38 protein-coding genes are annotated in these 57,671 nt (G+C 43.4%); 19 read left to right on the top strand and 19 right to left on the bottom strand.

The features are described 5' to 3' along the window. Positions 1 to 9 precede the first annotated feature (9 nt). The 8 genes from F0145_RS03635 (at position 10) to F0145_RS03600 (ending at position 11,101) form a co-directional block, all read left to right on the top strand. A complete protein-coding gene (locus F0145_RS03635; RefSeq protein WP_150086946.1) occupies positions 10 to 246 on the top strand; it encodes a hypothetical protein in 237 nt (78 codons plus the stop codon). A 327-nt stretch (positions 247 to 573) separates the two neighbouring features. After that, positions 574 to 4,584 (top strand): CheR family methyltransferase, encoded by a 4,011-nt coding sequence (locus tag F0145_RS03630; RefSeq protein WP_150086945.1) that lies wholly within the window; start codon positions 574 to 576, stop codon positions 4,582 to 4,584. Between the two features lie 368 nt (positions 4,585 to 4,952). Continuing rightward, positions 4,953 to 5,255 (top strand): GIY-YIG nuclease family protein, encoded by a 303-nt coding sequence (locus F0145_RS03625; RefSeq protein WP_150086944.1) that lies wholly within the window; start codon positions 4,953 to 4,955, stop codon positions 5,253 to 5,255. A gap of 640 nt (positions 5,256 to 5,895) precedes the next feature. Continuing rightward, positions 5,896 to 8,193: a TonB-dependent receptor gene (locus F0145_RS03620; protein ID WP_223815799.1), complete on the top strand. Its 2,298-nt coding sequence runs from the start codon at positions 5,896 to 5,898 to the stop codon at positions 8,191 to 8,193. Next, a complete protein-coding gene (locus tag F0145_RS03615; RefSeq protein WP_150086943.1) occupies positions 8,193 to 9,014 on the top strand; it encodes a DUF4249 domain-containing protein in 822 nt (273 codons plus the stop codon). The genes F0145_RS03620 and F0145_RS03615 overlap by 1 nt, the downstream gene beginning before the upstream one ends. Before the next feature lie 324 nt (positions 9,015 to 9,338). Then, positions 9,339 to 9,905, top strand: a complete 567-nt coding sequence (locus F0145_RS03610; protein ID WP_223815798.1) for an RNA polymerase sigma factor — start codon at positions 9,339 to 9,341, stop codon at positions 9,903 to 9,905. A gap of 79 nt (positions 9,906 to 9,984) precedes the next feature. Next, positions 9,985 to 10,206, top strand: a complete 222-nt coding sequence (locus tag F0145_RS03605) for a hypothetical protein (RefSeq protein WP_150086942.1) — start codon at positions 9,985 to 9,987, stop codon at positions 10,204 to 10,206. Positions 10,207 to 10,423: 217 nt separating this feature from the next. Continuing rightward, entirely contained in the window at positions 10,424 to 11,101 is a 678-nt protein-coding gene (locus tag F0145_RS03600) for a ClpP family protease (RefSeq protein WP_150086941.1), read from the top strand. A 349-nt stretch (positions 11,102 to 11,450) separates the two neighbouring features. On the opposite strand, the gene F0145_RS03595 is transcribed toward F0145_RS03600, so the two are convergent. From F0145_RS03595 to sppA, 4 genes are all read right to left on the bottom strand, one after another. Then, positions 11,451 to 12,938, bottom strand: coding sequence for a glutamate synthase subunit beta (locus tag F0145_RS03595; RefSeq protein ID WP_150086940.1), 1,488 nt, complete (start codon positions 12,936 to 12,938; stop codon positions 11,451 to 11,453). Beyond that, on the bottom strand, positions 12,931 to 17,481 hold the full coding sequence (gene gltB, locus F0145_RS03590; RefSeq protein ID WP_150086939.1) for a glutamate synthase large subunit: 4,551 nt from the start codon (positions 17,479 to 17,481) through the stop codon (positions 12,931 to 12,933). The genes F0145_RS03595 and gltB overlap by 8 nt, the downstream gene beginning before the upstream one ends. A 522-nt stretch (positions 17,482 to 18,003) precedes the next feature. After that, the gene (locus tag F0145_RS03585; RefSeq protein WP_223815797.1) at positions 18,004 to 18,831 is read right to left on the bottom strand and encodes a purine-nucleoside phosphorylase; all 828 of its coding nucleotides are present in this window, start codon (positions 18,829 to 18,831) and stop codon (positions 18,004 to 18,006) included. A gap of 214 nt (positions 18,832 to 19,045) precedes the next feature. Then, a complete protein-coding gene (gene sppA / locus F0145_RS03580; RefSeq protein ID WP_150086938.1) occupies positions 19,046 to 20,806 on the bottom strand; it encodes a signal peptide peptidase SppA in 1,761 nt (586 codons plus the stop codon). A 228-nt stretch (positions 20,807 to 21,034) separates the two neighbouring features. On the opposite strand from sppA, the gene F0145_RS03575 reads away from it, so the two are divergent. After that, positions 21,035 to 22,621 (top strand): ArnT family glycosyltransferase, encoded by a 1,587-nt coding sequence (locus F0145_RS03575; protein WP_150086937.1) that lies wholly within the window; start codon positions 21,035 to 21,037, stop codon positions 22,619 to 22,621. Between the two features lie 133 nt (positions 22,622 to 22,754). Here F0145_RS03575 and F0145_RS03570 read toward each other — a convergent pair whose 3' ends face one another. From F0145_RS03570 to lpdA, 5 genes are all read right to left on the bottom strand, one after another. Beyond that, the gene (locus tag F0145_RS03570) at positions 22,755 to 24,023 is read right to left on the bottom strand and encodes a replication-associated recombination protein A (RefSeq protein WP_150086936.1); all 1,269 of its coding nucleotides are present in this window, start codon (positions 24,021 to 24,023) and stop codon (positions 22,755 to 22,757) included. 171 nt (positions 24,024 to 24,194) lie between these two features. Further along, on the bottom strand, positions 24,195 to 25,619 hold the full coding sequence (locus F0145_RS03565; RefSeq protein WP_150086935.1) for a SusD/RagB family nutrient-binding outer membrane lipoprotein: 1,425 nt from the start codon (positions 25,617 to 25,619) through the stop codon (positions 24,195 to 24,197). A 14-nt stretch (positions 25,620 to 25,633) separates the two neighbouring features. Further along, positions 25,634 to 28,783, bottom strand: coding sequence for a SusC/RagA family TonB-linked outer membrane protein (locus F0145_RS03560; RefSeq protein WP_150086934.1), 3,150 nt, complete (start codon positions 28,781 to 28,783; stop codon positions 25,634 to 25,636). 797 nt (positions 28,784 to 29,580) lie between these two features. Next, a complete protein-coding gene (locus F0145_RS03555) occupies positions 29,581 to 30,576 on the bottom strand; it encodes a D-alanine--D-alanine ligase (protein ID WP_150086933.1) in 996 nt (331 codons plus the stop codon). A gap of 178 nt (positions 30,577 to 30,754) precedes the next feature. Continuing rightward, positions 30,755 to 32,152 (bottom strand): dihydrolipoyl dehydrogenase, encoded by a 1,398-nt coding sequence (lpdA, locus tag F0145_RS03550; protein ID WP_150086932.1) that lies wholly within the window; start codon positions 32,150 to 32,152, stop codon positions 30,755 to 30,757. A 228-nt stretch (positions 32,153 to 32,380) separates the two neighbouring features. Between lpdA and F0145_RS03545 the strand changes: the two genes are divergently transcribed. Both F0145_RS03545 and F0145_RS03540 read left to right on the top strand, forming a co-directional pair. Further along, positions 32,381 to 33,094, top strand: a complete 714-nt coding sequence (locus F0145_RS03545; RefSeq protein ID WP_150086931.1) for a tetratricopeptide repeat protein — start codon at positions 32,381 to 32,383, stop codon at positions 33,092 to 33,094. A gap of 160 nt (positions 33,095 to 33,254) precedes the next feature. Then, positions 33,255 to 33,860, top strand: a complete 606-nt coding sequence (locus tag F0145_RS03540; RefSeq protein ID WP_150086930.1) for a tetratricopeptide repeat protein — start codon at positions 33,255 to 33,257, stop codon at positions 33,858 to 33,860. A 120-nt stretch (positions 33,861 to 33,980) separates the two neighbouring features. Here F0145_RS03540 and F0145_RS03535 read toward each other — a convergent pair whose 3' ends face one another. Continuing rightward, the gene (locus tag F0145_RS03535) at positions 33,981 to 34,565 is read right to left on the bottom strand and encodes a hypothetical protein (RefSeq protein WP_150086929.1); all 585 of its coding nucleotides are present in this window, start codon (positions 34,563 to 34,565) and stop codon (positions 33,981 to 33,983) included. 167 nt (positions 34,566 to 34,732) lie between these two features. On the opposite strand from F0145_RS03535, the gene fabG reads away from it, so the two are divergent. The 5 genes from fabG to F0145_RS03510 all read left to right on the top strand — a co-directional run bounded on the left by fabG (position 34,733) and on the right by F0145_RS03510 (position 42,221). Then, positions 34,733 to 35,479, top strand: coding sequence for a 3-oxoacyl-[acyl-carrier-protein] reductase (gene fabG, locus F0145_RS03530; protein WP_150086928.1), 747 nt, complete (start codon positions 34,733 to 34,735; stop codon positions 35,477 to 35,479). A 209-nt stretch (positions 35,480 to 35,688) separates the two neighbouring features. Further along, the gene (locus F0145_RS03525; RefSeq protein WP_150086927.1) at positions 35,689 to 37,773 is read left to right on the top strand and encodes a vWA domain-containing protein; all 2,085 of its coding nucleotides are present in this window, start codon (positions 35,689 to 35,691) and stop codon (positions 37,771 to 37,773) included. Between the two features lie 265 nt (positions 37,774 to 38,038). Then, a complete protein-coding gene (locus F0145_RS03520) occupies positions 38,039 to 38,611 on the top strand; it encodes a pseudouridine synthase (protein ID WP_150086926.1) in 573 nt (190 codons plus the stop codon). Positions 38,612 to 39,162: 551 nt separating this feature from the next. Beyond that, positions 39,163 to 41,127, top strand: coding sequence for a molecular chaperone DnaK (gene dnaK / locus F0145_RS03515; RefSeq protein ID WP_150086925.1), 1,965 nt, complete (start codon positions 39,163 to 39,165; stop codon positions 41,125 to 41,127). A 383-nt stretch (positions 41,128 to 41,510) separates the two neighbouring features. Then, a complete protein-coding gene (locus F0145_RS03510; RefSeq protein WP_223815796.1) occupies positions 41,511 to 42,221 on the top strand; it encodes a class I SAM-dependent methyltransferase in 711 nt (236 codons plus the stop codon). 639 nt (positions 42,222 to 42,860) lie between these two features. Here the strand turns inward: F0145_RS03510 and F0145_RS03505 are convergent. The 4 genes from F0145_RS03505 to F0145_RS03490 form a co-directional block, all read right to left on the bottom strand. After that, positions 42,861 to 44,588 (bottom strand): hypothetical protein, encoded by a 1,728-nt coding sequence (locus F0145_RS03505; protein WP_150086923.1) that lies wholly within the window; start codon positions 44,586 to 44,588, stop codon positions 42,861 to 42,863. A gap of 129 nt (positions 44,589 to 44,717) precedes the next feature. Next, positions 44,718 to 44,816, bottom strand: coding sequence for a helix-turn-helix domain-containing protein (locus F0145_RS26960; RefSeq protein WP_150087202.1), 99 nt, complete (start codon positions 44,814 to 44,816; stop codon positions 44,718 to 44,720). A gap of 701 nt (positions 44,817 to 45,517) precedes the next feature. Then, positions 45,518 to 46,291, bottom strand: coding sequence for a hypothetical protein (locus F0145_RS03495; RefSeq protein ID WP_150086922.1), 774 nt, complete (start codon positions 46,289 to 46,291; stop codon positions 45,518 to 45,520). 361 nt (positions 46,292 to 46,652) lie between these two features. Further along, entirely contained in the window at positions 46,653 to 47,393 is a 741-nt protein-coding gene (locus tag F0145_RS03490) for a LuxR C-terminal-related transcriptional regulator (RefSeq protein WP_190277463.1), read from the bottom strand. Between the two features lie 647 nt (positions 47,394 to 48,040). Between F0145_RS03490 and F0145_RS03485 the strand changes: the two genes are divergently transcribed. Then, positions 48,041 to 48,457, top strand: a complete 417-nt coding sequence (locus F0145_RS03485) for a hypothetical protein (RefSeq protein WP_150086920.1) — start codon at positions 48,041 to 48,043, stop codon at positions 48,455 to 48,457. A 317-nt stretch (positions 48,458 to 48,774) separates the two neighbouring features. Here the strand turns inward: F0145_RS03485 and F0145_RS03480 are convergent, their stop codons facing one another. The 4 genes from F0145_RS03480 to F0145_RS03465 all read right to left on the bottom strand — a co-directional run bounded on the left by F0145_RS03480 (position 48,775) and on the right by F0145_RS03465 (position 53,983). Beyond that, positions 48,775 to 51,027: a TonB-dependent receptor gene (locus F0145_RS03480; RefSeq protein WP_150086919.1), complete on the bottom strand. Its 2,253-nt coding sequence runs from the start codon at positions 51,025 to 51,027 to the stop codon at positions 48,775 to 48,777. A 176-nt stretch (positions 51,028 to 51,203) separates the two neighbouring features. Beyond that, positions 51,204 to 52,304, bottom strand: a complete 1,101-nt coding sequence (locus F0145_RS03475; RefSeq protein WP_150086918.1) for an acyltransferase family protein — start codon at positions 52,302 to 52,304, stop codon at positions 51,204 to 51,206. 15 nt (positions 52,305 to 52,319) lie between these two features. Continuing rightward, entirely contained in the window at positions 52,320 to 52,853 is a 534-nt protein-coding gene (gene purE / locus F0145_RS03470; RefSeq protein ID WP_150086917.1) for a 5-(carboxyamino)imidazole ribonucleotide mutase, read from the bottom strand. Then, positions 52,850 to 53,983 (bottom strand): 5-(carboxyamino)imidazole ribonucleotide synthase, encoded by a 1,134-nt coding sequence (locus F0145_RS03465; RefSeq protein ID WP_150086916.1) that lies wholly within the window; start codon positions 53,981 to 53,983, stop codon positions 52,850 to 52,852. The genes purE and F0145_RS03465 overlap by 4 nt, the downstream gene beginning before the upstream one ends. 355 nt (positions 53,984 to 54,338) lie before the next feature. On the opposite strand from F0145_RS03465, the gene F0145_RS03460 reads away from it, so the two are divergent. Next, a complete protein-coding gene (locus F0145_RS03460) occupies positions 54,339 to 54,959 on the top strand; it encodes a MarC family protein (protein ID WP_150086915.1) in 621 nt (206 codons plus the stop codon). Positions 54,960 to 55,251: 292 nt separating this feature from the next. Here the strand turns inward: F0145_RS03460 and F0145_RS03455 are convergent, their stop codons facing one another. Continuing rightward, a complete protein-coding gene (locus F0145_RS03455) occupies positions 55,252 to 56,316 on the bottom strand; it encodes a glycoside hydrolase family 76 protein (RefSeq protein ID WP_223815795.1) in 1,065 nt (354 codons plus the stop codon). 252 nt (positions 56,317 to 56,568) lie between these two features. On the opposite strand from F0145_RS03455, the gene hemE reads away from it, so the two are divergent. After that, positions 56,569 to 57,609 (top strand): uroporphyrinogen decarboxylase, encoded by a 1,041-nt coding sequence (hemE, locus tag F0145_RS03450; protein WP_150086914.1) that lies wholly within the window; start codon positions 56,569 to 56,571, stop codon positions 57,607 to 57,609. The last annotated feature ends 62 nt before the right edge of the window (positions 57,610 to 57,671 follow it).

The following is a 57,671-nucleotide window of genomic DNA, read 5'->3' as shown; positions in this document are numbered from 1 at the left end:
TTCAGAATAATGCTTGGCCTTTTAGATTTTATATTTAGTAATGTAGATACCCAACCACTAACCCGGCAAGAAGTGCTGGACCACTTGCATTACCTGGACGAAATTATTACGCCGGGTATGCCCATACCCCAACAAGTAAAATATTATGGCTATAAAATAAAGCTGGGCCGTAAATTATTAGAACTAGACACAGCCAGTGTTCAATCTTTTATTTACCAACCGCGCTTCTTGCAACAACAGCTTTAAGGCTATTTACAACCCCTACCAACCGGCAAGCAACAGACTAAGATAAACCAACCACAACACAATTAATATTTACTATTGCTAAATCGGGCTTAAATATTCTTTTCTTGATTTGATGGTAGCTGCAGTTTCTGATGGGCTAATTTTAAATTTAAGATGAGTAAGTAAAAAATAGCATCGGCGAATAAAACAGGAATTAACTTCTGTTAAATACGTATTTACCCCAAGGGTTTAGATAAACATTTTTTCTGCTAAATGATTTAAGTAATTTAGTGGTTATCTTTAATTACAAACAGCCCAAAGGGTCAGCGAGATCAGCGAGGTCAGCGCATGAGCAAAAAATCAAATTCATCAGAAAATAATTTAAACCAGGATAAACCTAAATTTACCCTGAAAGACCCCTATATAATTGGTATTGGCGCTTCGGCGGGTGGCTTACAAGCAATGGATGCATTGTTTAGTAATGTTCCGCACGATAGTGTGGCCTACGTAATTGTACAGCACCTGGCCCCCGAACACCGCAGCCTGTTAACCCAAATATTAAACCGACACCAACAATTAAATTTCAGAGAGGCCGAACACGACCAACTGGTAGAAATAAACAATGTTTATATTATTCCGTCGGGCAAATTTTTAACCATTAAAAACAACCGTTTACAGCTAACCGAGCGTTCGCCGGATATTGCCGGTGGCCGTACCATAGATTTATTTTTTAAGTCGCTGGCCATGGACAAAGGCCCCAAGGCAATAGGCGTTATTTTATCGGGCACCGGTACTGATGGTACCGAAGGCGTACTGGCCATTAAAAAAAACAAGGGCCTGGTATTGGTGCAAGACCCCGAAACTGCCAAGTTTGATGGCATGCCGCGCAACGCCATTAATGCGGGCCTGATAGACAAAGTATTGCCACCCGAAATGATTCCGGAAGCTATTTTTGACTTTGTAAAGGTTTCGCCGCTGGCCAAGCAGATGAAGGAAATGCAATTTTCTAACGATCCTTCTTTTCTGCACATACTGGAAATAGTAAGAGAACGTACCGGCTTCGATTTTAATAATTACAAGCAACCTACCCTAATCCGGCGTATTAGCCGCCGCATGGCCCATTGCAATATAGATTCGCTGGCCAATTATGTAGATTACCTGAACCTGAACCCCGAAGAAACCGAAACCTTAAGCAAAGAGTTTTTAATTGGCGTAACTAAGTTTTTCCGCGACCCCGAAGCTTATGATATTTTAGCCAAAGAAGTTATACCGCCGCTGGCCGAAGCATTAAACCTTAACAACACCTTACGCATTTGGGTAACGGCTTGCTCTACCGGCGAAGAAGCTTATTCTATTGCCATGCTGGTGCGGGAACACCTGGATACGGTAAAAAAAGAAGTAGAAGTAAAAATATTTGCCTCCGACATAGACCGCGATGCCCTGGATTTTGCCGGTGCCGGCCTGTATCCCGCCAGTTCGCTTTCCGAAGTATCGGAAGAACGCCGGGAAAACTTTTTTACTTTAGAAGACGGCAAGTACCGGGTTGCTCCACGCATCAGGCGCATGGTTATTTTTGCCCAACATAACCTCATCAACGATCCGCCCTTTAGCCGCATGGATTTGGTAAGCTGCCGCAACATGCTTATTTATTTAAGCCCGGTGCTACAGAAAAAAGTATTGAGTAAGCTTCATTATGCGCTTAATGTAGGCGGTTATTTATTTTTAGGCCCCAGCGAAAGCCTGGGCGATTTTACCAAATTTACGGAGGTAAATAAAAAGTGGAAAATTTTTCAGAGCACCACAGCCTCTGGCTCCCTGGGTCTGGAAAACTTTATGAGTCCGGGGACTAACTTCCGGAAACCCGACTTAAACGTACCGCTCCGGACCCGGGACTTTAACCCACGGCAAAAATTGCAACATCGCCTAGTTGAGATGCTGAACGATGCTATTCTGGAAGAATATGCATTTGCGGCCGTTTACCTCGACGAAAATTACGATGTAATTCATGGTTACGGCGATTACACCAAACTTGTATCTTTGCCTGAGCGCCAGCTTAGCTTTAATATTTTAAAATTGTTACCGCAGGATTTAGCCCTGGACCTGGGTGCCCTGCTGCGCAAAGCCGAACAAAATAAAGAGAAAATTGTAGCCCATGGCCTCCAATATCGCGATGGCGATACCATGCGCCACATAAACATTGTTATAAAACCTTACCTCAGCGATAAAAAATTATTCGACCGCTTTATACTGGTATTATTTAGCGAAGATCCCGAACAAGCCTATACCTTAAACGAACCGCAACTATCCCGGAAAGAAATTCATTACGAAACCCGGGTACACGAGCTGGAGCTGGAACTGCAACTTACCCGCGAAGATTTGCAGAGTGTGGTAGAAGAGCTCGAAACCGCCAACGAAGAACTGCAAAGCACCAACGAAGAATTATTATCGTCGAACGAAGAACTCCAGAGCGCCAATGAAGAACTGCAATCGTTAAACGAAGAGCTGAATACCATAAACGCCGAGCACCAGTACAAAATAAAAATGCTGGTAGAGCTAGACGACGACCTGAATAACTTTTTCCGGAGCACCGATATTGGCCAGATTTACGTAGATAGTCAGCTCATTATCCGCAAATTTACGCCGGCTGCTATGCAGCAAATAAACTTAATCGAAGGCGATATTGGCCGGTCTATACTCCAGATTACGCATAATATTCAACATCCGGATTTTATAAACGATATTCTGGAAGCCATTAAAAATACGGTGGCTGTTGAGCGCGAAGTGCAGGATAAAAACGGCATCTGGTATTTATTGCGCATTTTGCCTTACATTAGCCAGAACCGCATTACCGATGGGGCCATTATTCTGTTTATAAATATTAACGAACTGAAGAATATGCACCTGATGCAGGCCAGCATTCTCGACAGTTCGCCAAACGCTATTCTGGCTTTAAGAGCCATTCGCAACAACCTGAATGTTATTGTTGATTTTGAATGTATTCTGTTAAACTCTAAAGCCGAAGAAATATTAAAGGTTAAAGAAACCGATTTGCGGGCCAAACCCCTGAGCAAAGCCTATGCGCCGTTACTGCAAAACGATTTGTTTACGCAATATTTAAAAGTAGTAAATGATGGCGAAGTGCTGGATATTGAACAGATACAACAGCTTCCGGGAAACGCCGACCGTTGGGTACACCTGATTGGGGTAAAACTAAACGATGGTTTAGTGCTAACCATGCAGAATGTTACCAGCCGCAAAAACTACCAACAGCAACTGCTGCAACAAAAAGCAGAAATACATGCTAACGCCGATCGTTTTCGTATTTTGCTGGAAGCCGTGCCCCACATTACCTGGACCCACCACTCCAGCGGCGAGAACGAATCTTTCAACCAAGCCTGGTACGATTTTACCGGCTTTACCAAAGAAGAATCGCAGGGTTGGGGCTGGACCAAAGCTATCCACCCCGACGATTTAGAAAATTATCTGGCAGCTTACAAAGAAGTACTTACCAACGGAAAAGTCTTAAATATTCAGGCTCGCCTGTTGCGCCAATCCGATAACCAATATCGCTGGCATTTAGTAAAAGCCGTTCCCATCCGGAACAATCAGAGCCAGATAAGCCTCTGGATTGGCACCGCCACCGATATTCAGGACCAGAAAGACGCCGAAGAAGCAACCATTCAACTCCGGCTGCAACAGCAAAAACAAATATTAAAAGCCGTTTTACAAACCCAGGAAGCCGAACGTAAACGCATTTCGGAAGCCCTGCACAATGGTTTGGGCCAGTTGCTCTACGCCGCTAAACTAAACCTCGACCACCTGGAAAACAAAAACGAAGCGCAGCAGGAAACAAAAGGCCGGATAAACAACTTGCTAAATCAGGCAATCAGCGCCACCCGCAATATTTCTTTTGAGCTAACACCCACTGTACTCCGCGATTTTGGTCTGAAAACAGCCATTGAAGAACTCATCCGACGGCTTGATAGCCCCGCACTTAATGTTACCAGCGACTTGGTAGGTTTAGAAGAACGGTTCGAAGATTTAATAGAAATATCGCTTTACCGCATTATACAAGAGCTGCTGAATAACACCATGAAGCACGCCGAAGCCACAACCGTACACATAGAACTGGAAAACAGAAAAAACCAGCTTTACTTGCGCGTACAAGACAATGGCAACGGCTTTAACTCCGCTGAAAAAAGGAATAGCAAAGGCATTGGATTAAGCAGCATTCGAAATCGCGTAAAGTTGCTCGATGGCAAATTAAAAATCGATTCCCGTCCCGGCCAGGGCACCAGCGTTGATATTATTATTAAAAGCCGGCCCGCTTCTGTTCCGGCCGCCACCGACCAAGATTAATTTCGGGCTAACCTTATCTTAAAACAAAAATCCTTACCGTTGGCGTAAGGATTTTTTGCTTTTACCCACCCGCTCCCGCCACTCTACTGTTTTACCCAAGTTTTCACTTCCTATGGCAATTTTATTCAATTAGTAAACCAGCTAACAGCCAATAATTCAGCAGCAACACGCTAATTCAGCAGCATTCCAAATTCACCAAATAAAACCACCAAAGCCGAAAACTACCTCAAACTACCTCAACAGCCCGAAATGCTTAGGAAAAACGCCGGCTTACGCGTCATCCCGAGCCTGTCGAGGGATCTATTACAGCAATTATTTCAGGAACTTCTGCCCTTATCTTATAGTTGCTTCTTTATACATAAACAGTTATGTTTAACCACAACTATTTTGTTTACATCACCACCAACCCAAACCGCACCACCTATTACATTGGTGTAACAAACGATTTACCAAGACGCTTAACCGAGCACTTTGAGAATAGTGGTAAGCCTGGCACTTTCGCCGGCAAATATTTCTGTTATAACCTTATTTATTTTGAACGCTACCCTTCCCCTAACCAAGCTATCGACCGGGAAAAGCAACTCAAAGGCTGGAGCCGCAGTAAGAAAGAAGCCTTAATCCGAAAGCAGAATCCAAACTTAAAGTTCTTAAATGAGCTGGCATTTGAATAGCCATAAGGATTCTGTTAAAGGTTAGCTAAAATTGCGGTAATAGTTCCCTCGACAGGCTCGGGATGACGCGTAAGCCGGCATTTTTCCTAAGCATTTCGGGTTGGTGATTTCGGTTGTAATTGATTTCTCATTAGGTTCGAAATAATCCTTTCTTAAATATTACGGGTTGGTGGTTAATAGAACTTCTAGCTGATTTTTAGCTGAAATACGCAGCGAAGAAAAGAACTCCTACAAATTACAGGCCGGCGGTTAAACCAGTGAAAAGCAGTAAAAAAAGAAGGAATAAAAGTGAGAGGTATTAAAAGTAAAAGTAGTAAATAATTAATAGAGTAAAGATCAATATTTCACGCGTTACTGTTGGCTAACATCATAAACAGTGCCCTAATTTCTCAGAAAAACCGCTACTTATTCATCAGCTCGGTTCCCCTCCTTGGCTAAAGAGTGAGGAGGTGATTTGATACTTAACCGTAAAGTAATATTTGCTGTTTCAGTAAAGCGCATTGCCGGCAAAATTCCTCAAAACATATTGTACCTTCGGGCGTTATTTATCTGATTAGTACAGGCACAAATATTAACTCCCTTGGTTACCGGCAAATTTTACATAAATATCCCTTTTAAATTACCCGTTCTAACTTTCAAGGTGTTCCTGTGGGCAATATTGTTTTTAAGTTGTATACCAAATTATACTTTTTCCCAAAGTAAAATTACCATTAGCGGTACCGTACGGGCCGGCGTTAGCGGCGAAAATTTGGTAGGCGTGGCCGTGCAGATTCCGGCTTTACAGTCCGGTACCAGTACCAACACCTATGGCTTTTACAGTTTATCGGTTCCGCCCGGCACCCATACGGTGGTATATTCTTATATTGGTTACCAAACCCAGCGGCGCGAAATTACCGTTACCCAAAACACCAAACTAAATATTGAATTACCAGTTACGGCGCAGGAACTCGGCGAGGTATTAATAGAAGCGGGTAGCTTGCAGGAGAAACTAAAAACCTCTCAAATGAGCGTGGACCAGTTATCGGTACGGGAAGCCAAACTACTGCCGGCCCTGTTTGGCGAAGTAGATATTTTAAAAACTTTGCAGTTGAAGCCCGGCATCCAATCGGGCGGCGAAGGCAGCGCGGGTTTGTACGTGCGCGGCGGCGGCCCCGACCAGAACTTATTTTTACTCGACGAAGCTACCGTTTACAACGCGTCGCACCTGTTTGGGTTTTTCAGTATTTTTAATTCAGATGCGGTGCGCAGCGTCGATTTGTACAAAGGCGGTTTCCCGGCGCAGTTTGGCGGCCGCTTGTCGTCGGTGGTAGATGTTAAGCTAAAAGAAGGTAACAACAAACGCTTTGCCGCCAGCGGTGGCTTGGGGCTAATTGCCTCCCGCCTCACCCTCGAAGGCCCCCTCAAGAAAAACAAAGGCTCTTTTATTATTTCGGGCCGGCGCACTTATGTAGATGTTTTTACGGGGTTGGTAAATAAAATAAACAAAGACAACCCCGAGTACAACCCTATTCCGGGGTATTATTTCTACGACCTGAACGCAAAGGTAAATTACGATATTGGCCCAAACGACCGTTTGTACCTGAGCGGCTACCTCGGCGACGATTTGATTGGCTTCCGGAACAGCGGCTTTAATTTCGATTTTAACTGGGGTAACCGGGCCGGCACCTTGCGCTGGAATCACATTTTCAACCCCCGGTTATTTGCCAATACTTCCGTTACCGCTTCGAGTTACCGCTACAATATTAAAAACAGCCTCGAAGGCTTTAGCTTTGATCTTACCTCCAACATAAAAGATTTAAGCTTTAAGTCAGATTTTGATTACGTACCCGGCAATGCCCACAGCTTTAAATTTGGCGTGCAGGCCGTTAAGCATACTTTTGATGTGGGTCGTTTAAAAGCCGGCTCCGAAGATAACACCATTGCCTTTAGTTCGGGTTCTTCGTTTACCGGCGTAGAATACGGCGTTTATGCCGCCGATGATTATAACCCCACTCCTAACTTTACCTTAAATTATGGCTTGCGGTTTTCAGGCTTTACCAACGGCAAAAGCAATTTTAACGGCCTGGAACCGCGGGTATCAGCCCGCTATGCTTTATCAGAAAATACTTCGCTTAAAGGCAGTTATACCCGCATGCTGCAATATATTCATTTGGTTTCTAATTCGGGCGCTTCGCTGCCTACCGATATTTGGTACCCGTCTAACAATACGGTGCGGCCGCAACGCTCGCAGCAGGTAGCGCTGGGTATTAGCCAATTAGCTGGCAAAGGCAAATATTTAATCACGAACGAAGTATATTACAAATGGATGGCCAACCAGGTAGATTTCCGCAATGGGGCGCAATTATTTGTAAACAATAACCTGGATCAGGAATTTTTATTCGGGCGGGGCCGCAGTTACGGCAACGAAATATACCTGGAGAAAAAAGAAGGCCGCACCACCGGCTGGGTTGGTTACACCCTTTCCTGGACCTACCGGCAGTTTGCCGAAATAAACGAAGGCCGCTGGTTTCCGAACCGCTACGACCGTCGCCACGACATTAGCATTGTAGGCTTGCACCAACTCAGCCCCCGCCTCCACCTGACCGGCACCTGGGTTTACGGCACCGGCAATGCTTTTTCGGTGCCCGTTTCGCGCATTATATTACAAGGCCAAACCGGCAACAACGAATCTTTTGTACCTATTTACACCGAACGCAATGCTTACCGCCAAGCGGCTTATCACCGGTTAGATTTGGGCTTGGTTTACAAGTTGCGGCCCAAGCGCGGCGAATCGGACCTGACCTTTAGTGTTTACAATGCCTACAACCGCCGCAATCCGTATTTTGTGTATTTCGAACAGCTAAAAGACCAATCCGACGAATTAACCATTGGCTTCCGGGGCCGGCAGGTTTCTTTGTTCCCGGTTATTCCGTCGGTTACTTATAATTTTAAATTCTGATGCGTTTGTTTCGTTCCAAATATTATATTTTCTGTTTACTTCTGGCCTTATCGGTGCTGCCGTACGGCTGTAACATGGAAAAAAACTTTGAAGTAGATTTACCGGTTATGGCATCGCAACTGGTAGCCGAATGTTACCTGGAGCCCGGCCAGCCTTACCGCTTAACTTTAACCGAAAGCACCAATTACCTGGCCGCTCCGGAAATTCCGCTGGTTAAAGAAGCCACGGTTATTATTTTTTACAAAGGCCAGCCCGATACCTTACGTTATGCGCCTTTTTACGACAAGTTTACCCGTAAATATTATACCCACGTTTCTCCTACCGTTATGGCAGGCAAACCCGGCGATACCTATAGCTTGCAAATAACCGATAACCAGGGCCGCAAGCTCACCGGCACCACCACCGTTTTACCCGTAGTACTCCTCGATACCGTTGAATATACTTACAACGACCGCAAAAAAGCTTTTCTGGTAGCAAAATATTCCGACCCGGGTAATACTGCTAATTATTATTTTTTTAGTGTACAGCGCGATAGCGTAAACAATCGGGCCGAGATAGATTATACCGCCGACGATAACCTCAGCAACGGCAAACTTTCTGCGTTCGGCACCGGCTACGACTTCGAAAAAGACGACACGGTGTTTGTATCGCTTTACCACCTCGAAAAACCTTATTATGATTTCTTTAACTCCGTGGAAGGCGCCCGCGATGCCAATGGCAATCCTTTTGCTCAACCCGCTACCGTCATATCTACCGTACAAGGTGGCTATGGCGTTTTCACCAACCTGGTTTACGACCGAAAAAAGATTATTCTGAAGTAATATCCCGGTCTTAATAGCGTAGCAAATAGCTTCCTCTACCCGTCATTCAGGAGAATTCGCAGAATTTCAAAAGAATCTTCTGCATAAGTTGGATAAACAGGTGATAAACTTAGTCTTGAATTTACCTGTAATGCTTCCTATGCAGAAGATTCCTCCGGAATGACAGGCAAGGATAGAATAATTTAAGTTTTCAGTTATGGAAGATTATTCATACTACTTGGTATAAATCCTTTGCTATTAAAAGGCACAAAGTAATATTCCTTAAAAATAATTTAAGAAATTAGGGTGATATTCTTTCAGAAACCGGATTAACCTAAAAAGCCTATGCAGACTTTAACAAGCCCGGTAATGGCTACAGACTGGCGCCATTCCTTTATCACAGACCGGGAAAAAACTTTAACCCGTGTGTATGCGCAAACTTACCCCATGGTGCTACACTTTGTAAAACAGCACAACGGCACCCCAGAAGATGCGCAGGATTTATTACAGGAAGCTATTATTCTGTTTTACGAAAAAGTAATGCACGAGCAACTGGTATTAACAGCATCGGCCACCACCTATTTACTAGCTATCTGCAAAAATAAATGGCACCAGGAGCTGGAAAAGCGGCAGCGCCAAGCCAGAATATTCCTGACCCAAACCAGCCCAAATTGGGAAGAACCCACGATTGCATCCGAACAAACTAACCTTGATTTGGGTACGTTTGTAGCACAGTTGGGTAAAAAGTGCCAGGAAATATTAGTCTCCTTTTATTATTTCGGCCACAACATGCCCCAAATTGCGGCTCAACACGCGTACCGCAATGTGCATACTGCTACCGTACAAAAATTTAAATGCCTGGAACGTCTCCGCCAATCTTTAGCCAACTTTACTATTAACGATTTCCGGTAAGGTAAATATTTGTGCTTTTGATTAGAACCGCTCTAAGCTCTATTAGATTAATTTTTGTAAATACTTAAATTTTTATTTTATGCGACCAGCTTTAGAAGAAATAAAAACACTGGAAGCTTTTGTGAACGGCAGTTTACCAGAAGAAGAAAGCCAGGAGCTTGAAATAAGGCTTTTGTGGGACGAATATTTTAAACAAAAATTTCAGCTTCAACAACTTGCCTACCGGGCTATTCAGGATGCCGGACGGCAACAACTCCGGCAAGAATTAAAAGCCATTCATACCCGGTTATTTTCTACTTAAGTTGCCTGCTTTATTTACCAGTTATTTTTCTTTGCTCATTTCTTAAGCGCCCGCTAACAAAGGAAAGTTGCGACATCAGAAATCCCAATTAGCCGGCGGCAATATTTAGAATAAACCTAATCTAGATTTTTACTTCACTTTAAACGCTTCAATCGGCTTTTTAAAGTCGACTGGAATTTTCATGTCTTTTTTATAACCCCATAAACAACAGAACCCTATGTTTACCTCCGGATATAACCAAAATGAATTCAGAAAATTTGCGGTACAAGGCTTAAACCAGAATACCCTGGCCGTAGATAAATATATTAACTACATCGAAAACATGACCCGCTCGGTAATTGAAGAACGGCCGGTAAATTTCCGGGAAGTAGATGTTTTCTCCCGGCTGATGGCTGACCGGATTGTTTTTCTGGGTACGGCTGTAGATGATAATATTGCTAATATTATTGTGGCTCAGTTGCTTTTCCTGGAATCAGTAGATCCTAAAAAAGATATTTTGCTGTACATCAACAGTCCGGGCGGATCAGTTTACGCGGGTTTAGGTATTTACGATACCATGCAATTTATTAAACCCGACGTAGCTACAATTTGTACCGGAGTAGCTCTTTCGATGGGGGCCGTGTTGTTATGCGGCGGTGCAGCCAACAAACGCTCGGCCTTGCCCCACGCTCGCGTCATGATTCACCAGCCCTTAGGTGGCGCGCAAGGTCAGGCTTCAGATATAGAAATTTCTACCCGCGAAATATTAAAAATTAAAAAAGAATTATACGAAATTATTGCCCACCACAGTGGGAAAAGCTACCAGGAAGTACACGAAAACTCTGACCGGGATTATTGGCTTAAAGCCGAAGAAGCAAAAGCATACGGGTTAATAGATGAAGTGCTGCTGCGATGAAAATGGTTAGATTTTTCTCTATCGCCAGCGTCCTCGCTGGTGATTATTCCTTGCGGCCTCTGGCCGCTATAAACAATTAAAATATTCTTCATTAATAATAGTGGCCAGAGGCCGCAAGAAGAAGACACGGGCGAGGACGCCCGAGACATATACCACCAACTGTTTAATCGATACAAGCGACAAGTTAGGTTCCGGCAAGAACGCCTATGCGAGTGAAAGAAAACAATAAAAACTGGCAAGCACAATATTAGTTTCGCTACAGTAGAGCATCATTCAGGGAATTCCCCACTAAAACAAAAAAGCTTCCGGAAAATTCCGGAAGCTTTTTACTTAATAATATTTGTCTTACTTAAATCGCGTAAACACTGGTGGTATTCAGCATCGAAACATCTTTGGCTTCGAGCTTGGTTTGTCCCATCAGGAAAATATCAACTTCACGAGCAGCTTCACGACCTTCTGAAATAGCCCAAACTACTAAAGATTGTCCGCGGCGCATATCGCCGGCAGCAAATACTTTGGATACACTGGTCTGGTAGCTGGTATTGCATTTTACGTTGCCGCGCTCGTCCAGGTCCAGGCCCAGTTCTTCGATCATGCCTTTGTGCTGCGGGTGCACGAAACCTATTGCCAATAAGGCCAGTTCACAAGGAATTTCTTTTTCGGTGCCGGGCACTTCCTGGAATTTAGGTGCTTCGCCGGGTTTGGCGCTGCAAAAATCCATCTGCGCTACTTTCAAGGCTTTGAGTTTACCTTCTTCGTCACCGATAAATTCTTTGGTCACAATAGCCCAGTTGCGGTCGCAGCCTTCTTCGTGCGAAGTAGACGTACGTAATTGCATGGGCCAGTTCGGCCACGGCGTAGAAGCATGACGTTCGCCAGGAGGCTTAGCCAATACTTCAATCTGCGTTACCGATTTAGCCCGGTGCCGGTTAGAAGTACCTACACAGTCGGAGCCGGTATCGCCGCCACCAATAACTACCACGTTTTTATCGGTTGCCCAGATTTCTTCTTCCGGCGCAAATTCTTTGCCGCTGATGCGGCCGTTTTGCTGCGTTAAGAAATCCATCGCAAAATGAACACCTTTCAGATCGCGGCCCGGAATACCTAAATCACGGGCTACTGTAGAGCCACCGGTTAAAACCACAGCATCGAAAGAACGCATAATATCGGTTACTTTAATATTTTCACCTACGTTGGCGTTGGTCATAAATACCACACCTTCTTCTTCCATCACCGCTAACCGACGATCTACTACCCATTTTTCCAGTTTAAAGTCCGGAATACCGTAGCGTAACAAGCCACCAATTTTATCGGCGCGCTCAAATACCGTTACCGAATGACCGGCGCTGTTTAACTGAGCGGCAGCGGCTAAACCAGCCGGCCCCGAACCTACTACCGCTACTTTTTTGCCGGTACGTAATATTGGGGTTTTGGCCCGCACGTAACCTTTTTCAAAAGCAACTTCGGCAATGCTCTTCTCAATTTCTTCGATGGTTACCGGCGGTTTGTTAATGCCTAACACGCAGGCAGCCTCGCAAGGAGCCGGGCAAATACGGCCGGTAAATTCCGGAAAGTTGTTCGTAGAAAAAAGAATCTCCGCGGCTAATTCCCAATTTTGCTCGTATACAGCATCGTTAAATTCCGGAATAATATTACCCAAAGGGCAACCACTGTGGCAGAAAGGTACGCCGCAATCCATGCAACGGGCTGCCTGCGTGGCTATTTTCTCTTCGCCGAATTCTTCGTAAAGTTCATTGTAATCGTTAATCCGCAATTTCGGATCACGTTTTTTCGGCAACTCCCGGCCGAACTCTAAAAATCCTGTTGGCTTACCCATTTACTACAGCCTCCAAATTATCGATTCCTACTTCTTTTAACTCTCTTCTTTTCAGCAATACCTTTTTGTAATCGCTTGGCATTACTTTAATAAAATGACTTACGGCATTATCCCAGTTATTCAGAATTCCTTCTGCTACGGCACTGCCGGTAAAATCAAAATGGTTTTGGATTAACCGTTTCAGTTCGGTTACATCCTCTGCTTCCATTTCATCAAATTCTACCATTTCCATGTTGCATTGCTGCGGAAACCGTTGGCCGGGGTTGTATACATAAGCAATACCACCGCTCATACCTGCCGCAAAGTTACGTCCGGTTTCGCCTAATATTACCGCAATACCACCCGTCATATATTCGCAGCCGTGGTCGCCAACGCCTTCTACTACTGCTTTGGCACCAGAATTACGCACGCAGAAACGTTCGCCCGCCTGACCGCGAATGTAAGCCTCGCCGGCAGTAGCCCCGTAAAACGCTACGTTACCCGCAATAATATTCTCGCTGGCTTTAAACTTAGCGGTTTTTGGTGGATACAGGATTAACTGACCGCCCGATAAACCTTTACCAAAGTAGTCATTGGCTTCGCCTTCCAGTTCAAATTTAATACCTGGTGCACCAAACGCCCCAAAGCTTTGTCCGGCAGAGCCGGTAAATTTGTAGTGAATGGTACCGGCCGGTAATCCAACGCCTTTATACTTCTTCGAAATCTCGTAAGACAGCATAGTGCCCGTAGCGCGATCGGTGTTGGAGATGTAAAATTGATCAAATACAGGTTCTACATTTTCCAGGGCTGGCTGCGCAGATTTAATTAAATCCACGTCCAGTACCGCTTCTAAGGCATGCTGCTGCTCTTCTTGCTTATAGATGCCAACTTCCGGACCGGCCGGTTCTTTATGCAATACGGCAGAAAGATCTATTAACTTATGTTTCCAGTTGGTGAAGTCTTTCCGCATTTCCAAGCGGTCAACCTGGCCCACCATTTCGTTAATGGTCCGGAAACCTAATTCAGCCATTATCTCGCGTAATTCTTCGGCCAAGAAGTGGAATAAATTAACCACATCTTCCGGCTTACCGCTAAACAACGCCCGTAATTCCGGGTTCTGGGTGGCAACCCCAACCGGGCAGGTATTTAAATGACACTTCCGCATCATAATACAACCGGCAGTAACCAGGGCTGCTGTAGCTACGCCCCACTCTTCCGCACCTAATAAGGCCGCAATGGCTAAGTCACGACCAGTTTTCATCTGACCATCGGCCTGCACCACAATGCGGCTGCGTAGTTTGTTGCGAACCAAGGTCTGGTGGGCTTCGGCTAAACCAAGTTCCCAAGGCAAACCAGCGTGCTTAATCGAGCTAATCGGCGAAGCACCGGTACCACCATCGTAACCCGAAATCAGTACCACATCGGAGAAAGCTTTTGCTACCCCGGCTGCTACTGTTCCTACCCCCGCTTCCGATACCAATTTCACGTTGATACGGGATTTTGGATTAGAATTTTTCAGGTCAAATATTAGTTGGGCTAAATCTTCAATCGAGTAAATATCGTGGTGCGGCGGCGGCGAAATTAAACCTACCCCCGGGGTAGAATGACGCACGCGACCAATCCACTCATCTACTTTATGACCGGGCAACTGACCACCTTCGCCGGGCTTAGCGCCCTGGGCCATTTTAATTTGTAATTCATCAGCGTTAGCTAAATAATAGCTGGTTACTCCAAAACGCCCGGATGCTACCTGCTTAATAGCCGACCGTTCCCAGTCGCCGTTTGGCTTACGCTCAAAACGGATTTCGTCTTCGCCGCCCTCGCCGCTGTTGCTCTTGCCACCAATGCGGTTCATGGCAATGGCCAGCGTGGTATGGGCTTCGTGCGAAATTGACCCGAACGACATGGCACCGGTGGCAAAACGCTTAAAGATACTTTCGACTGGTTCTACCTCGCTGATCGGAATAGATTTGCCTTCTTTAAACTTAAGTAAGCTGCGCAAGGTACAGGCTTTTACGCCTTGCTCGTTTACCAGTTTTGAATATTTTTTATATACCCCGTAATCGTTGGTGCGGGTAGCCTGTTGCAGCAAGTGAATGGTCTGCGGGTTAAACAGGTGGTACTCGCCGCGGCGTTTCCACTGGTAAATACCACCAACTTCCAGTTTCGGATTCGGTACAAACTTATCCGGGAAAGCCAGTTTATGCTTGATTAAAGCTTCTTTAGCAATGCAATCCAGGGTTAAGCCGCCAATCCGGGAAACCGTACGGGTAAAATATTTATCAATTACATCTTTGCTAATACCAAGCGCTTCGAATATTTGGGCTCCCTGGTACGACTGCATGGTGGAGATACCCATTTTAGAGAATACCTTCAGCAAGCCGTCGTTTATGGCTTTAATGTAATTATAGAATAACTTTTCGTCGGCCGCGTTCGATTCAATTAATCCTTTGGCTTTCATATCCACAATGGTATCGAAAGCTAAATACGGGTTAACCGCCGAAGCACCGAAGCTGATGAGCGTAGCAAAATGATGTACTTCCCAGGCATCGCCGCACTCTACCACAATACCCACTTTACCGCGTAAACCTTTGCGCATTAAATGATGGTGTACGGCAGAAGTTGCCAGCAATGAAGGAATTGGGGCGTGGCTGCTATCCAGGCTCCGGTCTGATAATAAAATAATAGAGAAACCATCTTCTACCGCATCGGCCGCATACTGGCAAATCCGTTTGATGGCTTTTTCCATCGAGCCCGGCTGGCCATCGGCTTTAAAGTAGGTATAGATGGTTTTGGTTTGAAAATACGACTGGTCTAAGAACCGTATTTTTTCCAGTTCTTTATTCGAAAGCACCGGCTGTTGCAATTCTACCATGCGGCAGTGCAGCGGACTTTCTTCCAGTAAATTCAGGCCACCACCTACGTATGAAGTCAAAGACATTACCATTCGCTCCCGGATGGGGTCGATGGGCGGGTTGGTTACCTGGGCAAATAATTGCTTAAAGTAACTCGAAAAATGCTGGCTCTGGTCAGATAATATTGCCAACGGCGTATCGGTACCCATTGAACCTAAAGGCTCTTTACCGGTTTGGGCCATTTCGCCAATAATTACTTTTAGGTCTTCCGAGGTATAACCAAAAGCCTGCTGGTGCTTCAAGAGCGCGGTTGGGCTTGGGTGATGGAAAGTACCCAAAGCTTCCGGCATATCTTTCAACCGGATTTTATTTTTTAACCACTCATGGTAAGGCTGACGCGAACAAATATCGTCTTTCAGTTCTTCGTCAGAAATAATGCGGCCTTGCTCTAAATCGGCCACAAACATTTTACCAGGCTGCAAGCGGCCTTTCTTTACAATTTTAGCCGGGTCTACTTCCAAAACACCCGCTTCTGATGCCATAATTACTTTGTCGTCGCTAGTTACCAAGTAACGCGACGGACGCAAGCCGTTCCGGTCTAAAGTAGCACCAACAATTTTACCATCGGTAAACGAGATAGAAGCCGGGCCATCCCAGGGCTCCATCAGGGCTGCATGGTATTCGTAGAAAGCACGTTTCTTTTCGCTCATGTGGTTGTTGCCATCCCAGGCTTCCGGAATCAGCATCATCATTACGTGCGGCAAAGAACGGCCACTCAAAGTTAATAATTCAACTACGTTGTCGAGATTAGCTGAGTCAGACTGGGTTGGATCACAAATCGGCAGGATCATATCCAGTTCTTCCCGTGAGAAATATTTCGAACTGAAAGCTGCTTCGGCCGCGCCCATCCAGTTGGTGTTTCCTTTTACCGTATTAATCTCGCCGTTGTGGGCAATGTACCGGAAAGGCTGCGCTAACCGGAAAGACGGGAAGGTATTGGTGGAGAAACGCGAGTGAACTACCGCTAAAGCCGAAACTACATTTTTATGCTGCAAATCCGGGAAGTAAGACCGCACCTGCGCCGTCGTAAACTGGCCTTTGTATACAATGGTTTTATACGATAGTGTAGCAATATAAAAAGCATCGTTAATATTAGGCAAAGCTACCGACTCCCGGATTAAACGAGTAGTATAGTTGCGCAATACAAAAAGCTTCCGTTCAAATTCTTCCGGATTCGTAATCAGGTCAGGCCGCTTAATGAAAACGTGTTCCATTACGGGTTCTACTTTCAGGGCACTCTCGCCAATTTCGCCGTTATACGTCGGCAATTTGCGGTAGCCCAAAAGTTGCATGCCCAGCTTTTCAATATTACGGTTCAGGATATCGCGGCATTCTTCGCGCAGTTTCTCGTCCTGCGGAAAAAACACCAATCCTACGCCATACTGGCTGAACGGCGGCAGCTTAATGCCTAGTTTTAAGCATTCATCCACAAAAAATTCATGCGGTACCTGAATCAGAATACCTGCGCCGTCGCCGGTATTGGTTTCGCAACCACAGGCTCCCCGGTGCTCCATGCGGGCCAGCATATGCAAGGCATCCGCCACAATATCATGCGACTTCCGGCCTTTTAAGTGGGCTACAAAGCCGATGCCACACGAATCATGTTCAAATGATGGATGATATAAACCCAAATTGTTTTGGTCTGACATTATCGTATTTATTCTATACTAAAAAAATTATATTCGCGATATGGTATTTTTTTCTTCAGCTAAGACTGATCTTATAAAATCTGCCCGATTAATAACCTATTAAAACAGCGTTAATTTAGCAGTTTTTAAGTTTTGTAGTTTCAAAGTATTAAAGAAAAATAACTTTTCATAATATTAATCTTAACCTTTGAGAATTATAACACCGTTAAGTTGTTGTTTGAAGCAAAAATATTAAAAAATATTTAATATAGGCCTTCAGAATAAAGTTTGTTTAAAAATCTGATTAATTAAATTTCTATTTATTAAAAATTATACAAATTTATTAAAGCAAAACATTTAAAACTGCTTTTTATCGCAAAGGCTCGAATATTGGGCCCAGTATAGCTTTTTGTGAAAAGAGCAGGATATGGTGGATTTAGGCAGAAACTGTTCCATGCTGGTAAGACATACAAATACTTGACCTTGGAATTATCTAAAAGCTATACTCTTTATTGGTTTTATAATACCTTATACAAATATCTTTTAGTCTTGGTTCCGAATTAACTCTTTGATTAGAAAAGTCATACGGGGTTCGGCCCGGGCTGCCGCTTCTAATATATCCAGCAAAACTACTTTTTTAATTTTACCGGGCACACACATATCTGTAATTACCGATAGCGCAAAACAAGTAAGCCCCATGTGCCGGGCCGCAATAATTTCGGGCACTGTAGACATACCTACCGCATCGGCGCCAATATTAGCCAAAAACTTATATTCGGCTTTGGTTTCGAGCATGGGGCCCGGCACACTTACGTATACGCCGGTTTGCAAGGCAAACCCGTTCTGCCCCGCAATGGCTAGCGCCTGGTTTACCAAAGTTTCATCGTACACGTCACTCATATCGGGAAAGCGGGAGCCCAGCGCTTCTAAATTTTTACCAATTAAAGGGTTTTGTGGTTGCAGGTTAATGTGGTCGGTAATTACCATTAAATCAGAAGTACTAAAATCCGGGTTCAGGCCGCCGGCAGCATTCGAAACAAATAATTTCCCAATGCCGAGTATTTTCATAACCCGTACCGGAAAAACCACCTGCTCCATGGTATAGCCTTCGTAATAATGAAAACGGCCCTGCATTACCACCACCCTTCTTTCGCCCAGGTACCCGAATATTAATTTACCCGAATGGCTCTCGACGGTAGATACCGGGAAATGCGGAATTTCGTCGTAAGGTAAGCTGTACTGAATTTTTATATCATTTACCAAATCGCCTAAGCCCGTACCCAAGATTATTCCGAAATCAGGGGCAAAACTGTTGGTTTGCTGAATCAGGAAATCACTAGCATCCTGTAGTTGCTGCATTTGTTTTTCCATGGTTACTATATTATTTATTTGGCTGCACCCGGCAGACCTATATTTTAGATTATTTTGGAGAAAGGAGCTTCACGCCGAACAATGGAACGACGTTGCGAAAATATTGCGGGCTATTGGCTTAGGAGACTAATAAAAAGAGCCAACCATTTTGCCGGAGAAGTCCTGTATGAAGGGTAGGCTTCTCCGGCTTTATTAAATAACAATTAATATAATTTTATTGAATTGAAAAATCGTAAGGCATGCGCACCTGAATACCTTGCAACTGCTGCATCTTTTTAGCTTTTTCGTAATACGGATACATTTCTCCGAGTTCGGCTTTCAAGAAACGCGTACGGGCGCTGGTTTCCATACCCGACATAAAGGTTTCCAGGAAGGTTTTCTGGTGAGGCTGTTTTTTAAGGGTATATTCTTTTTCGATGCCGGCCCGTTTAGCTGCAATTTCAATGGCCTTGTCTAAACCACCCAGTACATCTACCAGCCCGCGTTCTTTGGCTTCGATACCCGACCATACCCGGCCACCGGCTAAATTACGCAATTGCGCAACCGGCATGTTGCGGCCGGCCGCTGCTTTAGAAGTAAAATCATCGTAAATGCGTTCTACGCCGTGCTGTATAATCTGGCGTTCCGCGGGGTTCAACTGGCGGGTAATGGTAGGCATATCCGAGAATCGGCCGGTTTTAACCCGATCTACGGTAATGCCGAGTTTATTATCGAGGAAACCTTCCAGGTTAGCCAGAATACCAAATACGCCAATGCTGCCGGTTATGGTGTTGGGGTAGGCTACAATCGTATCGGCGGCCATGGCAATGTAATAACCACCCGAAGCGGCCACATCCGACATAGAAGCAATTACGGGTTTTTCTTTTTTAGCCAGGGTTATTTCACGCCAGATTACATCCGAAGCCATGGCACTGCCGCCCGGCGAGTTAATGCGCAATACAATGGCTTTTACATTTTTATCGCGGCGGGCTTTGCGAATCTCCTCGGCAAACTTGGTACCCCCAATATTATCTTTGCCACCTTCGCCGTTTACAATTTCGCCGGTAGCATAAATTACCGCAATACGGTTTTTAGAATATTTATCTTCTTCTTTGGCCACTTTGCGGTAACTTTTCAGTTCTACCACATTCAGTTTATCGGTTTTTTTCAGGCCGGTTCGCTGTTTCATGTAATCTACCGCCTGGTCGTAATAACCCACGTTGGTAATAATACCGTGCTTCAAAGCATCTTCGGGGTAATGAATCAGCATCGAGTCTGATATTTTCTTCATATCGCCAAAAGATTTATTGCGGGCTTTGGCAACATTTTGCAAATAATGATTATTCAGGGAGTTGAGGAAAGACGTAACCTGCAAGCGGTTAGGCGCGCTCATTTTATCAAGTACAAACGGTTCTACGGCACTTTTAAATTCTCCTACTTTAAATATTTCGGGCTGAATATCGAGTTTCTCCAAAGTGCCTTTAAAAAACATTATTTCGGAGCTTAAGCCGTTAATTTCCAAGGCTCCCTGCGGATTCAAAAATTGTTTATCGGCTACCGAAGTCAGGTAATACGCTTTTTCAGAACAGATATCGTTGTAGGCCACAATAAACTTACCTGATTTTTTAAAGTCCAGAAGTTCGTTCCGGATTTCTTCCACAGTGGCCATACCAGCGCTCAATATTTCGGTGCTCAGGTAAATACCTTTAATATTGTCATCGGATTTGGCGTGGCGGATAGAAGCTTTTATTTCGTCGAGACCGTATTTGGCGTTACCCAAGCCGCCTAACAAGCCCATACCCTCAAACGGATCGTCCTCTCCCCGTTCGTCAATTTCACGGTCAAGTTTTAACTCCAGAATGGAATTTTTTCTTACCGTTACCTCATCTTCTGAGGCAGCCGCGGCAGCAATTCCCAACAGAATCAGGAACATTAGGAAAAAAAATAAAAAAAGGCCGACAAGGGTGGCCAAGGTGTATTTAAAAAACTGTAACATACAGGTTAAATTTTCTACTTAATAATAATGGGTACAAGCTACAAATTGTTTGGGTAAAAAGGGAGAATTTTGGTGGAATTATGAGTTGGGGTATGCTGAAATAAGAAGTTGTGAATATTTTCGGCTATATAGGATTTTCAGGAATAACTTAAATTTTATAATTGTTATCATAAATTTCACCTCAACTACTGCCTAAACCTAAAGAATCTTTGCTACCAGTTTTAAGCTATGAAATTAAGCGCGTTAACTCAAAAAGGTTACATCTTTTATATTGCTGTAGTAGCTACCTTAATGCTTTGCCTGTTTCTTAGAACATACCAGTTAGAAAGATATCCGGCAGAGAGTCATGTGGATGAGCTTTCTAATTTTTACGATGGTTATTCAATTCTGGAAACAGGTGCCGATAGATGGGGCCTGAAATACCCTACTATATTAAGAGGATTTGGTGACCACGATAACCGCCCTCCTATGTATGCCTGGCTTTGTGCTTTAAGTATAAAAGTTTTTGGCTATTCTACTTTTGCCGGCCGTATGCCTTCTGCTATTCTAGGCTTTTTTTCTGCAGTGCTTATATTTTTAACTACCTTAAGGCTTGGCGGTCGCTTATTTGCTTTTCTGGCTTTATTATTAGTTACCTTATCACCGTGGCACATTATATATTCCAGACTTGGCACCGAACCCACCATTCTGCCCTCGTTCTTTATTATTAGTAGTTTTTATCTGTGGCTAAAAACAAGAAGTAAAGACTACAACAGTAAATATTTGCTATTGCTGGGGTTCATAATCGGCCTCGGAACGAATACGTATCAATCGAGCAAACTTTATTTTTTATTTATTGCTATACTTATAGCCGCCGATATATTCTTCTATTCCTCATCTGCTAAGCTTAAGAAAATAGGCTTCTTAGGCTTAGCCTGTTTTGCAGGTGCTTTACCCCAGATTTACACGGTTTTTACCCTGCCAGAGCAATTTTTCGCCCGTACCCACGATGGCATGATTGATATTTCCTTTTCTTACCATTTTTTGAACACTTTCCTGCGCAACTTTTTTTCCAACTTATCGCCTGAATATCTATTCTTTAGTTTTGAAGATTATAATTTTTTAACCATGGGCAGGTTACTAAATACCGAATTCTTATTTTTCTACCTTGGTTTATTTTTTTTCCCGCTAGTCCATAAAAAAACAACGCATTTTCCTCCGGTATATTTTTACTTATTTATAGCTATTTGCCTTTTCCCGAGTGCGCTAACCACCCAAAACCCTAATGCTTTAAGAACATCCGGTATAATTGTATTACTTCCAATAATTTCGGCCACCGGAATATTGTTTGTTTACCGGCACATAAATAAGGTTAAGTGGCGAAACTTTTTTTTGCTTGTAACAATTTCTTTGCTCCTCGTAAACCTGGCATTTTTTGTAAAACATTATACCCAGTCTTATTTTCTAAGAAGCGCTATTCAACAGAATCACCTGGTTCAGTTAGCTAAAAAGTTAAATAATTATAAAGATAAATATGCCAGAATTTACATTGAAGATAAAGGTCATAACCAGCCTTATATTTATATTGCCCGCTATTGCGACATGCACCCATTAGCGTTTCAGAGAGCAATAAAGCGAAACGAACCTATTGTAGCCGGCTGGGACCATTTGGTACAACTAGATAAATATTACTTTTTAAGCCGGCCTGAAATTGAACAAATAGCCCAAGAAGCTACAAGTAAAAACCTTTACGTATTACAAACCCCAAACAACCAGTATAAACAATTAGCCGAAATAATTACCGGAAAATTCAACTTCTATATCTACGAAAAGTAACCTTCCGCTAATTAAAGCTTTTCGATAGGCAGAATATTCTTTTCAAATATTGCCTATTCCGTATTAACAGGATAGTTAACTCAATTAACTGCTTACCAATAATTGATAACTGTTTACTGTTTACTGCCAACTGTCAATACCCATACTTCTCGCCCCACCAGTTACGCAGGTTTTTGCGCATTTCGTTTTCGCGGGCATTATTACCGGGCTCGAAGAGTTTTTTGCTTTGCAGTTGCTCCGGCATAAATTCCTGGGGTACAAAGTTCTGGTCGTAATCGTGCGCGTATTTGTAGTTTTTGCCGTAGCCCAGTTCTTTCATCAGTTTGGTGGGCGCATTGCGCAGCGGCAGCGGCACGGGCAAATTACCGGTTTGTTTCACCAATTCCTGGGCTTCCCAAATGGCCATGTACGACGAGTTGCTCTTAGGCGAAGTAGCCAGGTAAACCGCCGTTTGGGATAAAATAATATTACTTTCGGGGTAGCCAATTACCTGCACCGACTGGAAACAAGTATTGGCCATAATCAAAGCCGTAGGGTTGGCATTACCAATATCTTCCGAAGCCAGGATTAGCATCCGGCGGGCAATAAATTTAGGATCTTCGCCGCCTTCTATCATGCGGGCCAGCCAATAAAGCGCCGCATTCGGGTCGCTGCCCCGCATAGATTTAATAAAAGCCGAAATAATATCGTAGTGCATCTCGCCCGATTTGTCGTACATGGCAATGTGCTGCTGCGCCATTTCCTGCACAAACGCATCTGTAATTACCAGCACATCGGCATTGGCCCCTTCTACCACAATATCTAACAAATTCAGGAGTTTGCGGGCATCGCCACCCGATAGCATGAGCAAGGCATCGTACTCGTCTACCTGAATATTTTTCTTTTTCAAGAATTCATCTTCGGCAATGGCTTTATTAACCAAAGCAATCAATTCGTCTTTGGAAAGGTGCTTGAGTACGTAAACCTGCGACCGCGATAACAAAGCCGAAATCACTTCAAAGCTTGGGTTTTCGGTGGTGGCACCAATTAAGGTTACAATACCTTTTTCCACGGCACCTAGCAGTGCGTCCTGTTGCGATTTGCTAAAGCGGTGAATTTCGTCGATGAACAAAATGGTGCCAGGTCGGGTTTTAGCCTTTTCAATTACTTCGCGCACGTCTTTTACGCCCGCATTTATGGCACTAAGCGCCGTAAACGGCAGTTTCAGTTGCGAAGCAATAATATTGGCCAGTGTAGTTTTGCCTACCCCTGGCGGCCCCCACAAAATCATCGACGGAATCATACCCGAATCGAGGTAGCGGCGTAAGATGCCTTTTTCGCCCACCAGGTGTTTCTGACCGGCAAACTGATCCAAGGTATGCGGCCGCATGCGTTCGGCCAGTGGTATTTTAGGACTATTCATGCGCAGCTAATTTTATTTTCCGGCTGCAAGTTAAATATTATTCGCCGCAATATTCTGCACGTGCTGGCTTCTGTTCTTTTATCCGTTTTTTAATTCAAAAAGAAACTCCGGCCCAAAAGGCCGGAGCTTACTTTGCATATTAAAATTGAATTGGGTATTGGTTTATTGCGTTTATTGAACATCCCACCAAAGCCGATCGGAGAGCGAACCAACGCTTGGCACATTGGCGGCGTTGCGGCTTCTTTCGCTGGTTGTGGGGTATTCTAGTCGGCGGATAAAAGTGGGTAAAGCCGCATTAACCGGCAATGTAAAATCTTTGTAGGCGTAGTTAAACCGACGGGCATCGTTCCAGGCTTCCGGGTTTAAGTAAGTAGCTACGTACTTTTCTTTAAATATTAAGGCTAAAGTAATATTATCGGCACCAACGGCTACAACTGGGTTCTGGAGGTAAGCTTCGCGTTCGGGGGTTGGTACTTGTAGCTTATCCATATTGGCCCGAATACCGCCTAAGTAAGCATCATAGGAATTGGTTTTATCGCCGGCCCGCAAGGCTGCCTCGGCTTCTATAAACTTTAGTTCGGCGTAAGTAATAATTAAAACCGGTGCTGTATTATTGGTCCACGGCGAATTAACCGAAACATAGTTTTCGTCCTGAACAGTATTCGTGGCCGGCGGCCGGTTACCGGCTCCGTTTGTGGTACCTATGTAAGTACCCGTAACGGTTGGGTCGGTAATTTTTTTCAGCCGCGGGTCTACTACGCCGTAAGTGGTGCCGTTCAGGTGTTCGATTAATTGCTCAGACAGCCAGCCACCTAAACTTAAGCCGGCATTATTTACCGCAACCTGGGCCCACGGATTCCGCAACGAGAAAGCTGCCATACCGGCATCGTCGGCGTTAGAAGTGTAAGCGTTGGCCAAGGTTTGCAAAACGAGTGTGGGATTGTATTGCGGGGTTTTGCTTACTTTATTCAACAGCCGGGCTTTTAGGGCATAAGTAGTTTTCAGCCATTTGGCACGGTCGCCGCCGTGGATTAAATCGTTGGCTGCGGTTAACTTGATGGTAGCATTGGTTTTACCTAACTCCGTAATAGCTTCATCCAGCAAAGTTAAACTGGTATTGTACAGGTCTTGCTGTGAATCGTACTTGGGCGTAAACGTGCTTAAATTAAAAGCCTCGGAGTATGGCGCATCGCCCCACAAGTCAGTTACCAAACTTAGGTGGTAAGCCATTAATACATTGGCTACGCCTAAATATTCGCTGGAACCTTGGGTGATGGCGGTTTGCTTTAGATCATAAATATCGGCCATGGCAAAGTACAAGCCATCCCAGGTAGTAGAAAAATCGACAATCTGGTAGGTATCGCTGGCGGCACTTGGTGTTGCATTGGCAATATATTGGACGTAAGGCGCGATGGCGCTACCAACATTGTAGTTGTTTATGCCGGTTTTATGAGTAACCGTACTCAGCAGCGAAGCCAGCGGCGGATTAGAAACCTGGTTAGGGTTGGTATTTAAATCGAAATAATCGTCGCATCCCTGCAAGCTTAGGGTTCCGGCTACAGCCAGGAGTAAGGTATATTCAGCTATTTTTTTCATACTGCCACCAAGAATTAAAAGCCAAGGTTTAACGTAAATAAAATGGTGCGGGCGGCCGGATAAGTAAACCCGGCAAAACCATCGACGTTGCTGCCGCTGTTATCGGAACTTGACTCCGGATCGAGGCCGTAGTAATTGGTATGGAGCCATAAATTATTACCTGTAACCGATGCAGAGGCATTCCGGATAAATTTGCGGGGCAGCCAGGCCGGAGGTAAACTATACGCCAGGGTTAAAGAGCGCAACCGAATCCAGGAAGCATCCTGCACAAAGTTTTCGGAAACGTTGCGGTGGTAATTGCGGTAAAAGCCTTCGCCGTAAGCTACGCCATCGGGTCCGGTACCCTGGCCCAGCCACACTTCTTTGGTATTTGGGGTGCCATCGGCTAAAACGCCTTCAAAAACTTTGGTTTCACGGCGGTTAGCAGTATAATCGGCAATCCCAAACGCTGAATAAAAGTTTTCGAGCTGGTTATATTTTTCGAAACCCCAGCGGGCATCTACTAATCCGGATAAGCTTAGGTTTTTATAGGTAAAGGTGTTGGTAATACCGCCAATCCAATCAGGTTGGGTGTTGCCCAATATTTTCTGGCTGGCGAGCGGCGCCCGTATCGGAAAACCGTTGGCACCAATTACCAGGGGTCTGGCGTAATCTATTCTTAAAGGGTCTTCGGTTTCGTTGCCGTAGTACCGCAAATAATGCGAACCGTAAATATTGCCGTAAGCCTCGCCCGGAATCAGTTTCATGGTAACCGTAGAGCCGCTGTAGCCAAACTGTTCGGCGTAAGTAATCTGGGTCAGGTCTTCGCGGATGCTCAATATTTTATTGCGGTTGGCCGAGAAATTCAAATTAATATCCCAGTTAAAATCAGTCGTTTTTACGGGCGTACCCCGCATAACCAACTCTATGCCTTTGTTCAGCATATCGCCCGCATTAACCGCGGCCCGCACGTAGCCGGTGGCCGGCGAAATATTGGCCTGTATAATTTGATCCACGCTTTTGGAATAATAATATGTCAGGTCTAAGCCCAGCCGGTTATCCAGAAAATTCATTTCCAGGCCACCTTCGTAGGTATTCGTAAATTCCGGCTTTAGCCCCGGATCGCCTAACAACGCAGCCCGGGTAAAACCGGTAACGCCGGCAGGCAAATTACTATTCATGATAGTACCCGTGATAGCCCCAATGTAAGGCGAGTAACCGGTGGTGGTAGAATAAGGCAAAGCATCTTTACCAATACCCGCGTATGAGGCCCGCAGCTTTCCGTAAGAAATAAAAGCGGGCAAATCGAAGTTTTCGGTAAAAACATAACCCAAACTAACCGACGGGTAAAAGAAAGAATTATTGGGTTTGAGCAAAGAAGAGGTAATATCGTTGCGGCCGGTAACCGATAAAAACAAAAAGTTTTTATAGTCCAGGGTGGCTTCGCCAAAAAGCCCCATTAACCGGTATTTTTCGGTATTAGGCCGGATGGGCGTTAACACCTTGGCATTCGAAAGCACAAACCAGTCGAAAACCGTTAATTCAGTACCTTCTACCCCGGTATTTTTTACATTGCGGTCGTAAATATCTTGGCCCAAACGCAACGTGGCATTTATATTTTCGCCGAATTTTGAGTTTAGCGTGGCAATAAAAGTAGAGTTAAAGGTCCGGAAGTTGGTGTTGTATTCGCCTACCAAACCGCTGCCGTTGTCGTACAAGCGTTCGCCGGTAATGCCACGGGGGGCGGGTGCCGTCCGGAAGCGGTTATCGGTGTAGGTATCGAGGCCAACTTTGTAACTTAAATCGAGCCATTTGAACGGCGCATAGCCAAAAGTTACGCCACCCAGGAAACGGTTAACGTTATCGCGTAATTTATTGGTGGCCGCGCCGTAAATGGGATTATTAGTGCCACGCCACACCTGGGTACCATCGGGGTTTAGGTAATCGCGTACATCCCAACGGCCCGAAAAATAAGCTAAACTTTCGCCGAACCGATCGTAGTTATAGCGGTCGCCGCCCGAATTGGTAAAACTCATATTAAACCCGGTCCGGACTTTATCGCTGAGTTTAATATCGGTGTTTAAGCGGGCCGCATAATTTTTATAGTTGGTAAACGGCAGCATGCCCTGGTGGTCGAAGTGCGACAACGACGCGTAAAACTTAGCGGCATCGGTACCACCCGCAAAATTTACGGTATTACGGAACTGGTGCCCGGTATCGAAAGCCCGTTTGTAATTTTCGTACAACTTATCCGGATGATCCGGGTCAATGGCTTTTGCTTCGGCAATGGTTGGTCCCCAGGCCGGCGCCAGCGCAATTGGGTTATAAACGCCTAAAGCACCGGCCGTATAAGTAGTTTGCACCTCGGGCACTTTGTTAATATTTTCGAAACCGTAAGTGCCGGTATAATTTACCCGAATGCCGTTGCCGCTGCCTTTTTTTGTGGTAATAACCACTACGCCATTAGCTCCGCGCAAACCGTACAAAGCCGTAGCCGCCCCTCCTTTCAGCACGTTAATGCTTTCAATATCATCCGGATTTATATCGGCGGCCCGATTGCTCAAACCTCTTAGTTCGGTTAAAGAACCGCCAAAAGTGTTGGTAGAGTTATCCATCAGCATGCCATCAATTACAAACAGCGGTTCGTTGGGCCGGGTATGATCAATGGAATTAATGCCGCGGATGCGAATGCTGGCGCCTTGGCCCGGCCCACCACCGGTACTCGATATTTGCGCGCCAGCTACTTTCCCCTGCAAAGCATTTACTACATTGGCCTGCCGGTTGCGGGTTATTTCTTCGGTAGCTACTACCTGCGTGGCATAACCCAGCGAGCGGGCTTCGCGCGAAATCCCCAAGGCCGTTACAACCACTTCGTTTAGTTGTTTGCTGTCGGCCGCCAGATTTAGGTTAATATTTGTTTGATTACCTACCGCCACCTCGCGGGTAACGTACCCAATAAAGCTAAATACCAGTACGGCCTCGTTGCCGGGAACCCGTAGCCGGTAATTGCCGTTGGCATCGGTGGCAGTTCCGGTGCTGGTGCCCTTTAACAAAACACTCACGCCCGGCAAGCCGGTATTATTTTCGTCGGTAACAATGCCGCTTACTTCCTTTTCCTGGGCCCACGCCTCCCGGAAACCAATAATTAGCAGCAACAGCATTATTATAGTAAATATTCTTTTCATAATGCACCATTTAATATTTAAATATTCATTACAGGATTATGTAAACCTTTATTATTAATAAGCTACAGCACAAAAGAAAATTATCCAATCAGGAGCGTATTGCAACATACCCAAGCCAGCAATTTATTAAAGCTGCGGAAGGCCTATTTAGCAAATGGTGTTTTAAAGGTTTAAATGGGGTCGAAATGGAAATACAGCAAGCAGGCAAACCATACTCGCTATAGCTTAAATATAGAAATATATAATGTATAATCAAACCAAAACAAGGGCGAAAAATAACTTTTCCTTTAGTTTTTTTTAATATACCAGGAAGATAAGCACCTGCTAAGTAGATAAAATATTTATAAGTCAGGAAAAGTATTAGTACACTAATATTAATTTACATGCCTTTTACTTCTCTCAAAGAAAGAAGCTGTTAATATTTAGTTTGTGTTGTTACGTAAAAATTCTTCTGAACAGTATATTAGTCAGAGGAGCCCACCCCTGTCATTCAGGAGGAAACTATTTGGTTACCTGCTAAATAGGTTCCTTCTGAATGACAGTATTGGGTTCATTAAACCTGTTTTTTCAACATTTGCATAACTTCAGTTAATAATTTGGCTGAAATACTAATTGGCTGAAGCCAATACGCTGCGCCGGCGACACCAGCAAGCAAGCTTTGAAGTTGGCGGTGATAATACGACTAAGGGCATAAGAGTCTGTTCAAAACAGAAATAATGAACCAATATAAAAGAAAAATCCTGAACCAAGCTTTGGCAAGCGGTAGTTCAGGATTTAAAATATTAGTTGCCTATTATTTATTTCTTACTAATCAAAGCAGCTTCTATCAACTCGGTATAAAAATCCTGAATGGTGCGGCCGGCAGCTCTTACCTGTTGCGGAATTAAACTGTTCTCAGTTTGGCCTGGCACGGTGTTTATCTCGATGAAGTAGAAATTATTGCTTCCTTCTTCCAGGATATAATCCATGCGGGTTACGCCTTTGCAATTTAGCTTTTCAAAAACTGCTTTAGCAATTTTCTCTACGCGCAGATTTTCGTCGGGCGTTAGGCGACCGGGCGTAATTTCTTCGGTAACGCCGGTGGTATATTTGGCTTCAAAATCAAAAAACTCTTTCGAGCTCACAATTTCGGTAGACGGCAACACGGCAATACCCTGCTTACCCCGGTAAATGCCAATGGTAAATTCCCGGCCGTTAATAAATTCTTCTACCAGCACCTGCGTATCTTCGTTAAAAGCTTTCGCCAAAGCTTCAGGCAGGTCGGCTTCTGCTTTAACTTTGCTCATGCCAATGCTGCTACCACCATTATTCGGTTTTACAAACAAGGGCAAGCGCAGGTTTTGGGTTAGCCGGGCAGCATTATCGGCATTATTCGAAAATAACTGGATAGATTTGGCTACGTGTAACTCCGGAATATCCTGCACAATGGCTTTGGTGTAACCTTTGTTCATGGTAATAGCCGAGGTGAGCGCATCGCAGGTAGTATACGGAATATTCAACATATCGAAATAGCCCTGGAGTTTGCCATCTTCGCCCGGCGACCCGTGTAAACCAATAAATACGCAGTCGAACTTAACTACGCTTCCGTTCAGCGTTAAAGAAAAATCGTTTTTATTTATTTCAGATTTACCACCGTTCTCGTCTTCGTAATACCAGCTTTCGGGCGTGATGATTATTTTATAAACGTCAAACTTTTCCGGGTCTAAGTTCCGGCCAATTACCGCCGCACTTTTCAGCGAGATAACCGATTCACCGGTAAAACCGCCCGTAACCAGCGCTATTATTTTTTTCATGCTGCTATTAATATTTAAAAGCACAAGATAAATATTCTTCTTAAAAAACAAGTCCCGGAACAGGTTGGCTATTCGCTAAGCCTTGCTATTCCGGGACGAATTAAGTATTCTGTTCTAGGTTCTAAGTTTTACGTCTTACTTAAAACGTACTACGTCTAACGTATCACGTAAAAACGTTTTACAAGTGAATTACCTCGTCGTAAGCGGCAGCAGTTGCTTCCATAATGGCTTCCGACATAGTTGGGTGCGGGTGCACCGATTTAATAATTTCGTGGCCGGTGGTTTCAAGTTTACGGGCAACCACTACCTCGGCAATCATTTCGGTTACGTTCGCGCCAATCATGTGGGCACCTAACCACTCGCCGTATTTGGCATCGAAAATAACTTTAATAAAGCCATCTTTTACGCCGCCGGCGCTGGCTTTACCCGAAGCGGAGAACGGAAATTTACCTACTTTAATTTCACGACCCAAAGCGCGGGCTTCTTTTTCGGTGTAACCTACCGATGCAATTTCGGGCGCGCAATAAGTACAACCCGGAATATTTTTGTAATCGAGCGGCTCCGGATGGTGACCGGCAATTTTTTCTACGCAAATAATACCTTCGGCCGAAGCAACGTGCGCCAAAGCCGGACCTTTTACAATATCGCCGATGGCGTAAATGCCTTCTATATTGGTTTTGTAAAAATCGTCGGTTACTACGCGGCCTTTTTCTACGGCTACGCCTACTTCTTCCAGGCCTAAGTTCTCCAGGTTAGTGGCAATACCTACCGCCGATAACACAATATCGCAATCGATAAACTCTTCGCCGTTGGCTTTTTTAACCCGTACTTTGCAGCCTTCGCCGCTGGTATCTACGGCCTCTACCGAAGCATTGGTTAAAATATTAATACCGGCTTTTTTAAACGATTTTTCGAGTTGTTTCGAAACTTCTTCGTCTTCAATGGGCACCACATTGGGCATATATTCCACAATGGTTACCTGGGTACCCATGGCGTTGTAGAAATAAGCAAACTCTACCCCAATAGCGCCGGAACCAACTACTACCATTGATTTAGGTTGATTTTCCAGTACCATGGCCTCGCGGTAGCCAATAATTTTCTTGCCGTCGATGGGCAGGTTGGGCAGTTCGCGCGAGCGGGCACCGGTTGCCAGAATAATATGCGGCGCTTCCACGGTGCTTTTGGTGCCATCGGCGGCGGTAACTTCTATTTTTTTATTGCCCATTAACTTACCGTAACCGGCAATATGATCTATTTTATTTTTCCGGAACAAAAACTGAATGCCTTTGCTCATGCCATTGGCTACGCCGCGGCTGCGAGCTACTACCGCGCCAAAATCAGCAGAAGCATCGGTTACGTTAATGCCGTAATCTTTAGCGTGTTGAATATATTCGAAAACCTGTGCACTTTTTAATAAAGCTTTGGTAGGAATACAGCCCCAGTTCAAACAAATGCCGCCCAATTCGGCTTTTTCTACCACGCCTACTTTCAGGCCTAATTGCGAAGCCCGGATAGCGGCTACGTAACCGCCTGGTCCACTACCTATTACTATTAAATCGTATGATGCTGATGCCATTTTGATAGCGTTTTACGTTTATTAAAGATGGCGCAAATTTACCTGAATATCTCTATTTCACAAACGGTCTCTATTTCACAAACGGATTAAACAGGAAGCCGTATAGCGTAACGGCTTATAAAAATATAGGTTTATAATTATATTTATCAGGAACAATTTTTGCGTTAAGCAGTAAGTGTAAACACAATTAAATTCCGGTACCCCAAACCACCAGCTACAACCTTTACTATGAAATTCTACCTGAACCTGATTTTTCTGGCTTTGTTATTAACAACCGCGTGCTTACCCAAAGGAGCAAAATATTACGCTAAAAGCGGTTTAAGCCTGGCCGAACGCAACGATTACGAAGGCGCTATTGCGGAATATACCAAAGCCCTGGAAAAAAAACCGGACGACCCGGAGCTTTACAAACTAAGAGGAATTGCCCGTTACGAACTTAAAGATTTTGGGGGCGCTACCGAAGACCTGAACCAATCGCTGGTACTGAAAGACGGTGACCCGGAGGCTTATAAATACCGCGGCGATGTTAAAACCCAGCAAAAAGATTTTAAAGGCGCCATTACCGACTACAACAAAGCTTTAACGCTAAATGCCGATTACGCCAATGCCTATAATAACCGGGGTTATTCCCGGGCCAAGCTAAAAGATATTACCGGTGCTATTACCGATTACAACAAAGCCCTGATGCTAAAACCCGATTACGCGGTAGCTTACCAGAACCGGGCTAACGCTTTTTTCCGGACCAAATCTTTTCAGGAAGCATTAGCCGATTACAACAAAGCTATTGAATACAATCCGGATTTGGCCGAAGCTTACTTTAACCGCGGCATTATTCATAGGACCTTAAAAGAAAACCAAGCTGCTTGCCAGGATTGGACCATGGCCCGCGACAAAGGTATTAGCACCGCCGAAAATTACCTGAAAAAATATTGCAGTAAATGAGCTAACCCCTTGGGAGCAAATATTTATACTAACAGATTTATTAAAAAATCTGCCAATCCGCTTTAAAAAAGCACTTTTTTATAGGATAATAATACTTTTTTTTACTAACTTTCCAATCCTGGTAAAAAAACTGGTGTAAAATCTATAAAAACGAAGAGGTATGAAAAAAATTTTACTCTTTATTCCTTTATTGCTGCTGGCAAGTGTGGGCTTTTCCCAAACTTCAATGATGGCAACCAACGCACCCACGGTAAAAATTCCGGTTTCGGAACATAAGCGGCAAGTAAAATTTTACTCGAACGTAATAGAAGTAAACCCGAAAAACGTAGATGCCTATAAAAGCCGGGCCAAGGCCAATATTGAACTGAAGAACTACAAAGAAGCCATAAAAGATTACAACACAGTAATCCGGTACGAGCCAACCAACCTGGATGCTTATTATAACCGCGCCGTGGCAAAAGTAAAAATTGATGATTACCGCGGCGCCGTAGCCGATTTTACAAAAATTATCAAGCTAAAACCCGATGATAAGGATATGTATATGTACCGGGCAGCGGCCAAAATGGGCATGTTAAACAGTCGGGCCGCTATCCAGGATTATAATTATGTCATAAAACTCGATTCTACTTTTACCGAAGCTTACTACAACCGGGGCTTGGCCAAATACGAAATACGGGACGATAAAGGCGCCTGCGCCGACTGGAAAAAAATCGCTCCTAACGATGAACGGGCGGAAAAAGCTTTAAATAAATACTGCAAAGAATAACTATTGCAATAAACAAAGCGCCCTTGCTTTTACTTAAAAGCAAGGGCGCTTTGTTTATTTCCCCAATATTCAATTCTAACTGCTAACTGTTTATTGATTACTGTTAACTGATAACTGCTTTTATTTATCAGCGGCAAAAAAGTGAAAAAAGCCTTCTTTTTTACTGGCTACTTCGCTGTAAGTTAATATTATTTTTTTACCGGCCCACTCCACCATATTATCAAATTCTGCAGTTTCTTCATAAACCAACTGTCCCGGTCCATAAACCGATTGGAAAAACTTTAACAACTCGCGGCTATTCTCAATACCGGGTGCGGTAATGTAAATATGGTTCAGGCGCCCCTTATGAAAACCGTAAACAATTTCGGTAAGCGGCATACCATTAATCGATAATTTATCGGTGGCGCGACGGCAATTATAATCTTCTTCTTCCTGCCATTCGCGCTTAGTTTTCTTAAAGAATTTAATGTGCGTACCCAACTGCACATCCCGGAAGCCGTTTTTCTTATCTAACTTCGCTAACAGTTGTTTTTCCAAACGTTCTTTCGCTAAAAGTTCTTCCGCCGTAAGCGGTTTAGCTACTACCTGCACCGAATCAGCGGGGCTTGCCACCGCCGGGTCTAATATTATTGGGGCTTCACTTTGGGCCTGCGCCACCAGGCTAGTACTTAAAAAAAAGAATATTATTACTGCTGCGCTTCTCATCTCTGCCGGTAAAATGCCTGCAATTTTAGCTATTTACAAAACCTAATAAAAATTGATTTGGCATTTTTTACTTAAAACAAATTTCCGTGCGGGCGTTTGTGGCGGTACCAAAGGTATTTAACCTAAGGCTTTTGCCTAATTTTAAAATCTTTGGCTACCTTTGGCGCATGAAACTACTCGAAGGAAAAATAGCATTAATCACCGGCGCGTCTAAAGGAATTGGGCGGGCCATTGCCCAAAAATTTGTAGAAATGGGCGCGCAGGTTGCGTTTACGTATTTATCAAGTGTAGAGAAAGGTCAGGCCCTGGAACAGGAACTAGCCGCCGGCGGCACCAAAGTAAAAGGTTACCGCTCCGATGCTTCGGATTTTGCCCAGGCCGAAAAGCTGGTAGAAGATGTAGTAAAAGAATTTGGCCGCCTGGATATTCTGGTAAATAATGCCGGTATTACCCGCGACGGATTGCTGATGCGCATGACCGAAGAGCAGTGGGATAGCGTTATCAACACCAATTTGAAATCGGTTTTTAACCTCACCAAAGCTGCTACCAAACCGATGATGCGCCAGAAAAGTGGTTCTATTATTAACATGACTTCGGTAGTGGGCATCAAAGGCAACGCCGGCCAGGTAAATTATGCGGCTTCCAAAGCCGGTATTATTGGCTTAACCAAATCAGTAGCCCTGGAGTTAGGCTCCCGTAATATTCGCAGCAACGCCATTGCGCCCGGATTCATCGAAACCGAAATGACCGGCGAACTGGATGCGGCGGTAGTAGAAGAATGGAAAAAGGCGATTCCGTTGCGCCGCGGCGGCACTCCCGAAGACGTAGCCAACACTACCGTATTCCTCGCTTCCGATTTATCAGCATACATCTCCGGCCAGGTTATTCAGGTAGATGGCGGCATGCTGACGTAGTTTCGTAGTTCGTTAAGCGTTGGTCGTTATCCGGTTTGTAGTGTTTAAAATATATTCCGGAAATACAACATATAGTTTTTAAAAATAGCGTAAGATTAAACCTTACGCTATTTTTATTATCCAAAACCAAATATTATTTAAACTGTTAAACCGTTTAAATAATATTGCTTATTTTCGAATAACGAGGAACGTCTAACGCATCACGAAACTTGAGTCAATTTAAACTTCTTACTGCTTATTCGCCGTGGCTAGTATTGGTTTGCCTGGTGGTGGGAGCCCTGTACAGTTGGGCTTTGTACGCCCGCAAGGCACCCTGGTCGGCCAAACTAAATTATTTGTTAGCTTTCCTCCGGTTTGCGGTGGTAAGCTTTTTGTGCTTTTTGCTGCTGGGGCCTTACCTGAAAGCCATCACCAACACCGCCGAAAAGCCCACCATTGTAGTAGCTCTCGATAACTCGCAATCGGTAGGCCTTTACACGAATAAAAATACCTTAACTAAAACTTCGCAGGACTTAGAAAAACTGGCTGCATCCTTAGCAGATGAAGATTTTCGGGTAGAATTTCAAACCCTCGATTTAAATAAAAATAAAGCCAAGCCCTCCGAAGTAAAATTCGATAACCCCACTACTAACCTGGATGAACTGCTGGGCCACGTGCAGGCCGTTTATGAAAGCCGCAACTTAGCCGGCGTGGTGCTGTTATCTGATGGCATTATTAACAAAGGAAAATCGCCTACTTATTCTGATTTCAATTTTACTGTGTACCCGGTTGCCGTAGGCGATACCGTAGCGAAGAAAGATATTACGGTTAGTTCGGTGTTGTACAACAAAATCGCTTACAGCGGCAATAAATTTCCGGTAGTCGCCGAAATCCAGCACGAAGGTTTTAAAGGCAATGCGGCCACCGTACTCTTAAAAGAAAACGGCAAAATATTAGATCGCAAAAATATTACCCTCCGCCAGGACGGTCAGCCTACCCGCGCGGAGTTTACCTTAACGGCCACCGCACCCGGCAAAAAGCACTACGAAATAGAAGCTTTACCGCAGAAAGGCGAGTTCTCGACTCTGAATAATACGAAACACGCTTACCTCGATATTATTAAAGGTAAGTTAACCGTACTCATTGCCGCTGCCGCGCCGCACCCCGATATCCGGGCCATTCGGGCCGCTATTCAAACCAACGACAACTTCGAAACGGTTTTGTATATTCCGGGCATTATGCCGTTTAAACCCGAAAAATACGATGTAGCGGTGTTGCACCAATTGCCTTCGCGCTTATCGGCGAATAACGAAGCGCTGGCGTATGTACGACAAAAAAATATTCCGTCTTTGTACATTGTGGGTTCCCAAACCGATTTGGCGGCTTATAACCAGTTGGGTACGGGTCTTACCATTAACCGCCGGGGCGTGCAAACCGATGAAGTTACGCCTGTTTTAAATGCTTCTTTCCGGAAATTCCAAATCGACCAAACCACTTCTACTGCTTTCGAGAAATACCCGCCCGCCGATGTGCCTTTTGCCGATTTTAATATTTCGCCGGGCACGGAAGTAATATTATTGCAACAAGTAGGTCGGGTAAAAACCACCAAACCATTATTAGCGGCTTCGGTTAAAAACCAGAAACACACCGCTACCCTGCTCGCCGAAGGCATTTGGCAATGGCGGATAACGGAAGGAGCCGCCACCGAGAACCCGGCCATATTCGATAAATTAATGGTAAGTACGGTGCAACTCCTTACGGCCCAGCAAAACAAAAAACGTCTGAATGTGTACCCGGTGCAGGACGAATATTATGTAACCGACGATATCCGGTTTGAAGCCGAAGTGTACAACGCCATTTACGAACGCATTTATGGTCAGGAAATTAACCTGCGCATTACCGACGAGAAGAACAAAAGCCGTACGTTTAGTTTCAACAACGGAGAAGGCTTTTCGGGCTTAAATATTGGCAACTTACCGGGCGGCGTATATTCTTACGTGGCCAGTACTACTATAGAAGGTAAAACTGAACAAGACCGCGGCCAGTTTGTAGTGCAGGAACTCCAACTCGAAGCGTTAAACGCCCTCGCCGACCATAATCTGCTTTTCCAACTGGCCCAGAAAACCAACAGTCGTCTTTATTACCCAAATCAACTGGAGCAGCTACAAGCCGACATCTTAAAAGCCGATTATAAAAATATTATTTACCCGAATGAAAAACTCGAAGACCTGGTAAACCTTAAATGGCTGTTCTTTGTGCTTTTACTACTTGTTTCCGTTGAATGGACGCTACGCAAATACCACGGCAGTTATTAAGGCAATACATAATATTTACTAAGTGGTAATTCACTAAATATTGTCATTCAGGAGGAACCTATTTTGCTGATTCAAGGGCGGCAGCAACAAGGAAATTTAAATTAGAATATAGAACTACCACTCGCGTCACTTTCTGCTATTAGAAATAAATAAAAAGAAGTCTCCAACTGCCGGAAGTTAAAAACTTCCTGTCATAAACAGACACCAGTTACGCTCCGCTAAATTGGCGCCAACAATTGTGGCTTATCGGCCATAAAATAAATACATGCAATACATCTTATTAAACAAACCTTTCGAAGTACTCACCCAATTTACCGATGAGAACGGTCGGGCCACATTAAAAGACTTTGTACCGATACCCAATATATACCCGGTAGGCCGTTTGGATTACGACAGCGAAGGTTTGGTTTTATTAACTGATGACAATATTCTCCAGCACCGCCTCTCTAACCCTAAATTTAAAATCGAAAAAACTTACTGGGCGCAGGTAGAAGGCATTCCCACCGAAGAAGCTTTGGCCAACTTGCGGGCCGGCGTATATATCAAAAATATTAAAACTGCCCCTGCCAAAGCCCGGTTGTTAACCGAAGAGCCTCAGGTTTGGGAACGCACCAAACCCATTCGGTTCCGCCAAAATATCCCGACGAGTTGGATAGAGCTAAAATTAACCCAAGGCATGAATCGCCAGGTGCGCAAAATGACCGCGGCCGTTGGTTTCCCGACCTTACGCCTTATCCGCTTCAGCATTGGCTCTCTAACTTTAACCGGTTTAGCCCCCGGTCAGTACCGTTCCCTCTCTCCTACCGAAGTCCACGCGCTCCGTTCCGGAATGAGGTAACATGTAATCGTAATATTACCCAAAATTCTCCTTCCCTATCGCGAGCGTCCCGCTCGTGATTTCTTCTTCCGGCCTCTAGCCGCGTAAATATTAAAATAAAACATATTTATTACATAAGCCAGAGGCCTGATTAATATAGTCACGAGCGGGACGCTCGCGCCAGCATCGTAATGTTTTTACCAGTACATAATTATTCAGGAACTCCCAGAACAGCGGTAGATCCGGGAAAAATCAGGACCTAATCAACAAGTAAAACAGGGAAATTATTACCTATTAACCTTTCATAAAAGCCGCTAATAAGTTTATTTATTCGCCGGCTCCGCAACATTATTCCCTTAAGGCTGGTACAAAAAAGACTTTTCTGCCAGAAAAGGAAAAGCAAAATAAAGAGAATGTAATTAACAGGCAGCTTCGGCAGAAATACAATTTTATAGTCTGCCGCATCGTGACAATCTGTCACAGAAAAGGCCTTTTTGGAGCAATGGCACATAGCTTGTTATAAACCCGGTAGTTAATAAAACTGTGAAACCTAACTTAAAATAATATAGATAATGGGAAAAATAATAGGAATTGACTTAGGTACGACCAACTCGTGCGTTGCCGTAATGGAAGGTAACGAACCAGTGGTAATACCAAACAGCGAAGGCCGCAGAACCACACCTTCTATTGTGGCTTTCCTGGACAACGGGAACGGTGAGCGCAAGGTAGGTGATCCGGCAAAACGCCAGGCAATTACCAACCCACAAAATACAATTGCTTCTATCAAGCGTTTTATGGGTCGTGGCTTCTCTGAAGTAACCGGCGAAACCCAGCACGTTTCTTATAATGTTGAAAGCGGTAGCAATAATACCGTTCGCGTAAAAATTGGTGACCGCCAGTTTACGCCACAAGAAATTTCGGCTATGGTACTGCAGAAAATGAAGCAGACTGCCGAAGATTATTTGGGTACTACCGTAACCGAAGCGGTTATTACCGTACCAGCTTACTTTAACGATGCCCAGCGCCAAGCAACGAAAGAAGCCGGTGCAATTGCGGGTTTAGATGTAAAGCGTATCATAAACGAGCCAACCGCTGCCGCTCTGGCCTACGGTCTGGACAAAAAACATAAAGACCAAAAAATTGCCGTTTACGACTTAGGTGGCGGTACTTTCGATATTTCTATCCTGGAATTAGGCGACGGCGTTTTTGAAGTATTATCTACCAACGGTGATACCCACCTGGGTGGTGACGACTTTGACCAGGTAATTATTGCGTGGTTGGCCCAGGAGTTCCAGAGCGAAGAAAACATGGACCTGCGCAAAGACCCAATGGCCTTGCAGCGTTTAAAAGAAGCCGCTGAAAAAGCTAAAATTGAGTTATCCAGCTCAACCGAAACCGAAATTAACCTGCCGTATATTACGGCTACCCAAACTGGTCCAAAACACTTGGTGCGTAAATTAAGCCGTGCTAAATTCGAACAATTGGCCGATAGCCTGATTCGTCGTTCGATGGAACCTTGCCGCAAAGCTTTACAGGATGCCGGCTTGTCTGCGAACGATATCGACGAAGTAATTCTGGTAGGTGGTTCTACCCGTATTCCGCGTATTCAGGAAGAAGTAGAAAAATTCTTCGGTAAGAAACCTTCTAAAGGTGTTAACCCCGATGAGGTAGTGGCCATTGGTGCCGCTATTCAGGGTGGTGTATTAACCGGTGAAGTAAAAGATGTGTTGCTCTTAGACGTAACACCACTTTCTTTAGGTATCGAAACCATGGGTGGCGTGATGACCAAATTAATCGAGTCGAACACAACCATCCCGACCAAAAAATCCGAAACATTCTCGACGGCTTCTGATAACCAGCCGTCTGTAGAAATTCACGTGTTGCAGGGTGAACGTTCGATGGCCCGCGATAACCGCACCATTGGTCGTTTCCACTTAGATGGTATTCCACCTGCTCCGCGCGGTGTGCCCCAAATCGAAGTAATTTTCGATATTGATGCCAACGGTATCCTGCACGTAACGGCTAAAGATAAGGCAACTGGTAAAGAGCAGAAAATCCGGATCGAAGCGTCTTCTGGTTTATCTGAAGCTGAAATTGAGCGGATGCGCAACGAAGCCAAGGCCAACGAAGAAGCCGATAAAACCGAGCGCGTGCGCATTGACAAGCTGAACCAGGCCGACTCCATGATCTTCCAGACCGAGAAACAGTTGAAAGAGTACGGCGATAAATTATCGGCTGGCAACAAAACGGCTATTGAGAGTGCCTTAGAGCAACTGCGTACGGCCCACAGCAGCAAAGACGTAGCGGCAGTAGATGCGGCCATGGCTAACATCAACAACGCCTGGCAGGCTGCTTCGCAGGAAATGTACGCGGCTACCCAAGGTGCCGGTGCCCCAGGTGCTGATGCCGGCTTCGGCGGGCAGCCAGGTGCTAACGGACAACCAGGTGGTAACACTGGCGCTAACGGTCAGGGCCAAGGCCATACCGACAATGTAACCGACGTTGACTACGAAGAAGTAGACGGCAGCAACCGTTAATACATAATCTGAATTATTGTAAAAGCCTTTCCGGAATACCGGAAAGGCTTTTTTGTTTTGGTAAGTTTTCAAAAATTGAATTTTGCATCAAGTCCTGAATTTTATCCTATAAAATTTTACTATTCAAAATGCCTATTCTTAACTAATATTTCCGGACAATGCCAGAAAAAAAGTACTAGTTTCTATTTTGAAGGGAGCGTGAAACCTTCTTGAATATTAGGGAGGAAACAGCCGTTAAACAAAATAAAACAAATACAACCCTGAAATGGTAGTTATCCAAAAGTCAAATTCTTGTTTAAAGTATTTCCATGAACCCTCCAAAACCATTTTTCCGGCAACATCAATTTGTTCGCTTAAACCTATTGATTTTACTAATCTTATTTTTGGGCTGCCAAGTTAAACCCAAACCTGACAATAATCAAGATACAAACCAGGTTTCTCAACACCCAGATTCAGTTTACACCTACAAAACCCCGCATCCCGATGGCATCGGCAAGGTTTACCTTGGCCGTGAAATAGCCCACGTAATGAGTGCGGCCGGTGGCGAGTGGCTAGAACGCAACACCCGGCAACAGGAGGAGAACGTAGCTTTAGCCATTTCCAAATTAAATCTCTCCCCCAATAGCGTAGTAGCCGATATTGGCGCAGGCACCGGTTACTACACTTTCCGGATTGCCCCTAAAGTACCACAGGGCAAAGTATACGCCGTAGAAGTGCAAGATGAATTTATCTCAGCTTTAGAAAACCGGAAAAAGGAACTCGGACTAGCTAACGTAGAAGTAATAAAAGGCAGCAACCAATCTCCTAACCTACCCGAAGCTTCTGTTGATTTAGCCATTATGGTAGATGTGTACCACGAATTGGAATACCCACAGGAAATGCTGCAATCCATCCATAAAGCCCTTAAGCCTACCGGCAAATTATTGTTACTAGAGTACCAGGCCGAGGATCCAACTGTACAAATAAAAGAATTGCATAAAATGAGTATAACCCAAGTTAATAAGGAATTGGAACTGAATAATTTTAAGCTTTATAAAAGGGAAAATTTTCTACCTATTCAGCATTTTATGTTGTATAACAAGGCTCAGGATTAGTTTTTTCGCTTCTTCACTAAAATCATCAGCATAACCGGCGCAAGTTGGAGATTTATACCTAGACTACACGGCTGAATCGACAATAAAAGCAGGTACCAGTAAATGGTGTAATTTAGAATAATGCGAGGTAAATACAGAACAGTCTCGAAAACCTAAATATTTTCCATTCAACGCTGTTATGCCTGTAAAATATGGAATATTGGTTTTTACTGCACATCTTTAAAAAGGTAGCATATTTATGTACAAATCAAAATTTATTTCTTAACACTTGCAAGTAACAACCCACAACAGTTTCAAATAACTATCAGACTAATTCAAAAATTCATATTAAATCAGCTACTCGGTATTTAATGATGGGCAGAGAGCACCTAAATTGATTATTAAGGTAATAGAATATTAGTATTTAAAGTTTAAAAACTAAATATTAAAAACCAGAAATAAATGATTAATACTTAAACATTATTTTAAACAGATATAAAATAATTCTTTAACTTAAATTTTGATTTCTAAGGTATTCATTCTATTATAAAATTTTTTCCATCAATTCTTAGGAACCTTTTCTTATATCTTTTTAGAATTTAGGGTTTGATAAAGAAGCCATTTAAAATTAATTTTAAATGGCTTCTTTATTATTGTTATTTAAAAAACCTGTTTAATCAGTGGTTTGTCTCTGTTTTTTGAAAAGATATCAAACTGATACCCAACTTGCATTTGGAAATAGGACTTATTACTAACTTCTTTTTTCGCTAAATGAGTTATTTGAGGGCGTATAAATAATTCACTACTTTCTGTGATTTTAGCCCATCCTAATAATTCGTATGATGATAACTGTCCAAATGTTGTATTTCCAATTTTAACTACTTCAACATCATCTGAGACTGCCTTTAATCTTGACCTACTAAACTTCAAATCAACCCCAAATCGAGAGTCAGGTCTAATGCTGGCTTTAAATATCAATCCATGAGCAAGTATATTCAAGTTAGTATCTAATACCTTATAAGTATCATTACTTGAATCAAAAGAAGAATCTACTAATGCAACTCTGTTTATTTTTACACCATAATCAACATGTAAAGTTGATTTTAAGGCAGGGATAAAGATTGATACGGCATTAACTTCAAGGCCTATACTAGAATTAATATGGCTTACTATTTCAATTGCATCAATTTTAGGTTTAACTAGAAACTCGGATCTAGTATTTATAGCTTTATTTTTTTCTTCAACCTTATTAATCGACAAAGTTGGTTTAAAGTAATTTAAGAATCCTACTCGCATAAAGGAACTTGTTCCAGGAGTTGTGTTATTTATAATTATTTTCTTTTCAACTTCTAATTGTATTAACCCATTAGGCCTATCATTATCAACTCCAATTAAGTCAGAATATATCCTTGCTTGTAAAATTCTACTACTTGCAGCTTTAAATAAGGTCCTTTCAACTCTAGAAGTATTTGGTTTCAAAACATATACCCCGTCAGCCGGGCTCCAATCATCACTTCTACTGGTGAGGTTAGGAATGTATTCTAACAAATCACTCAAATGCATTGTTTTGTATTTATTATCGTTTCTCTTAGCTACTAAATATGACTTATACCATTTATTAATATTATTGCGATTAGATATTCCAATAGGACTATGATTATAAAACATCATAGTTTCATTCCCTAAACTTCCAAAAGCGTGAAGATTAGTAATATTCCCATCCTCAACTTGAATTTGAACAGAATCTACAACGAATTTCTCTTCTACTTCGTCTGTTGTCTTTGAGCCAAAAAATGAATTATTAATTTCCTCTAACAAAACATCTTTTTTTATCTGCATAATGCCTGCAATTGGAGCATCAATTAATTTTAATTGATTTTGTTGAAAATTAATAAATTCATCTCTAATTTTATTTGAAAGATTATTTATACTTTCATCATCTTTTAATAAATAATCACTTGTATCACTAGTAAACAAGGAAGCTTTTTTTAAAGGTTCAACTAAAGAAGTAACCAAAATCTCTCTCTCAAGTTTAACTAATGAAGCACATATTTGAACTATTCCTATCTCTTGTGTTTCCGTCAACGGGGGACATCCATTGCCACCAATTATATGCCCTCTTTCTTTTTCTCTGTTATATTGTAATATAACTTTGTTTGTAAAAGGCTGAGAAGTTGCTGGTAATTGTTGAAAAATTAATGTAAATACCCTTTGTTTAAATAAGAAACTGTTTGAATAAATAATTTCATGGTGTTCTGGTTCTTCTAAAATATTAATTTTAGATATATTTGGATTAATTTTAACATAATTGAAAGAGCTTAAAGCTTTTAATGGAGTTACTCCCAGTAAAATCCATATATTAAAAAAGAATAACATTAATCTGGTCATAATTAAATTTATTGATTAAATTAATTTTATGATTTACTTTGTAAAATTTTGTATTTAAGCATTTAAAGTATAATAAAATCTTTTTCTACTATAGAATTCAACAATTTTATTTAAATCTGTAATCTTGAGTTATCTTTCTATTCCTTTTAAGATTGCTCCACTACCGGAATTCACATGTAATTTCCCATTTATATGCTCCAGGTGCTTCCTTACAGTTCTATTAGCAATAAATAGTTCTTCCTAAATTTGCCTTACAGCCAATCCGCGCTTTAAACACTCCAGCACCTCGTTCTCCCGCTTACTTAAAAAATCCATTGCAATAACCTATGGTTCTACATATCTATAATCCACTTCGACAAGACAACATTCTTCCATCTCCTTTGGGAATTTTTCAAAATTGTAATATGCTTATGATTTTATTTAATTAATGTTTTTGATTGTAATAGTAGCTGGTTATAACCCTTTCTGCAATACTGATTTTTCAGTATTTTTTAGAAATAATTGCTACTTCCTTTCAAACAAAAGCCTTCACCATTTAAACAACTCTGCTATAATCTCCTAATTGGAATAATGGCAGCATTCTTAAGAAATATATCCGGCTTAGGACGTCCCAAAGTTTCTGCAAAAGTTGCATAGACGCTCAGCAAATAAAGGCAAGGTAATTGTTGGTTGAGCCAAGAACCAAATAATTTTCTGGAGTTCTTTGATGGTATTGCGGGTAATTCCGCAGAAACGTAAAAGCTATTTCCGCTGAGTAGTGGCTAGTAAGCTAGCAAACCTAATCAAGACAGAATTCTTGATTTTAACTTTTGACAAACCGGCCGGAAAAATTCTTTAGGCATTCCGAAATAGCATTATCAAAATTAAAAAGCAGCAAAACGAATTTAGCGCCAAATTTTGAAAACAAATTAAAATTCTATAAGTATATTTTATGGCAACTTGTTACTTATTTCGCCAACTTTAGCAATTTCCAATTCCTCAATTACAGCATTCTGAAGACTAGCCAATTCTATTTCCCGGTGCGTATCCCGGATAATTATAGATAAATCTAAGGCCGCAAAATCGTTCTTCCGGCCAATAGTGGTTTTGCCCAGCTTATCGAAATCCCCGTTAATATCGGTAAAACTTTGCACCCAGGTAAGTAGCGGTTTATCATCTACTTTACCCAGGAACTTACCAACTACGGCAGCTACTGAAAACAACAAATCGGAAATCTGGGTTACGGCAGCGGCATTCCGGACTACCTCTTTAATAGAAGAAACCACATCGGCATACTCCGAATCGTTTTTCACATCGGCCAATATTTTAGCTACATCGCGCAGGCTTTGTTTGCTTTTTACAATGGAAGCCAGCACATGAATTTGGGAAGGGCTTTTATCTTTTTTCTGCTGTTGCTTCCAGAAATAAATGGTTTTGTCAACGGGCAAATCTTCATCGTCGCCTACTTTGGCAAAACTTTTCAGGTCCAGGTTCTGCAATACATCGCCAGTATCGCTTACCACCACCACCATCAGGTACATTTTAGAAAAACCGGGGAAAGGACCAATTTTGGGCGTTTTGTTATTAATAATAAAAGCCCGCGATAAACGCACCTCAATGCCGGTAACGTTTTTAGAAGTAGAAATACCCTGGGGTTTGGTTTTCTCGTCGCCTTGCAAAGCAAATTGTTCTACAAACGCATCTTCTTTAATATTTAAAGCCATAGGTTTTAATTTTTAGTTAAATATGCGGTTCACTTTGCTAAGGAAGTAAGCCTTAGCTGTTATGCTTTAATAAAATATTAAATTAAAATAATTATTATTCTCTTATTATTCAAATAGTGAGTTTTATTTATAAAGGAAGAAAGATTACCAGCAATCTATAATTAGCAACTTAATCTTACTCATCTAAAGCTTTCCTAATTTAAACTTTAGTTTAAGTCCTTGCCCTTTAGCACTCACGCACAATTAAACATTAAATTACTACTTCTCTCAATATAAAAGAGGCTTTTCTTCCGTTCATTTTAGAATGCTAAATGGCTCTTTGATTAACCTTTTTAAGGCAAATGAACTTGCTTAGATTAAATTAATCAAATTTAATAAGCTTACGGGTCATGACGTACTGAATGAGTTCACCGGTATTTTTGCTGTTGGTTTTCTCAATCATTTTCTGGCGGTGGGTATTTACCGTGTGAAAACTGATAAATAACTCTCTGGCAATGTCGCGGCTTTTGTAGCCAGCCGCAATAAGTTTTACGATTTGTAGTTCTCTTTTACTTAATATAGCTTGGGTTATGTCGCTAACAGGAGTATTTAAATCTTTAACCTTATGGCCTATTGGCTTTGTGGTTAGTATTTCATCCTCGATTTTTTCCAGCAACGAAATATCGGAACAAACGCCCATTAGGTGGGTTACATGGCCTAGGTCGTCTTGTTGTAGCACCGTACTTTGCTCCAGAACCTGCATAATTTTGCCGTTGGGTTTTATGATGCGGTAGCGAATATTTAATTTCTGTTCTTTCCGTTGGAGGGGAGGTAAAGCTATCAGGTACTGCCAGTTCTGTATTACCCGGAGCCAGGTAGGCGCCACATCATCCGGGTGCACAATCTGGTTCAGATAGGTTAAACCCTTTTCTTTGAAGATTTGGTTACTATACCCAAATATTTCCTGAACATTCTGGCTTAAAAATGAAAAATGCAGGGTGCGTAAATCCAGTATCCAGGTTATACAAGGGCCATTATTTAATATGGTTTCCAAAGCCGGATTATTCTTTACGTATGTATCATAGCTAATCGGCACCTGGCCATATGGCTGGTTTAACCACATACTACAAAGTTTGGTAAATATGGAGGATGCTGGTGCCGGACTATTTTGTTCATCCCTCGTTAATTTTAAATGTACTCCTTGCATAAAAGTTGGATTATGTAGTTGAATAGTACAACTAGGTTGGTTAAAAAGGATTATTCCGGATAAGTAAAGACAATGCAGTATCAAGGCAAACCGGGGAGCTTACTTGAGGCGAGGAGCAGAAAATAGTAAATTAATAAGTAATAATTATGGCTTCATAATTTAACCGTAGTTTAAGTTGGATTTTTATTACTGATATGACTTTAACAATTCCCTTACAATATACAATTGTGATTTATAATTGTAAAGTTTTCTGTTATATTTTATAAAAAAATAATCCAAAACCTAATTCCTAAATATTAGTAGAATCATATATTAATTATAAAACTCAACCAATCCTACACGAAGTTAGAAACGCGTTATATTTATTGTTTGATTTAAATAATTGATTATTAGTAATTTAATTATAAAGTAACTGTAGTATCGTAATAATTCAAAGAAGCATTCTGCCAATACCTAATTTATCTAGCATTTATCTTAGAAATTTCAGAATCTGAAATAATTTTCTTTTCTTATTAAACTTTGGCCGGGTTGGCCAATCAAAAGATAAATTTAAACACCAACTCATGAAGAAAATTATTTTTGTAATGGCTTTAGCTGTTCTGGGAACAGGAGCCGCTCCGGCAAACGCCGCTATCTCACCGGTAATTCAGCAGGGCCCAATGGGTACCCCGCAGGAAAGAGCGGAAAACCTTACCAAACGGATGAACGAAGTGCTAACCTTAACCGCCGACCAAAGCACTAAAATTCAGGAAATAAATACCAGAAGGTTTACGGAGCAGCAGGCTATGCGTGAAAAAATGCAGGCCGGGGGCGACCGCGAGGCCATGATGACCCAGATGCGGGCGCTAACGCAAAAATATGACACCGAGTACAAAGCCGTATTAACCGCCGACCAGTACACCAAGTACGAAGCTAACCGCGACCAGTTTAGAGGTGGCCGGGGCGGCCAAGGAGGTAACCGGCCACAAGGCCAGCGGTAAGAAAATTCCTGTTTTTAATATTTTTTTCTGGTAAGGCAGGCTTTTATAAAGCCTGCCTTCTTTTTTTAGTCTCAAGTGCTCGGCTATTCTTGTTATTATAAATAATACCACTTATTCTAAGGTTTATGCGCTTACATTATTGTAGTCATGTTGAGCTTGCCGAAACATCTAAATCTACTTTACAATGCTGTTATAGATCCTTCGACAAGCTCAGGATGACCAAAATTCGTTTTTAAGCACACTTTCTCTTTTATAGTGGTATTATTAAGTTATCAAACTGACCCAGCTACTAATATTGCTTTACTAATCAAAACCTTCTATTTCACTGTCCAGCGCAAACCGATAAAGCCTCTCCTGCCCTGCATGGGCGCGTAATTGTACGAGGTATCAAAAGAATAGCCGTTGGGGTTGTTCAGGTGAATATGTTTATCAAACGGGTCGAAGGGCCGCATCAAGGGGTCGCGGGGCAGAAAGTTGTAGAGGTTTTTTAGGCCGGCGTACAGTTCCAGGCCGTGCGGCAGCTTTTTGGTAACCTGCAGGTTGTCCTGTGAAAACCAGGGCGATTTATCGGGCCGGAAATCGTTGGCCAGCACCGGCAAAAACATCGGTCCGTACAAACGGCCGGTATAATCAACAGAAACACCGGCCTTCCGGAAAGTATAACTTACGGCGTAAGTACCCGATGTTTTGGGGGCGTGTAGTTGCGGTATTTTCTCCGACTGGCCGGTTTCTTTATCCTGCACCGAATATACTTCCATAAAGGTAGCTCCGGCATTAACTTTTAACGGAAAAGTAAAAGCCCAATCGATGTTAAGGGTTAGTCCGCGCGAGATGGCGTAGCCTTGCAGGTTCTGGTAAATAATCTGGTCGGGGTTGGTTAAGAAATCACCTATAATTCGGTTGGTAAAATAGGTGTAGAATAGGCTGCCATCCAAACCTAAATAGCCATTGTTTTGGTCGATAAACTTTTGGTAGTTCAGGCTGGCGTTCCAACTGCGTTCGGGCTTCAGGTTATCCTGCACCAGTACTTCGCGGGAGCCGGTGAGGGCAGCATGGTCTTCGGTAAATAAATTAACAACCCGGTAGCCGTTGCCAATATTCAGCCGGAAAATATTCTGTTGATTAGGGGCCAACTTAAAACTTACGCGCGGCGAAAAAATGCCGCCGTGCGTAAAATTGTAATCGTAGCGCAGGCCAAAAAGCGAAGTAAACTTATCGCTGCTTTTTATTTCGTCCTGCACAAAAATGCCGGGCAAATAAATGTGCTGGGCCTGGTTAGTACCGCTTTTGGTTTGGGTGCCGGGCGTATTATCATCGTAAAAAGTAAACCGGAAAGGCACTCCTACCAATAAATCGTGCCGAGCAAATTGTTTATTCCATAGAAACTGCGAGAAAGCAATATTTTGCTGCGCCTGAAACATGGTTTTACCGTAGGCGGAGTTCTGGTTATGGCTGTTATAAGAAAATTGCCAAGTAATATTTTCGGTGGTGGGCAACTGGTACGCGCCAATCAGTTCCAGGCGGCTGGTGTAAATAGATTCGCCGTAAATGCTGTCGCCGCCCCGGAAAGTTGGTGTCCACTGCATTTCACCGCCCCAGCGGTCTTCGTACAGGTAACGGGCCGCCAGGTTAGCCACTTTATTGTTAGGCCGGCTCAAACTCCATTTATTAAATAAAGAGAGTCGCTTTTGCAGCGTTATATCGGTAAAATTATCCTGGTTTACATCGCGACGGTTATCGAACCAAAAGGTGTTTACGCCCACCAGCGTGCTGGCTTTTTTTAAATTCGCTTTTAAAGCCACATCGGCGTTGTACTCCTGGTGCGAAGTTGCCATTACATCTATCGCTAGTCGGGGTGCCTCGGCGGGGTTCTTAGTAATAATATTTACCAAACCACCCACAGCTTCGGAACCATACAAGGTAGAGGCCGGACCTTTTACCACCTCAATGCGCTGAATCATGCTGTTGGGAATACCGCTCAGACCGTACACGCTGGCCAAAGAACTCACAATGGGCATGCCGTCGAGGGTTACCATGGTATAAGGCCCTTCCATGCCGTTGATGTGAATATCGCCGGTGTTGCACACGTTGCAGTTTAGCTGCGGTTGCACGCCGTTCACCATTTGCAAGGCTTCAAAAATGCTGGGTGTTGGGTTCTTCCGGAAAAGCTTAGGCGTATAAACCTCCACGTGAATAGGCGAAAGCTTGGTATGCGTTTCTTTCATATTACCCGTAACCACCACCTCCTGCAATTGCTGCTCCGATTTAGCCAGGTTAATATTTAGCTGCACCGGCTGTCCATTAACGGTTACAGATTTTAAGACTTTTATATACCCAACCGCGCTTACCTGCACCCGGTAAGGCCCCGCCGCAATATTCCGGAGGCTGAAATTGCCGTTTTCGTCGGAGTTTGTGCCTTGGGTAGTACCAACCAAGCCCACCGTGGCAAAAGCCACCGGCTCTGAACCCGAAAATACCCGACCTCTTATTTCGCCGTTTTGCTCCTGCGCCTGAATAGCTCCTGCTTTTACTAGTAGTAGTATCCAGATTAGAAGTAGTTTTTTTATCATAAGCATATAAATACCATTTTAAATTTAGTAAAGCTAAATTAATTATACTGTAATTTATAATATATTTTTAGACTGACCTAAATTTTAGAACAATATACTTCTAAAGCCTTAAAAGGTTATATTAATTTTTTACTAATCAGAAAAGATTTAAAAAGAAGTTGGGAAGTGGGTTGGAGTTAAGATAAGGCTGCTTGCACTTTAACTTTTATCAGCTTATAAATTGGCTTTTCCCAGACCAGGTAAATAGAAATGGAAAAACCCCAAAGCAACAAAAATTGCAGCGGTAGCATATTTCGGGTTAATTCGCCGGCAATATTTCCGGCCCGGCCCAAATGCAAGAGGTAAAAAGCGTAAGAAGCATTGCCCAGCAAAATAAAGAGGCGCGAAGAAAGTATTTGACTCAGCCAGGTTTTCTCGTACATCAACCCGAACAGCAGCAGTCCAATACCCAATGGCAAAAACAAGTTATGCAGCAATAATCCGTACCAAGTGTTAATGCCCGCCTGGTTACCATTGGCTCCTGTTGAAATCAGGAATAACAACAACCAGAACAAGCCTAAACCGCTGTAGGTGAAAAAACCCGTAACCGGAGCGGAAATGCGTGAAATATTATGTTGGGAATTGATGTAATAGGCCAACCCCATGCCTACAAAAAACTCGGTAGCGCGGCCAAAGAAGGTACTCAAGGCAGTAAAAGCAAAATCGGGCATAAAGCCGAACGGGTTATGGCCAAGCGTACTCAAGCCAAAACCAATGCCAGTTAATATTATCCCGGTTAGCAGTGCAAAAATATATGGGAGCAGCAAAGTACCTTTGCGGGCCAGCCAAAAAAGCAAGGGTGCGAGTACGTAAAAAGTAAGTTCTACGGTTAAGGTCCAGGACTGTATTACCCCGGTTAGGTGCACTTTTTTGAAAAAGCCTTTTAGTAGCGTTAAATGCAAAAACAAATCGGGTACGGCAAAAAGCCAACGGCTGTGTACCTCCAAAAATACCGGAATATACAGAGGCAAAATACGCCCCAACCGTATAAGCAGGTAGGCAGAATATTTACTAACCGAGGTAAAATTATAATGCAGGTACTGGTGGGTTATGAGAAAACCGCTGAGTACAAAAAAAATGGCTACCCCGGTATGAAACTCGCCTAATAAATTAGCCAGCCAAACCGGGGCAGCCGGAAAAATGCCACTCTTGTAATGCAGCACAAACACCATGGAGGCAGCCACAAACCGCAAACCGGTTAAGGCCGGGTAAAACAACCGGGGTGGCTGTTCGGTCATGCCTATATTATTATTTTATTCTGCTGCGCCCAAATTGCTTTGCCGCAGTTCTTCAACGGATTGCATTACTTTGTTTTTCTGGGTTTCGCGGTGTTGTGTTAAAGCTTCAGCAATTGTTGGGTTGGCTGTACTTAATATTTGGGCAGCAAGTAAACCGGCATTGGCGGCGCCGTTCAGGGCTACAGTGGCCACAGGCACCCCGGTAGGCATTTGCAGAATAGATAAAACCGAATCCCAGCCATCAATGGAATTACTGGATTTTACCGGCACCCCAATAACGGGTAAGGTGGTAATAGCAGCGACCATGCCGGGCAAATGCGCTGCTCCGCCGGCACCGGCAATAATTACTTTTAAACCCCGCTGCCGGGCATTTTCGGCGTACTCGAACATGCGATGGGGCGTGCGGTGGGCCGATACAATGGTTATTTCGAACGGAATATTAAACCCTTTTAAAATATCGGCGGCCGGCTGCATAACTTTTAAATCGGACTGGCTGCCCATAATAATTCCTACAACCGGGGTTTGAGAAGCTTGTGGAGTTGTGCTCATGCTTTTACTTTAACTAAATTTCTTACGTGTTCGGCTTTTTGCCGGGCTTCGGCCACTGTTGGCGCGGTAATGGTGAGGTGACCCATTTTACGGAAAGGCCGGGTATATTTTTTGCCGTATAAATGAATGGTAACACCCGACACTGCCAAAGCTGCATCAGCCCCTTCGTACTGCGCTTCCCCGGAAAAACCGGCTTCGCCAAGTAAGTTGAGCATTACAGCGGCACTATGCAAACCAGTATTACCCAAAGGCAAATTTAAGATGGCCCGCAAATGTTGTTCGAACTGCGAAGTATAGTTGGCTTTATAAGTATGGTGGCCGCTGTTGTGGGGTCTTGGAGCTACTTCGTTTACCAGCAGTTCGCCGGCTGGCGTTAAAAACATTTCTACGGCTAACAAACCTACCATATCAAAAGCCTGAATTACCTGGGTAGCCAAATCCTGTGCCGCCTGCTCTATAGCGGGGCTAATATTGGCCGGCGAAAACAAATAATCTACCAGGTTGTGCTCCGGGTGAAAAGAAAGCTCTACCACCGGGAAACAACTTACCTCGCCGCGGGCATTGCGGGCAGCTATTACGGCAATTTCTTTTTCGAAAGGCACCAGTTTTTCCAGCACCGAGGGTTCATCAAATCCTTTGGTAATATCTTCGGCCGTAGCTAACCGGGTTACGCCTCGGCCATCGTACCCAAACCGGCGTAACTTCTGAAATACCGGCAGAAAATCCTGGTTTTGTTCGACTTCGACTCTGTTCGCTACTAACCGGAAATCGGCAGTTGGAATTTGGTGCTGTTGGTAAAATTCTTTCTGCAAACCTTTATCCTGGATAATCCGGATAGCTTCGGGATTAGGGTAAACCCGTACGCCTTCAGCTTCCAGTTTAAAAAGCGCTTCTACGTTTACGTGTTCAATTTCAATGGTCAGCACATCGCACTTTTTCCCAAAATTATAAACCGTACTAAAATCGGCGAAGCTGCCCTGGTAAAACTCGTGGCACAAACTTTTGCAAGGTGCATCCGCATCTGGGTCCAGAATAAGTGTATATAAATTCAGGTCGATGCCGGCTTGGAGCAACATGCGGCCTAACTGGCCGCCGCCCAAAATGCCTAACCTGGTTTCTCCGTAAGTCATTTTTAAACAAAATAAATATTGGCCAAAATTAAGGATTAATCTTTAATGCGGTTTACTTTTTAATATGCATAAGCTGTTTAACGTGTCATAAATTAGATGAAACCGCTGCCCTTGCTTTGTGTTTTAACCAGTAATTAGTTTGGCAGAAGTTTGAAGAGCAGAAGTTTTAAGATTGGCAGTGATAATACTGCCAATGGTGTCAGATTCTATTCAAAACACAAATACTAAAAATATTAATAGACTAGCAGGACAAATATTGAAATGCCAAGTTCAAAGAAATAACTAATCTTTTACCTGGCCGTAATGCGAAATTCGTTAGCTATTCCTACTTTTACCCGGCATCTGCCCATAAATAATGGAAATTTTATTAGCAACTTTCTCGGCCCTTTTTTCGGTGGTGAACCCGTTTGGCGCCATGCCGGTATTTATTACGTTAACCCAAGACGATCCGCCCCGGCACCGGACCCAAATGGCCCTGCAAGCCAGTATGTACATGGTTTTAATTCTGGCGGTATTTTTCTTTGCCGGTCAGTATGTGTTAAACTTTTTTGGTTTGCGCATCCACGATTTGCGCATTGCCGGGGGCATTATGCTGTTTAAAGCAGGTTTCGATTTATTAGCGACCAAATCTGAGCCGGGCCGGAAAATATCGAAAGATGTGGAAGAAGAAGGCCGCCAGAAGACTGATATTTCCTTTACGCCCTTGGCTATGCCCATGCTTTCGGGACCCGGCGCTATTGCCGTAAGTATTGGGATGTTTACCAAATCGCTCTCGTACCTGAATATGGCCATTACTTTAATAGCTATTATTCTGGTAGCGGTAGCCAGTTATTTTATTTTAATTTCTTCTCCGCGGTTGGTACAGGTAATGGGAAAAGCCGGCCTAGCCGCGCTCTCTAAAATAATGGGGTTTATTACGCTGGCGATTGGAGCTAATTTTATTACTTCGGCGCTTATTGCTTTATTTAAAGCGTAAATGCAGGACTTCCGCGCTTAAGCTTATACACGGCTCTAATTACCTGTAATCTTAAGACTAAGCATTTTACCAATATTCCTTTAAGTAAAAGAATATAGGCGTTTAAGCAATCCACAGCTGTTATTCAGGAGGAACCGATGTAGCAGGTAGCCAAATAGTTTCCTCCTGAATGACAGTTGTAGGCTCAATGTCAATAAGAAATAGAAGAATATTTTATCTGAATTGAAAAAACCTCTAAACTCTTCAAACTTGCATTAGCATTAAAAAATAAACTTAACCCTAACTATTTCAGTTATTTCAGGCGAGCCAGTCGGGCGTAAATTTCCAGCATACCGGCCTGATCAATTAATGTTTTCTCTTGTTTTTTGCCCAATAAATCCTGCTCATTGCGTTCCTGTTGCCAAATCCGTTCGGCATCATCTATTATAAACTGCAACTGCTTTTTGTTTTTATCTACCTTATATAAGGCCAGGTACCCCCGCAAAAACACGGCATTGAACCAATAATGATCGGGCAATTTGTTTTTCTTGTAAAAATATTTCTCGGCGGCCTGGGCTATGCGCTGTGCTTCCTGCAAATATCTTTTGTTTTTAGTAATGGTATAAAGCATTACGTTCGATTCCAGCATGGTGCCCGTATTATAAGTATAAGTAGCCGAGTCAATTTTCAGGCTGGGCAATTTTACGGCATCGTAATAAACGCCTTCCGGTGCAAGCAGGTACTTGTTCGTCCAGGTGTATAAGTCCTGGGCTAATTTTAAATATTGCTGTTGCTTGGTAGCTTGGTACAGTTGTAAAGCCAGAATAATGCCGGGGCCGTTGGAGCAGGTATTTTTGGTGGTTTTATCGTTTTCGCGCCAGTATAAGCCGCCGCCCGAAGCCTGATCGTAACCAGTAAGCATAAAGCGGTAAATTTCTTCGGCTAGCGTCAGGTACTTTTTATTTTTTGTGCGGGCATACGCATCCATGTAAGCAATCCCTATCCACTGGTTATCGTCGATGTAGCGGGTATCGGGTTTTGCTTTAAATATCATGGCCTGGTAGCCCGGCGCCGGCGGATTAGGATTGTAATATTGGTTAATGGCTTTTACCACCGGCTCCATGTATTTTTTAGAGGGCTCCAGTTGCTCCATTTCGTTTGTTGCCTGAATTAACCCGCACAAAGGCCATAAGTACGAAAACGGATTGTCGTTCTTGCTTTTAACATTGGTTTCGGTAAAATATCCGGTAGCTGGCACGTAAAATACCTGATAAATATTCTCGTGTATGCGTTTTATCCTACCTTTATAATCAGGCTGGGCTTGCAGCATATTGGTCAAAAACAAACAAAAAATCAGGGCAGGGAATATTTTTTTCATCACAAATATTTTTACCGTTTGGGCTTAAAAGCTAATTTAGGCCAATTTAAGGTTAATTTTAAAAATATTATTTACCAAAACACAAAGCAGATAAAATCTTCGGCATAGATTAATTCTTAATTAATTTCCCTCCTGACATTGCCAACTTTCTTTTGATAACCAGATTTATTTATTCTAACCAGAACTGCTTTTCAAGCCTTAACTTTTAGTTTAGAAATTTTAACCTTTCGGCGGTTCGCTTATCTTTGCAGGATGCAGCTAAAAAACGATTTGCTTTTACGTGCCGCCCGCGGCGAAAAAACCGAACGCACCCCCGTGTGGCTGATGCGCCAGGCTGGCCGGATTTTACCCGAATACCGCGCCGTGCGCAGCAGTGTAAGTGGTTTTAAAGAACTAGCCGAAACGCCCGAACTAGCCGCCGAAGTTACCATTCAGCCGGTTGATATTCTGGATGTGGATGCCGCTATTATTTTCTCAGATATTCTGGTAGTGCCCGAAGCTATGGGCTTGCCTTACGATATGATAGAGCAGCGGGGACCATCTTTCCCAAAAACCATCCAGAGTTTGGCCGATGTGGAAGAACTGCGTTCAACGGAGGCCCACCTGGAACTGGAATACGTATACGAGGCTATCCGGATTACGAAGAAAGCTTTGAACGGCCGGGTGCCCTTGCTGGGTTTTGCCGGAGCCCCCTGGACTATTTTGGCTTATATGGTAGAAGGCCACGGCTCTAAAACGTTCTCTAAAGCCCGCAAAATGCTGTACACCGAGCCGCAATTGGCGCACCTGCTGCTGCAAAAAATTACCGAAACTACCATTAATTATTTAAAAGCTCAGGTTGTAGCCGGCGCCAACCTGGTCCAAATATTCGATTCGTGGGCGGGCATTCTTTCGCCGGCGCAGTACCGCGAGTTTTCCGGGCCTTATATAAACCAGATTTGTGCCGCCATTACCGAAGTACCAGTTACCGTGTTTGCCAAAGGTGCTTTTTTTGCCCTTCCGGATTTTGCTCATTACCCGTGCAGCGTCGTTGGCCTGGACTGGAACATGGATATTGCCACTTCGCGGCAAGCCGTTGGCCCAGATAAATCTTTGCAAGGTAACCTGGACCCGTGTGCCCTGTATGGCTCTTTCGACCAGATAAAAGCCGAAACCCACAAAATGCTGCAGGCATTTGGCCCCGACCGGCACATTGCCAACCTGGGGCACGGCGTGTACCCCGATACTGCTCCGGATAAAGTTCGTTGTTTTGTAGAAACCGTTAAAGAATACCGGCACCAACCCGAAAGTTAAGAATGACCGGTTTAAGCCCCGGCAATAATATTCAGGTCAACCAAAATTTAAAATTCCGGTAC

It is taken from the genome of Adhaeribacter rhizoryzae (assembly GCF_008629685.1).
Taxonomy (GTDB): Bacteria; Bacteroidota; Bacteroidia; order Cytophagales; family Hymenobacteraceae; genus Adhaeribacter; species Adhaeribacter rhizoryzae.
Note: the sequence above shows the minus strand (reverse complement) of the source record. Positions and strands in the feature narration are given on the sequence as shown.

What these genes read in the sequence shown, in the direction of transcription:
- F0145_RS03505 (WP_150086923.1), bottom strand. Translation starts at nt 44,588, where the DNA reads ATGACCAGATTAATGTTATTCTTTTTTAATATATGGATTTTACTGGGA.
- F0145_RS03455 (WP_223815795.1), bottom strand. Translation starts at nt 56,316, where the DNA reads ATGAAAAAAATATTCCCTGCCCTGATTTTTTGTTTGTTTTTGACCAAT.
- F0145_RS03520 (WP_150086926.1), top strand. Translation starts at nt 38,039, where the DNA reads ATGCAATACATCTTATTAAACAAACCTTTCGAAGTACTCACCCAATTT.
- F0145_RS03600 (WP_150086941.1), top strand. Translation starts at nt 10,424, where the DNA reads ATGTTTACCTCCGGATATAACCAAAATGAATTCAGAAAATTTGCGGTA.
- F0145_RS03595 (WP_150086940.1), bottom strand. Translation starts at nt 12,938, where the DNA reads ATGGGTAAGCCAACAGGATTTTTAGAGTTCGGCCGGGAGTTGCCGAAA.
- F0145_RS03465 (WP_150086916.1), bottom strand. Translation starts at nt 53,983, where the DNA reads ATGACTTACGGAGAAACCAGGTTAGGCATTTTGGGCGGCGGCCAGTTA.
- F0145_RS03585 (WP_223815797.1), bottom strand. Translation starts at nt 18,831, where the DNA reads ATGGAAAAACAAATGCAGCAACTACAGGATGCTAGTGATTTCCTGATT.
- fabG (WP_150086928.1), top strand. Translation starts at nt 34,733, where the DNA reads ATGAAACTACTCGAAGGAAAAATAGCATTAATCACCGGCGCGTCTAAA.
- F0145_RS03495 (WP_150086922.1), bottom strand. Translation starts at nt 46,291, where the DNA reads ATGGCTTTAAATATTAAAGAAGATGCGTTTGTAGAACAATTTGCTTTG.
- F0145_RS03605 (WP_150086942.1), top strand. Translation starts at nt 9,985, where the DNA reads ATGCGACCAGCTTTAGAAGAAATAAAAACACTGGAAGCTTTTGTGAAC.
- F0145_RS03480 (WP_150086919.1), bottom strand. Translation starts at nt 51,027, where the DNA reads ATGATAAAAAAACTACTTCTAATCTGGATACTACTACTAGTAAAAGCA.
- F0145_RS03570 (WP_150086936.1), bottom strand. Translation starts at nt 24,023, where the DNA reads ATGAATAGTCCTAAAATACCACTGGCCGAACGCATGCGGCCGCATACC.
- gltB (WP_150086939.1), bottom strand. Translation starts at nt 17,481, where the DNA reads ATGTCAGACCAAAACAATTTGGGTTTATATCATCCATCATTTGAACAT.
- dnaK (WP_150086925.1), top strand. Translation starts at nt 39,163, where the DNA reads ATGGGAAAAATAATAGGAATTGACTTAGGTACGACCAACTCGTGCGTT.
- F0145_RS03475 (WP_150086918.1), bottom strand. Translation starts at nt 52,304, where the DNA reads ATGACCGAACAGCCACCCCGGTTGTTTTACCCGGCCTTAACCGGTTTG.
- F0145_RS03565 (WP_150086935.1), bottom strand. Translation starts at nt 25,619, where the DNA reads ATGAAAAAAATAGCTGAATATACCTTACTCCTGGCTGTAGCCGGAACC.
- F0145_RS03540 (WP_150086930.1), top strand. Translation starts at nt 33,255, where the DNA reads ATGAAAAAAATTTTACTCTTTATTCCTTTATTGCTGCTGGCAAGTGTG.
- F0145_RS03625 (WP_150086944.1), top strand. Translation starts at nt 4,953, where the DNA reads ATGTTTAACCACAACTATTTTGTTTACATCACCACCAACCCAAACCGC.
- F0145_RS03635 (WP_150086946.1), top strand. Translation starts at nt 10, where the DNA reads ATGCTTGGCCTTTTAGATTTTATATTTAGTAATGTAGATACCCAACCA.
- F0145_RS03630 (WP_150086945.1), top strand. Translation starts at nt 574, where the DNA reads ATGAGCAAAAAATCAAATTCATCAGAAAATAATTTAAACCAGGATAAA.
- F0145_RS03460 (WP_150086915.1), top strand. Translation starts at nt 54,339, where the DNA reads ATGGAAATTTTATTAGCAACTTTCTCGGCCCTTTTTTCGGTGGTGAAC.
- F0145_RS03485 (WP_150086920.1), top strand. Translation starts at nt 48,041, where the DNA reads ATGAAGAAAATTATTTTTGTAATGGCTTTAGCTGTTCTGGGAACAGGA.
- F0145_RS03615 (WP_150086943.1), top strand. Translation starts at nt 8,193, where the DNA reads ATGCGTTTGTTTCGTTCCAAATATTATATTTTCTGTTTACTTCTGGCC.
- F0145_RS03555 (WP_150086933.1), bottom strand. Translation starts at nt 30,576, where the DNA reads ATGAAAAAAATAATAGCGCTGGTTACGGGCGGTTTTACCGGTGAATCG.
- F0145_RS03490 (WP_190277463.1), bottom strand. Translation starts at nt 47,393, where the DNA reads ATGTGGTTAAACCAGCCATATGGCCAGGTGCCGATTAGCTATGATACA.
- F0145_RS03610 (WP_223815798.1), top strand. Translation starts at nt 9,339, where the DNA reads ATGCAGACTTTAACAAGCCCGGTAATGGCTACAGACTGGCGCCATTCC.
- F0145_RS03535 (WP_150086929.1), bottom strand. Translation starts at nt 34,565, where the DNA reads ATGAGAAGCGCAGCAGTAATAATATTCTTTTTTTTAAGTACTAGCCTG.
- purE (WP_150086917.1), bottom strand. Translation starts at nt 52,853, where the DNA reads ATGAGCACAACTCCACAAGCTTCTCAAACCCCGGTTGTAGGAATTATT.
- sppA (WP_150086938.1), bottom strand. Translation starts at nt 20,806, where the DNA reads ATGTTACAGTTTTTTAAATACACCTTGGCCACCCTTGTCGGCCTTTTT.
- hemE (WP_150086914.1), top strand. Translation starts at nt 56,569, where the DNA reads ATGCAGCTAAAAAACGATTTGCTTTTACGTGCCGCCCGCGGCGAAAAA.
- lpdA (WP_150086932.1), bottom strand. Translation starts at nt 32,152, where the DNA reads ATGGCATCAGCATCATACGATTTAATAGTAATAGGTAGTGGACCAGGC.
- F0145_RS03545 (WP_150086931.1), top strand. Translation starts at nt 32,381, where the DNA reads ATGAAATTCTACCTGAACCTGATTTTTCTGGCTTTGTTATTAACAACC.
- F0145_RS03560 (WP_150086934.1), bottom strand. Translation starts at nt 28,783, where the DNA reads ATGAAAAGAATATTTACTATAATAATGCTGTTGCTGCTAATTATTGGT.
- F0145_RS03575 (WP_150086937.1), top strand. Translation starts at nt 21,035, where the DNA reads ATGAAATTAAGCGCGTTAACTCAAAAAGGTTACATCTTTTATATTGCT.